The organism is Ruegeria sp. D3, from assembly GCF_056534465.1.
Window position 1 is genome coordinate 56,644 of the sequence record NZ_JBQFPK010000016.1, and the last position, 44,464, is coordinate 101,107.

At 57.1% G+C, this 44,464-nt stretch carries 51 protein-coding genes; 21 read left to right on the forward strand and 30 right to left on the reverse strand.

The annotated features are described in order from the left end of the window. Window positions 1-84: 84 nt before the first annotated feature. The 9 genes from ACR0DX_RS19440 to ACR0DX_RS19480 all read left to right on the forward strand — a co-directional run bounded on the left by ACR0DX_RS19440 (window position 85) and on the right by ACR0DX_RS19480 (window position 8,576). The gene (locus ACR0DX_RS19440; protein WP_152460664.1) at window positions 85-489 is read left to right on the forward strand and encodes a DUF3768 domain-containing protein; all 405 of its coding nucleotides are present in this window, start codon (window positions 85-87) and stop codon (window positions 487-489) included. Window positions 490-707: 218 nt separating this feature from the next. Beyond that, window positions 708-2,573: a ParB/RepB/Spo0J family partition protein gene (locus ACR0DX_RS19445; RefSeq protein ID WP_170417794.1), complete on the forward strand. Its 1,866-nt coding sequence runs from the start codon at window positions 708-710 to the stop codon at window positions 2,571-2,573. 115 nt (window positions 2,574-2,688) lie between these two features. Then, the gene (locus ACR0DX_RS19450) at window positions 2,689-2,982 is read left to right on the forward strand and encodes a type II toxin-antitoxin system RelE/ParE family toxin (RefSeq protein ID WP_170417791.1); all 294 of its coding nucleotides are present in this window, start codon (window positions 2,689-2,691) and stop codon (window positions 2,980-2,982) included. A 5-nt stretch (window positions 2,983-2,987) separates the two neighbouring features. After that, complete coding sequence (locus ACR0DX_RS19455) at window positions 2,988-3,278, forward strand: addiction module antidote protein (RefSeq protein WP_152460667.1); 291 nt, start codon at window positions 2,988-2,990, stop codon at window positions 3,276-3,278. 22 nt (window positions 3,279-3,300) lie between these two features. Continuing rightward, complete coding sequence (locus tag ACR0DX_RS19460; protein ID WP_170417788.1) at window positions 3,301-3,843, forward strand: hypothetical protein; 543 nt, start codon at window positions 3,301-3,303, stop codon at window positions 3,841-3,843. Between the two features lie 683 nt (window positions 3,844-4,526). Beyond that, window positions 4,527-4,727 carry a hypothetical protein gene (locus ACR0DX_RS19465; RefSeq protein WP_170417785.1) on the forward strand — a complete coding sequence of 67 codons (201 nt, stop codon included), beginning with the start codon at window positions 4,527-4,529 and terminating at the stop codon, window positions 4,725-4,727. 472 nt (window positions 4,728-5,199) lie between these two features. Further along, entirely contained in the window at window positions 5,200-5,619 is a 420-nt protein-coding gene (locus tag ACR0DX_RS19470; RefSeq protein WP_170417782.1) for a hypothetical protein, read from the forward strand. Further along, entirely contained in the window at window positions 5,616-7,451 is a 1,836-nt protein-coding gene (locus tag ACR0DX_RS19475) for a relaxase/mobilization nuclease domain-containing protein (RefSeq protein WP_170417779.1), read from the forward strand. The genes ACR0DX_RS19470 and ACR0DX_RS19475 overlap by 4 nt, the downstream gene beginning before the upstream one ends. Window positions 7,452-7,538: 87 nt before the next feature. Further along, window positions 7,539-8,576, forward strand: coding sequence for a hypothetical protein (locus ACR0DX_RS19480; RefSeq protein ID WP_170417776.1), 1,038 nt, complete (start codon window positions 7,539-7,541; stop codon window positions 8,574-8,576). Between the two features lie 209 nt (window positions 8,577-8,785). Here the strand turns inward: ACR0DX_RS19480 and ACR0DX_RS19485 are convergent, their stop codons facing one another. Next, on the reverse strand, window positions 8,786-9,202 hold the full coding sequence (locus ACR0DX_RS19485) for a MerR family transcriptional regulator (protein WP_170417773.1): 417 nt from the start codon (window positions 9,200-9,202) through the stop codon (window positions 8,786-8,788). A 74-nt stretch (window positions 9,203-9,276) separates the two neighbouring features. Here ACR0DX_RS19485 and ACR0DX_RS19490 point away from each other — a divergent pair, with 74 nt between their 5' ends. From ACR0DX_RS19490 to ACR0DX_RS19500, 3 genes are all read left to right on the forward strand, one after another. Then, complete coding sequence (locus tag ACR0DX_RS19490) at window positions 9,277-9,906, forward strand: cation efflux transmembrane domain-containing protein (protein ID WP_170417770.1); 630 nt, start codon at window positions 9,277-9,279, stop codon at window positions 9,904-9,906. Window positions 9,907-9,980: 74 nt separating this feature from the next. Beyond that, window positions 9,981-10,448 (forward strand): DUF411 domain-containing protein, encoded by a 468-nt coding sequence (locus tag ACR0DX_RS19495; RefSeq protein WP_170417767.1) that lies wholly within the window; start codon window positions 9,981-9,983, stop codon window positions 10,446-10,448. 161 nt (window positions 10,449-10,609) lie between these two features. Continuing rightward, on the forward strand, window positions 10,610-11,032 hold the full coding sequence (locus tag ACR0DX_RS19500) for a c-type cytochrome (protein ID WP_170474328.1): 423 nt from the start codon (window positions 10,610-10,612) through the stop codon (window positions 11,030-11,032). 214 nt (window positions 11,033-11,246) lie between these two features. On the opposite strand, the gene ACR0DX_RS19505 is transcribed toward ACR0DX_RS19500, so the two are convergent. The 17 genes from ACR0DX_RS19505 to ACR0DX_RS19585 form a co-directional block, all read right to left on the reverse strand. Beyond that, entirely contained in the window at window positions 11,247-13,139 is a 1,893-nt protein-coding gene (locus ACR0DX_RS19505; RefSeq protein ID WP_170418000.1) for a type IV secretory system conjugative DNA transfer family protein, read from the reverse strand. Next, a complete protein-coding gene (locus ACR0DX_RS19510; RefSeq protein WP_170417997.1) occupies window positions 13,132-13,290 on the reverse strand; it encodes a hypothetical protein in 159 nt (52 codons plus the stop codon). The genes ACR0DX_RS19505 and ACR0DX_RS19510 overlap by 8 nt, the downstream gene beginning before the upstream one ends. A gap of 12 nt (window positions 13,291-13,302) precedes the next feature. After that, on the reverse strand, window positions 13,303-14,316 hold the full coding sequence (locus ACR0DX_RS19515) for an ATPase, T2SS/T4P/T4SS family (RefSeq protein WP_170417994.1): 1,014 nt from the start codon (window positions 14,314-14,316) through the stop codon (window positions 13,303-13,305). Window positions 14,317-14,521: 205 nt separating this feature from the next. Continuing rightward, the gene (locus tag ACR0DX_RS19520) at window positions 14,522-15,355 is read right to left on the reverse strand and encodes a TraB/TrbI/VirB10 family type IV secretion system protein (RefSeq protein WP_170417992.1); all 834 of its coding nucleotides are present in this window, start codon (window positions 15,353-15,355) and stop codon (window positions 14,522-14,524) included. 11 nt (window positions 15,356-15,366) lie between these two features. Next, on the reverse strand, window positions 15,367-16,047 hold the full coding sequence (locus ACR0DX_RS19525; protein ID WP_170417989.1) for a hypothetical protein: 681 nt from the start codon (window positions 16,045-16,047) through the stop codon (window positions 15,367-15,369). After that, a complete protein-coding gene (locus ACR0DX_RS19530) occupies window positions 16,047-16,862 on the reverse strand; it encodes a TrbG/VirB9 family P-type conjugative transfer protein (protein ID WP_170417985.1) in 816 nt (271 codons plus the stop codon). Before ACR0DX_RS19530 ends, ACR0DX_RS19525 begins: the two co-directional genes overlap by 1 nt. After that, window positions 16,862-17,506 carry a VirB8 family type IV secretion system protein gene (locus ACR0DX_RS19535; protein WP_170417982.1) on the reverse strand — a complete coding sequence of 215 codons (645 nt, stop codon included), beginning with the start codon at window positions 17,504-17,506 and terminating at the stop codon, window positions 16,862-16,864. The genes ACR0DX_RS19530 and ACR0DX_RS19535 overlap by 1 nt, the downstream gene beginning before the upstream one ends. A 17-nt stretch (window positions 17,507-17,523) precedes the next feature. Beyond that, window positions 17,524-18,579 (reverse strand): TrbL/VirB6 family protein, encoded by a 1,056-nt coding sequence (locus tag ACR0DX_RS19540; protein ID WP_170417979.1) that lies wholly within the window; start codon window positions 18,577-18,579, stop codon window positions 17,524-17,526. Further along, a complete protein-coding gene (locus tag ACR0DX_RS19545) occupies window positions 18,576-19,076 on the reverse strand; it encodes a hypothetical protein (protein WP_170417977.1) in 501 nt (166 codons plus the stop codon). The genes ACR0DX_RS19540 and ACR0DX_RS19545 overlap by 4 nt, the downstream gene beginning before the upstream one ends. Further along, the gene (locus ACR0DX_RS19550) at window positions 19,073-19,819 is read right to left on the reverse strand and encodes a type IV secretion system protein (protein WP_170417973.1); all 747 of its coding nucleotides are present in this window, start codon (window positions 19,817-19,819) and stop codon (window positions 19,073-19,075) included. The genes ACR0DX_RS19545 and ACR0DX_RS19550 overlap by 4 nt, the downstream gene beginning before the upstream one ends. After that, entirely contained in the window at window positions 19,819-19,956 is a 138-nt protein-coding gene (locus tag ACR0DX_RS19555) for a hypothetical protein (RefSeq protein ID WP_170417970.1), read from the reverse strand. The genes ACR0DX_RS19550 and ACR0DX_RS19555 overlap by 1 nt, the downstream gene beginning before the upstream one ends. Then, entirely contained in the window at window positions 19,953-22,319 is a 2,367-nt protein-coding gene (locus tag ACR0DX_RS19560; protein ID WP_170740592.1) for a VirB4 family type IV secretion/conjugal transfer ATPase, read from the reverse strand. Before ACR0DX_RS19560 ends, ACR0DX_RS19555 begins: the two co-directional genes overlap by 4 nt. After that, complete coding sequence (locus ACR0DX_RS19565; RefSeq protein WP_152460684.1) at window positions 22,312-22,590, reverse strand: VirB3 family type IV secretion system protein; 279 nt, start codon at window positions 22,588-22,590, stop codon at window positions 22,312-22,314. Before ACR0DX_RS19565 ends, ACR0DX_RS19560 begins: the two co-directional genes overlap by 8 nt. 3 nt (window positions 22,591-22,593) lie before the next feature. Next, a complete protein-coding gene (locus tag ACR0DX_RS19570) occupies window positions 22,594-22,875 on the reverse strand; it encodes an HAD family hydrolase (protein ID WP_170574749.1) in 282 nt (93 codons plus the stop codon). Continuing rightward, complete coding sequence (locus ACR0DX_RS19575; RefSeq protein ID WP_331252138.1) at window positions 22,872-23,555, reverse strand: lytic transglycosylase domain-containing protein; 684 nt, start codon at window positions 23,553-23,555, stop codon at window positions 22,872-22,874. The genes ACR0DX_RS19570 and ACR0DX_RS19575 overlap by 4 nt, the downstream gene beginning before the upstream one ends. Window positions 23,556-24,017: 462 nt before the next feature. Continuing rightward, window positions 24,018-24,431 (reverse strand): thermonuclease family protein, encoded by a 414-nt coding sequence (locus ACR0DX_RS19580; protein ID WP_170417964.1) that lies wholly within the window; start codon window positions 24,429-24,431, stop codon window positions 24,018-24,020. Window positions 24,432-24,479: 48 nt separating this feature from the next. After that, window positions 24,480-24,836 (reverse strand): hypothetical protein, encoded by a 357-nt coding sequence (locus ACR0DX_RS19585; protein ID WP_142638830.1) that lies wholly within the window; start codon window positions 24,834-24,836, stop codon window positions 24,480-24,482. Between the two features lie 383 nt (window positions 24,837-25,219). Between ACR0DX_RS19585 and ACR0DX_RS19590 the strand changes: the two genes are divergently transcribed. From ACR0DX_RS19590 to ACR0DX_RS19600, 3 genes are all read left to right on the forward strand, one after another. Continuing rightward, the gene (locus tag ACR0DX_RS19590) at window positions 25,220-25,714 is read left to right on the forward strand and encodes a hypothetical protein (protein WP_170417962.1); all 495 of its coding nucleotides are present in this window, start codon (window positions 25,220-25,222) and stop codon (window positions 25,712-25,714) included. Window positions 25,715-26,081: 367 nt separating this feature from the next. Further along, window positions 26,082-27,371: a helix-turn-helix domain-containing protein gene (locus ACR0DX_RS19595; protein ID WP_170417959.1), complete on the forward strand. Its 1,290-nt coding sequence runs from the start codon at window positions 26,082-26,084 to the stop codon at window positions 27,369-27,371. Between the two features lie 187 nt (window positions 27,372-27,558). Beyond that, a complete protein-coding gene (locus tag ACR0DX_RS19600; protein ID WP_170417956.1) occupies window positions 27,559-28,512 on the forward strand; it encodes a LuxR family transcriptional regulator in 954 nt (317 codons plus the stop codon). Between the two features lie 263 nt (window positions 28,513-28,775). On the opposite strand, the gene ACR0DX_RS19605 is transcribed toward ACR0DX_RS19600, so the two are convergent. After that, window positions 28,776-29,195 (reverse strand): MerR family transcriptional regulator, encoded by a 420-nt coding sequence (locus tag ACR0DX_RS19605; RefSeq protein WP_170417953.1) that lies wholly within the window; start codon window positions 29,193-29,195, stop codon window positions 28,776-28,778. 145 nt (window positions 29,196-29,340) lie between these two features. On the opposite strand from ACR0DX_RS19605, the gene ACR0DX_RS19610 reads away from it, so the two are divergent. Together ACR0DX_RS19610 and ACR0DX_RS19615 are read left to right on the forward strand one after the other, a co-directional pair. Next, window positions 29,341-29,664: a hypothetical protein gene (locus tag ACR0DX_RS19610; RefSeq protein WP_170418031.1), complete on the forward strand. Its 324-nt coding sequence runs from the start codon at window positions 29,341-29,343 to the stop codon at window positions 29,662-29,664. A 4-nt stretch (window positions 29,665-29,668) separates the two neighbouring features. After that, a complete protein-coding gene (locus tag ACR0DX_RS19615) occupies window positions 29,669-29,887 on the forward strand; it encodes a GDCCVxC domain-containing (seleno)protein (RefSeq protein ID WP_237215937.1) in 219 nt (72 codons plus the stop codon). A 211-nt stretch (window positions 29,888-30,098) separates the two neighbouring features. Here ACR0DX_RS19615 and ACR0DX_RS19620 read toward each other — a convergent pair whose 3' ends face one another. Next, window positions 30,099-30,575, reverse strand: a complete 477-nt coding sequence (locus ACR0DX_RS19620) for a DUF411 domain-containing protein (RefSeq protein WP_170417950.1) — start codon at window positions 30,573-30,575, stop codon at window positions 30,099-30,101. A gap of 284 nt (window positions 30,576-30,859) precedes the next feature. After that, window positions 30,860-31,273 carry a heavy metal-responsive transcriptional regulator gene (locus ACR0DX_RS19625; protein WP_170417943.1) on the reverse strand — a complete coding sequence of 138 codons (414 nt, stop codon included), beginning with the start codon at window positions 31,271-31,273 and terminating at the stop codon, window positions 30,860-30,862. Window positions 31,274-31,362: 89 nt separating this feature from the next. Here ACR0DX_RS19625 and ACR0DX_RS19630 point away from each other — a divergent pair, with 89 nt between their 5' ends. Together ACR0DX_RS19630 and ACR0DX_RS19635 are read left to right on the forward strand one after the other, a co-directional pair. Further along, complete coding sequence (locus tag ACR0DX_RS19630) at window positions 31,363-32,391, forward strand: lysylphosphatidylglycerol synthase domain-containing protein (protein WP_170417940.1); 1,029 nt, start codon at window positions 31,363-31,365, stop codon at window positions 32,389-32,391. Continuing rightward, a complete protein-coding gene (locus tag ACR0DX_RS19635; RefSeq protein ID WP_170417937.1) occupies window positions 32,378-33,628 on the forward strand; it encodes an MFS transporter in 1,251 nt (416 codons plus the stop codon). The genes ACR0DX_RS19630 and ACR0DX_RS19635 overlap by 14 nt, the downstream gene beginning before the upstream one ends. Window positions 33,629-33,920: 292 nt before the next feature. Here ACR0DX_RS19635 and petA read toward each other — a convergent pair whose 3' ends face one another. From petA to ACR0DX_RS19680, 9 genes are all read right to left on the reverse strand, one after another. Continuing rightward, window positions 33,921-34,469: a ubiquinol-cytochrome c reductase iron-sulfur subunit gene (gene petA, locus ACR0DX_RS19640; RefSeq protein WP_050605700.1), complete on the reverse strand. Its 549-nt coding sequence runs from the start codon at window positions 34,467-34,469 to the stop codon at window positions 33,921-33,923. 325 nt (window positions 34,470-34,794) lie between these two features. Beyond that, the gene (locus ACR0DX_RS19645; protein ID WP_170417934.1) at window positions 34,795-35,073 is read right to left on the reverse strand and encodes a DUF2933 domain-containing protein; all 279 of its coding nucleotides are present in this window, start codon (window positions 35,071-35,073) and stop codon (window positions 34,795-34,797) included. Then, a complete protein-coding gene (locus ACR0DX_RS19650; protein ID WP_255612171.1) occupies window positions 35,070-36,404 on the reverse strand; it encodes an APC family permease in 1,335 nt (444 codons plus the stop codon). The genes ACR0DX_RS19645 and ACR0DX_RS19650 overlap by 4 nt, the downstream gene beginning before the upstream one ends. After that, window positions 36,401-38,686, reverse strand: coding sequence for a copper-transporting P-type ATPase (locus ACR0DX_RS19655; RefSeq protein WP_170418025.1), 2,286 nt, complete (start codon window positions 38,684-38,686; stop codon window positions 36,401-36,403). Before ACR0DX_RS19655 ends, ACR0DX_RS19650 begins: the two co-directional genes overlap by 4 nt. Window positions 38,687-38,818: 132 nt before the next feature. After that, window positions 38,819-39,868, reverse strand: coding sequence for a YncE family protein (locus ACR0DX_RS19660; protein ID WP_170417931.1), 1,050 nt, complete (start codon window positions 39,866-39,868; stop codon window positions 38,819-38,821). A 132-nt stretch (window positions 39,869-40,000) separates the two neighbouring features. Then, window positions 40,001-40,360 carry a hypothetical protein gene (locus ACR0DX_RS19665; protein WP_152460765.1) on the reverse strand — a complete coding sequence of 120 codons (360 nt, stop codon included), beginning with the start codon at window positions 40,358-40,360 and terminating at the stop codon, window positions 40,001-40,003. 84 nt (window positions 40,361-40,444) lie between these two features. Then, window positions 40,445-40,813 carry a hypothetical protein gene (locus ACR0DX_RS19670; RefSeq protein WP_157054266.1) on the reverse strand — a complete coding sequence of 123 codons (369 nt, stop codon included), beginning with the start codon at window positions 40,811-40,813 and terminating at the stop codon, window positions 40,445-40,447. Then, the gene (locus tag ACR0DX_RS19675; protein ID WP_331252139.1) at window positions 40,810-41,532 is read right to left on the reverse strand and encodes a TVP38/TMEM64 family protein; all 723 of its coding nucleotides are present in this window, start codon (window positions 41,530-41,532) and stop codon (window positions 40,810-40,812) included. The genes ACR0DX_RS19670 and ACR0DX_RS19675 overlap by 4 nt, the downstream gene beginning before the upstream one ends. Window positions 41,533-41,783: 251 nt before the next feature. After that, window positions 41,784-42,299, reverse strand: a complete 516-nt coding sequence (locus ACR0DX_RS19680) for an EF-hand domain-containing protein (protein WP_170417928.1) — start codon at window positions 42,297-42,299, stop codon at window positions 41,784-41,786. A gap of 172 nt (window positions 42,300-42,471) precedes the next feature. On the opposite strand from ACR0DX_RS19680, the gene ACR0DX_RS19685 reads away from it, so the two are divergent. Further along, the gene (locus tag ACR0DX_RS19685) at window positions 42,472-43,197 is read left to right on the forward strand and encodes a response regulator (protein WP_170417925.1); all 726 of its coding nucleotides are present in this window, start codon (window positions 42,472-42,474) and stop codon (window positions 43,195-43,197) included. Next, on the forward strand, window positions 43,194-44,464 hold a 1,271-nt coding region (locus tag ACR0DX_RS19690), incomplete at its 3' end, for a HAMP domain-containing protein (RefSeq protein ID WP_480847114.1). The genes ACR0DX_RS19685 and ACR0DX_RS19690, both read left to right, overlap by 4 nt.

The following is a 44,464-nucleotide window of genomic DNA, read 5'->3' on the forward strand; positions in this document are numbered from 1 at the left end:
GACGACGCCCTTTCAGGGCTCGGCTCAAAACCAGCACCAAAGGGGATCAACCCCAGAGGTCGCACCACAAAAGGAGAGACGGTTTTGGACATTGAAAAGACAAAAGACATCGACACTGACACCAGCCTGCAGGCGGCAGAGATTGCGACCCAGAATGACCTATTTCGGAAAGCGCTGATCGATCCGACTGCGGCAATCGAGATGCATTCTAAGGGAATTCAGGGTCAGGTATTTGTCACGCCCGGCGTGTCAGGTGAAGGGATGGAGTTCCAGACTGCAGCTTTGGCAGCGGTGGCGTCGGATGACCAGTTTGACGAGGGCAATGACCCCTATGGCGATCACACCTTTGGGGCGGTGACAGTCCGTGACCAGAAGCTGTTCTGGAAGATCGATCTTTACGACACGGACTACACGTATGGGTCCGACCGGCCGTTTGACACGTCAGTGACGCGCCGCGTTCTGACCATCATGTGCCCCAGCGAATACTGATCTCAATCCCAAACCGGAAAGGAGGTGAACACCATGAGCAATGAAATCTTGCAGCAACGTATCGCAGAAGCGTGGGCGCTAATCAGGAAGGGCGACAATTTCCACATCGCGCGCCGCTTCCTGATCCAACACGCAGCCATCTAAACGGCTCCGCTCTACCCCGGAAGGGGTAGGGCACCCTTAACACGATCTCAAACACTCAAACAAGGATTTGCCCCATGAGCAAAGTCGAAACATTCACCGCACCGGAAACCATCGAAACCGTATCCCTGTCCGATCTCTACCTGTCTGACATCAACCCACGACAGGAGGTTGGTGAGGAAGGTATTGCACTTCTGGCCGACAGTTTGGTTATGTGTGGCTTGATCCAGAACCTCAGCGGGTTGCGCGATACCGATGGCAAAGTCGCAATCGTTGCCGGTGGTCGCCGCCTACGGGCTCTGAACATCGCCGTGACTGAGCGCGCTGATCTGGCACAGGTTCCCGTTAAGGTCACGGACAATCCCTTCGTGGCTGAGCAATGGGCCAATGCGGAGAACACCGCCCGTGAAGAACTGGACCCTGTGGACGAGGTCCGTGCTTATGGCAAAATGGCCGAGAAATCTCTGTCTATTGCCAAGATCAGCAATGCGTTTGGCGTGACCGAATCCCATGTGCGCCGCCGCCTCGCGCTTGCCAGTCTGCCCGCCGCCGTTCTGGATGCGCTCAAAGCCGGTGAGATCAGCATGGGGCTGGCCAAGGCCATGACCGTCAGCACCGAAGAAGAGAAAATTCTGGAGGTTCTGGAACGGGCCAAAGAATGTCGGTGGTTCAGTGAGCATGATGTCAAACAGGCACTGACGTCGGAGGCTGTTAGCAGCACTAGCCGCAAGGCCGTATTTGTCGGGCAGAAGGCTTATGTTGAGGCGGGCGGCACCGTCACCGCTGATCTGTTTGCCGATGAAACCCTATTCAATGAAGGCGCGTTACTGGATCGTCTGTTTGCCGAGAAACTGGCGGTAGAAGCGGAAAAACTGCGCGACGCGGAAGGCTGGGACTGGGTGGACACCCATGAGGAAAGCTACATTCCCTATGGGTTCTCGGGTACGAAAGACATGCACCGTTTGGACATGGTGAGCCGGGACTTCACCGAAGGACAGGCCGAACGGTATGACGAACTTGCCGAACTCTATGAGGGTGAGGCTCTGGACGCGGATGGTGAAAAGGAGCTGGCCGCGCTTGAGGACTATACGGCGCCGTTCTATTCTGACGCGCAGCGCAAGCTGTCCGGCGTGTTTGTCTATGTCACCAACAATGGCGAGATCAAAACATCCCCGGCCTATGTCGCGGCGGAACATGTTCAGGCTGCCATTGAGGCTGGTGTTCTGGCCCCGGTCAAAGAACCGGAGATCAAGGAAGAACCAAAACCAGTTTATTCGCAGAAGTTCATCGACGACATGGTGGCGATCCGGCTGGCAGCGGTTCAAACGGCCCTGCTGGACAAGCCTGATTATGTGTTGAGCCTGTTTGCTTTCTTTGCCACCCCGGCCTCCGGTCTGAGCAGCAATCTGTTTGGGTTTGGCTATGGTGGTGCCGAGCGGAACACACCCGAGATCGATGACCAGTTCATCCTCGACCCGCGTCTTGGCGGAGAACGGGATGAAGCGGCACAGGCAGCCTATGACCAGTTCCACGAGATTGCCGCACAAGGCAGCGTGGAAGCGTTCAAAGCGTTTCGCGATCTGGGCAAGAAGACCCGCAATGGTGAGATCACGGGTTTTCTGGCCCGGCGGTTTCTGACCCAACGCCCGGAGTTCATGGCGGAGATCGAGGCTGAGATCGAGGCTGACATGCGCGCGATCTGGACCCCTTCGGCTGAAAACTGCTTCAAGCGTCTGAAAGGCTGGCAGCTGGATGATCTCTACAAAGACCTGCTGGACCTGCACATCGACGCCGACATGTTCAAAGCCTTCGCGAAATCCAAAAAGGGTGCCAAGAACGAGGCGCTGCACAAGCTCTTCAATGATCCAGAGCATCAAAAGGCACTGGGCGTGACCGAGGCACAGAAAGCCCGGATCGATGCATGGGTGCCGGATTGCTTCTGAAACTGGCAGGGCAGGGCGCAACGCGCCCTGCTTTTCAGCAATGATTTTTGATTTTAGTTCAATGGTATAGGTTGTTTTGACTTGAAAGGTTGTAGCCTGTAGGCTACATATAGGTATGATAGAAATTCGTAAGACGGACCTGTTCGACAAGTGGCTCAAGGGCCTGAAGGACCAAAGGGCGAGAGCCAGGATCTTGGTTCGCATCACGCGGTTGAGCCTGGGCAATCCCGGTGATGTGAAACCGGTTGGTGAAGGTGTGAGTGAACTGCGTATCTCCGAAGGGAAGGGGTATCGCGTTTACTATGTGTCGCGCGGTGACGTTTTGATCGTTTTGCTGTGCGGGGGAGACAAGTCATCCCAGCAAGCCGACATCAAAACCGCCAAGGCGATGGCAAGAGAGTTGGAGTGAAAAACATGGGTGTCAAAACAACGAAGTTTGAAGCGGCTGACTATCTGGACAGCCCGGAAGCCATTCAAGCCTATCTTGAAGCGGCTTTTGAAACCAGCGACACGGCGCTGATCGCGTCGGCACTTGGCGATGTTGCCAAGGCCAAAGGTATGTCGAGTGTGGCCGACAAATCTGGTCTGTCTCGGGAAAGCCTCTACCGCGCACTTAGCGAAAATGGCAATCCCGAGTTTGGCACGGTGCTGAAAGTGCTGAGCGCTGTGGGTGTGACGCTCACCCCGAAAATGCACGTGAATTAACCCACTTTAAAGGCTATCCACCATGTCCACCGATGCAGCTCCGTCTACGGTTGAAAAAGCCGCCCGCCGCGTCTGGAAATCCGCGCAGATGTTCGTCGGGTTTCATACAGACCAGAAGGGCAAGCCGCGCACACAGCCGAAGCTCTGGCCGCCAAAAAACGGGAGCGCGTCGATCCATGGTGATCCCAGCGCGCAGGAGGCCATCGTGGTCGTCAAAGCCGCTGATCCGGACGAGGTACAGGACGTGCAGATCAAGCTGCACCCAAACCGCATTGTTGTGCGCCGCGATGCAGATGCCTGGTGGCAGGGTGTCGCTGTAGATGAGCATACCGTGACGGTCCGAATGGCCGACAACACGATCATCGAAATCCGCCATGACGGATCGGTGAAGCGGCGCTCGGCAGAGGACGAAACCCATGTTGAAGCAGATGGCAGCATCTTCAAGTTCACGGAATTTGCCGAGGCGCATATGACGGGTGACGGGGTGGAAATGACCCGCCGCACAGAGGATCGCATTGCCACGATCACAGCTGACGGTGTTGTCGATCGCGCGCGCAAGCGTTAGCCTGTAAAGAATACCTCCAGATTTTCCTTTGGTTAAACTCGTGGCCCGCTTCGGTGGGCCTTTTTCTTGGCGTACTCATCACTGTATCTGCCCGTGCGCCGGTCTCGCCCCGCGACAGCGCTTGAGAGAGTTCTTGCGGATTACCGGGGCGTCCTACCGAACCCGCCAATCCAAATTGAGTCCGGCTGTTTACCTGATCCGCACAAGCACGGACCAGGGCCGGACCGTCCGGTCTTTGGCCTCCGCCAGTTGGATAGGGCGGTTTGCACCGTCCGTCATTCTTCATCCTTTGCGACGACGGTCATACCGACCCAGAAGGGCAACCCCCAACTTAGAACTGAGCGCCGCGCCTGTGTCGGATCGAGGTGATGTTGCCGCCATCAAAGACATCGTTTTGTTCAGATGTTCCGCGCGCAGCGATCCCAGAAAGCCTTGCCTTTCACCAGGTCTGACAGTTTCAAGTACGTTGCCGGAGAAGATCCTCGGCTGCGGTGTTTCTGAAGGGATGAACATAAGCGGGCAGTCGGGGAAGACGCGCGGCGCCCGGGCCGGGCGCCGCGCTTCAACAAGGAATGTCCCCTGCGCCTGCGGCGCATTCCGCGCGGATCAAATTCCCTGCTGACATCCCCTTGATGCCCGCTTTTCCCTTGTTCATCGAAACACGCCATAGCGAGGATCAAACAATGGCAACTCAAACTCTGAAACTGAGCGTCAAGACCGGTGAAAAAGAAGGCAAGACATTCTGGGATCGATGCGGGGTGCTCTTCGTCAATACCGATGAGACCGGCACCATCACCTCGATCCAGGTCAAGCACAGCATGTTCCCTGGCGTTGAGATGGTGGCCTTCCCGAAGCGCACCGATGACGATCCCGTCACCGAATGACGGGAGGGCAGGGCGGCGCAAGCCGCCCTTTCTTCTGCTCCGGCCGCAGGCCGGACCACATATGCGCCACAGGTGGCGCGCGGTCCTAAGACCGGGCAGGGGTGCCGACCTGCCCCAATGCGGCAGCAGACAACCCTGCCACACCCGCCGCGAAAGCGGCGGGACATTGAGCGCGCTGAGGCGCGCGGAAAATGCCATACTGACCTTGAACGTGCCGGTATGTGACGGGCGCTGTTCGGGCAGCTCCCGCTTTGCGTGATTGCCCTGCGCCGGTCCACCGGCACCCACGCCTGCTGGCTGGAAAAGGGGCAGGACCCTTTTCCCGGCGTGGAGATTGCCTCCAAGAGCAAAACTGTTCCGGGGGCAATTTGAGAAAATACGGATTTCTAAAATCACCCCCGGTTTCCTCTTGGAGAGTATGACAGGATAAGGTAGTTGTGTTACAAGTCATAAAAACAACCAGAGGTATACATTGAGCAAGCCCGGCGACACCACTGTCTTTTCCGTTCGATTGCCGTCAGATGCGTTGGTGCGTTTGGAGGAGGCCGTGCAGTCGCTTGGGGCCAAGAGCCGCAACCAGATCATCCAACGACTGATCTATCGTCTGATCGGGTATCTCGATCCTGACCCGGCCGTTGTCGATCTCTGGCAGACGCACTTGCGGCAGGTTCAGGGTGGATACACCAACCTCAATCAGCTCGCAAAATCGGCCAAACGCGGTTCGGTGATCTGGACCGATGACGACCGGCGCGATGTCGAAAACCTCCATCGTGCGATCATCCAGCACCGGCAAGACCTGAAGGCGCTGATCACCGCGGCCCGCCGAAACCGAGAGCCAGACTCCGCCATTCGCCGAATCTTGCGCGACGATGAGAGGACATCTGAAGCATGAACGTCGCGGCTCACAATTTGACGGCAGGGGACTTTCTGGAGCTAGCCTTCCGGGAAGCGCAGAAGGGTATCGATCGGTCCAAGCAGATCAGCCAGCAGCTGCAAACCGCCAAGCGCATGAAGTTCATGATCTCGCGGGCCTCATCCATCAAGGCGCGGCTTGGTGCTGTGGTTGGAAAGCCCGAGGCGGTTGTGAAACACGTCCGCAAAGGTGGGGTGAAAAAAGCGCATGAGCTGCGCCGCCAGATCAATTACCTGACCGTCAGGGCAGAGGGCGTGTTGGACATCCGCGACAATGGTGTGACCCCGCTCGATGCCGATCAGGTGAGTGATCTGATCGAGACCTGGGCCGAGGATTTCAACGGGAAAACCAACTATGGTTATACCCGTCACATGATCGTTTCTTTTCCCGAAGGCACCTATCCGGATGCCGCGCATGAGGCCGGTTTGGACTTCGCGGATCGCCTGTTTGGGAGCGGTGATTTTGGCGATACCTGGGACTATCTGACCGTGTTCCACAACGACACTGACAACCCCCATGTCCACATCGTTGTGAATAACCGAGGCGTGGAACATGGGCAGTGGTTGGCTATGGGTATGAGCAGCGACATGAACATCGACGTTCAGCGCTCTATCCAGGTTGAGGTTGCCGAAGGATACGGAATTGAGCTGACCGCAACGACCCGCCTTGAGCGCGGTTTGCGGCAGGAAGTTGAGACCGACACGTGGAAGGTTCAGGCCGGACTGTCTGTTGTTGAAAGCACTCCGGAGGTTGAAGTTACGGCCCGCGACATGGCCGGTGATGTGATGACACTCTCCATCGCAAGAATGTCGGATCTGTTTGATGAGCGCGCCAACGCTGTCAAAGACCGGATCGAAGAGTTTGCCATCCAACTCGTTGAAAGTGAGGAACCTATGGTATCGAGAATGGAACATCTGCTGGATCAAGCCCATCATTTTGATGATTACGGCGAGCCAGGAGACCCGTCTTATGTGTCGCCCGAAGTCATGAGCAACTTGCGGCGACACATCGAATTAGGCGGTTCTGAGGAAACAATCGCACCCGAGCTGAAGGCTCAGGTTGTTGCCCATATCAGCGACGTTCGGGACAACGAACAGAGCCATCCGTATCTGTCTGCCCTTGCTGATATTGTCGATGACAAGGCGTTCCAGTCGTCCGCTGATTATGCCCCGGCAGCACGCCGGTACGAGGTCTATATACAGGACACCTTGGGCAAGGGGGCCTATGAGGACTTCCAGACTCAGACCAAAGAATTGCTGCAATCCATCGACAAGATGGAAGGGCTGGCCCGTGAGGTTGACGACCCTCATCTGCGTGTCGCTATGGATATTCAAATTGGCGAGTTGAAGGGCGACGTTGCGGACCTGCGCACCAACGATCCGGACCTTCAAGCCTTCATCATCGAGGACCGCCGCTATTCAACGATGATGGGAATGGGCACTGCCGAAATGGATGTCTTGGATTATTCAGAGGCCGGCAAGTGGGCAGCGATCCGCAAAGAAGTCACCGACACGGCCAGCAGCTACGGCCTCGATGGCGAGGCGTTCGTTGCCCGCTTTGGCGATCATCAGAACGTCACCCTGGGTACAACAATGGGATGGCGCAGCGACGACATTTCGACCGCCGCGGCCCACTTCCAGGCGCAAGGATTACCCGACAGCCACGACCGCGCTGAGGCCGTTGTTGACGAGCTGCACCAGCTTGCGTCTTCCAGGATCATCGCAATCTCAGAAGAACTTTCAGACGTTCACGCCCACGCAACGCACCCGCTCTTGCAGGGGCGCGGTGACGATGACGGGCACAGCTTGTAAGGACTTTAACCGGTCTGCCTGATGCGCGCGCCAACGCCCCAGGCAGACCCATCACAGAGTTTTCCATCAACTCGCAAAGGAAAAACTATGGTTTCGCGTACAGACTATCTTTTGAACGAAGTCGAACACTTCGCACCCTATTCCAGATTTGATCAATCCGCCCCGCGTGAAGATCGCGTTTCAGAGCAGATCGACATCATCAGGAAAGAACAGCAGGCGATGGGCTTTGATCGTGCAGCCATCGCCTCAAACAGCTTCGACATCGAGGACCAGGCCAACCGCCGTGTTGACGAACATACTGCGCAACAAGATCTGGTCGAAGAATTCAAAATCGAATTTGAAGCTGCGGAGCGGTCAGGGGAGCCGGTTGATCTGAACGATATGCAGGCTTTGGTTTCTCAGCACATGAGTGATGCTCAGGAATACGATCTGTATCACCCTTACTATTCGTCCCTTGCGGATCTGAGTGGTGACAAGGATTTTCAGGAGTCCGACGACTACCAGTCGCCCGGTGATCGCTATGTTCAGTATATGCAATCCGCTTTGGGGGAGGCCATCTTTGAGAACTACGAGCAGCAGACCAAGGACATCGTGAACTCCATCGAGAACATGGAGGCTCTTGCACGAGAGGTCGAAGATCCACACTTGCGTGCCGCAATGGACGTTCAGATCGGGGAGTTGAAAGGCGATGTTGCCGAACTGCGCCCATATGACACCGACCTGCAGGCATACACTTTGGCTGATGACAGCTACACCACATCCATGAATGCGGCCGAGTTGGACAACCTGGACCCCACGGAAGCCGAAAAATGGCTGGCTGTGCGTGATGACATTGTGGCGACCGCGCACAGCTTCGGTCTCGACGGAAGCAAGTTCCTGGCCCGCTACAACGATCATGACAGCGTTTCAATCGGCACAACGGCGACTTGGAAAGACGCGGACATTTCCACCGCTGCCGCCCATTTCAACAGCCAAGGCGTTCCGGACAGCTACGAGCGCGCGGAGGCCGTTGTTGGTGAGCTGCACCAAGTTTCATCCAGCAAGATTGCCGCCGTGGTGCAAGAGATTGCCCATACCCGCGAACAGGCTACCCACGTCCATGAGTATGATGGACACAGTCTTTAACCACGGAGGACATGATAGATGATTGTTCGCGCCGGTGAATGTGTTGCCGGGAACAGCGAGACCACCGGGTTGGAGTAATGTGGGGTCTGTTCCGATTGGGACGGACTCTTGTCCTTGGACATTCCGGGCATTCGCTGCACCACGTTTGAATAGGCAAGAAGCGGACAAAACAGTCTTTCGCTGGGACTAAAGCAATGTCCGCTCATAGTTTAGTGATCGTGGTGACAGAGTTTATGATCGGCAAGAGACGCGAGCACATAGCAGTTCTCTGACACTCCTTCGTCATCACAGCCCTTCGAAATCCGAACCAGCTCTTTTTCAAGAGCCCGTAGTCGTTTGATCTTTGCTCTTACTTCGGAAAGTTGTGAGACGGCGATGTCCGTTGCGGCTTGGCATGAACGATCCGGGTGGCCTTGAAGCACAATCAATTCGGAGATCGCTTCAATTGAGAAACCAAGATCGCGTGCATGCTTGATGAAACTGAGACGCTCTAGCCCTGCCACATCGTAGCGCCGTTGGTTGCCTTCGGTGCGTTCTGGTGCGGCAAGCAGGCCCATTTCCTCATAGTAGCGGATAGTCGGAACTTTGACCTTCGTGCGCTTGGAAAGCTCCCCGATAGAAAACATGAAAATACCTCTTGAACCTCTAGTAACTAGAGACACTACACTATGGTCACGACAGATACAAAAAGGGCTTCCCAATGTCAGCATGTTGCGGACACAACGCCAAATTCGACGGCGTATCAGACGACTACAAAAGGAGGCTGTGGATTGTCATTGCTCTGAACGCGGTGATGTTCGTCGTCGAGATGACTGCCGGTCACTATGCAAAGTCTCAGGCACTTCAGGCCGACGCTCTAGACTTCCTTGGGGATGCTTTGACCTACGGTATCTCGCTGGCAGTGATCGGGGCTTCAATCCGTGCACGCACCAATGCCGCTCTGGCGAAAGGGGTGAGCTTGCTGCTGATGGGTCTTTGGGTGTTTGGATCGACCGTGTACCGGGTGTTCTATGTCGGAGTGCCGGAGGCCGAGATCATGGGCATCGTTGGCTTTTTCGCTCTTATGACCAATCTCGCAAGTGTTCTCTTGCTCGTCCGTTACAAGGACGGCGATGCAAATGTGCGCTCTGTCTGGCTATGTTCGCGTAATGACGCCATTGGCAATGTGGCCGTTATGTTTGCAGCTTTAGGCGTCTGGGGCACAGCTAGCGGTTGGCCTGACCTGATTGTTGCGGCGGTCATGGCAACGTTGTTTCTTTCCTCTGCTTTCCAGATCGTGCGCCAAGCGCTCGCCGAGCGTCGGGAAGTTGGCGAACATGAGCATGTTTGACGTGGATTATGACCTTTGATCTCGAATGATACGAAATCGGCTCAATTTAGTTGGAAATACCAAGGACTCTCGCCATGAACCTGAAACGCCGCCAAGTACTGACTTACGCCGCTGGCTTTGCCAGCACAGTACCATTTGCCGCGTTTGCGCAAGACACGCCTTCCGTCCGTGTTCTCAAGGATCCGAACTGCGGCTGTTGCCAGGTTTGGATCGACATCCTGCGGCAGGAAGGCTTTCGCATTACCGAGGAGCGCAGCTTTGGAACACAGCTTGTCCGCCACAAATTGGACAACGGCATTCCCGAAGAAATGATGTCCTGCCACACAGGCGAGATCGATGGCTATATGATCGAGGGGCATGTGCCGGTTGCAGACATTCGTCGTCTGCTGGAGGAGCAACCCAGTGCTGTTGGACTTGCTGTTCCTGGCATGCCCTACGGTTCCCCTGGGATGGGGCCGGAAGATCGTCGTGAGGCCTACGACGTGTTTTTGATCCTCAAGGACGGTAGCACCGAGGTGTTCAAGAGTTACGAAGCGGCCTGAGGCGACGTTCATCGAGCGGAAACAGTAAGGAGGAGAAGATGACGAAGCTTGGATTACGCACTCTTACCTTAAGCGTTCTGTCTATCACCATTGCTACAGTGGGTTGCGCACAACAACAACGAGGAGATTGGTGGGGTCACGGGCCAATGGGATCTAACCACATGAGGTCTGAGCACATGCGTGGTTGGGGGCACGGCAATATGGGGCCTGGCCAGCAGCAGCGCATGCAACGACATTGGACGTATATGAACGAGGACGTGCCCGCAGCCTACCGCGGGGCTCGGAGCACCATTCGTGCAACGCCCGAGAATGTTTCGGAGGGCAAGACGCTATATACGGAAAACTGCGCAAGCTGTCATGGAGCTGAGGGTTTGGGCGATGGTGAAGCCGGACGTTCGCTCGCGCCCTCTCCCGCTCTCCTACGATGGTTCGTTCAGATGCCGATGTCGGGGGACGAGTACCTTCTTTGGGCAATTTCCGAGGGCGGCGAACGCTTCGGAACAGACATGCCAGCCTTCAAGGAAGCGCTGAGCGAAGAAGACCTTTGGAAGATCATCGTTTATATGCGTGCGGGGTTCCCTTGATCTGTCGTCAATCTGTTGGTTTTTGATGAGTGTTTTTGCTGTCGATACTATGACGACAATTCTCAGCAGGCATAAAGCTGACAATGCGCCATTCTAGTAAGCTTCACGGAAGCGGACATATATGTAAGTCGCAGCACGAGCAGGTTAGGGCTCTCTCCTGCCGTTCTCTGCATATTGAAGTAAGGTCCGGTTCGGCCGCGTCCTGTTACCCCCGTCAAGTGAAGGCGCTACTTTCAGCCCGTTTGGCTTTCATTTTCTCCATCGCCATATCTTTCGCTGACCGACTTTTCCGCTTTGCGACCGTGCGCTGCGCATCAAATGCCGCCTGAAGTTCCTGGTCTTTTTCAGAAACCTCTTTCACCGGGGCAGGGGCCGGATTCGCATCCGCCAGAGCCTTTGCCGTGTCCCTGGCCTGTTCTTCAGCAAGATCCAGATGTGTACCTTTGATCTTTGGAGCATCACCCCCAAGGAACTGCATGAAATAGGGATCTTCGAAGTATCGGATCTTGTTTGCAATCACCGGCATCTTGCCTTCGCGGATCAGCACAACTTCATTTTCAGGCAATCGGCCAACGTGTTCGGGCCGGAGCAGGCGAATGCCTTCTTCACGCTCTGATATGCTGCCCATTTCCATCTTGCCGAGTGCTCGAGACTTCGACTTGCTTATGACCGTTTTGTCCCCGATGGACCTGGACACATGTTCGCGTACTTCGGAATCCTCTGAGGCGGCAAACATCTGGGTTCCAGCGTTTGCCAGCATCGCCCGCACACCCTCGTGCCCATAAATGTCCTGTAGGCGCGACAGTGTTTGCGAAATCACCACGAGCCTGCCCCCGAACGATCGCATGGTGTCATAGGCTTCAACAACGCGCTCAAGATGGCCGAGGCGTTGGAACTCATCGAGCAGCATCAAAACCTTGAACGGCTCATCTTCGCCCGGCTCAACAGTTTCGATGGTGTTCACCAGATCGAGGAAGAACAGGCGAATGAGCGTCCGGAACTCTTTGACCTTTTTCCCTGGCACGGAAAAGTAGATCGAGCTGGGGCGCCGACGCAGATCTTCAAAGTTGATGTCATTGCCCTGCGTGGCTCTTGCTACCGACGGGTTGCGCCAGAGCTGCAGGCCGGAGTTCAACATAACCGAAATCGTTGACCGCAGGATTTTGGATTCTTCGGCTGCAAGATTCAGAAACTCATCTGCAGCTCGCGCATATCCAACTTCTTCAGCCATTTTCTCATAGTCCTTTTGCTTGGTCGTTTTGACCAGGCGCAGGACTTCGGAAATGTATGGCCGCTTTCTTTTGATCGCCAGCATCGCCATTGCGCAGAACATGCCTTCAACACCACCCATAAAGCCCTGCGCGGACGAGCTGGGCGTGTCGAACATCTGAGTTGCAACCTGAATCACTTCTTCCCATCGCCGGTCCAGATTGTCGGCACGTGCTGCGCGGCGCAGAGGGTTGTAGCTGTGGCTTTTGTCGGGGTTCTCGGGGTCGAACACAAAAACCTCATCGCCCATTGCTGCCCGACGCGCGCCGGTTGTCTGGAAAATCTCGCCCTTGATGTCCAGGACGACGCAAGACCCATTGAAACGCAGGACATTCGGGATCACAAAGCCGCTGGTTTTGCCCGAACCAGACGGGGCAATGAACATCGCGTGCGGCTTTTGGACACCGGGGCCGGGCTTATAGTAGATCGCGTTTTTGTCCTTTGGCTCACCAAATTTGGCAAACACGATTTCACTATCCAATTTGTCTTTGAGCTTCAGAACCGACGCATAGCCTTCCTGGACGAGCTGAGGGGCCTTTGCAAAGGTCGCATCACCGTATTTCGTTGAGGGACCACGCAGCGCAGCCGCCACAAATGCAAAGGTCAAAACACCCACTGCGACCACCGCCACCAGACCCATGATCTGCTGCGTCTCTGCAGGCTGTGCCATGAACTTCTCTGGGATCGCCCAGATGTCCAGCCCGCGAAAGCCTCTGGTGTTGATGTATTCGAGCGCCAGCCCGACCACCAACACCGCGCAAGCCGAGGTAGCGATAAAGCCCATAGTACCGGCTATCGCGACCTTCTTGCCTTTGGGTAGATCCTGAAACTCAGCCATCGGTCAGCTCGCGTTTGAAGAAGCACACGATGCCAAATTCTGCACGTGCGACACCAACCATTTCCCAACCTTCTTTGCCCAGCTTTGCGAATTTCTCGCTGGCGTCGTCGCATTCCGAAAAAGGCACGTCTCGGTACTCGAATTTCTTCATCTTTGTACTCCTTCAATTCAGTTGTTCAGCAGTCATCAGAGGCGGGAAGATCACGCCGTTGACCTTCCGTTCGTCCCCGATTTTCTTCATGTGAACGATCATGTGAATGGTGGCCCGGATGTCATCGACCACTTCTGACTTTTGAACGGTCGGAGATCCGCGACGCACCATTTTGCTCATCCGTCCAATGGCATCTACGGGCGAGTTCGCGTGCATGGTGCAGACAGATCCATCGTGGCCGGTGTTCACCAGTTCCAAGAACATATTCGCGTCGTCGCCTCGGATTTCACCGCAGACGAGGCGGTCAGGCCGGAGGCGAAGCGCCGATTCCAGCAGCTTTGTTGGTGATCGAGGGCCATCTTCTTCGGAACGGTCGGCAAGCAGATCGACAGAATTGGGTTGCTCGATGTCCAACTCGGCCACTTCTTGAATCGTCACGATCCGTTCGCCCGGATCGACGCGCTTCAGCATTGCATTGAGGACAGTGGTTTTGCCGGACGAGGTGCCCCCGGCAATGATCACGTTCCATTTGCTAAGCATTGCAAGGTCGGCCAGCTCGTCAAAGTTCATTGTTCCGTCAGCGAGAACAGCCCGAGCATTTTCAAGCGCGCTATGATCGTTGTTTTCTGCCAACGCCGCCTCTTTGCTGGCGAAGCTGAACGCGCCCAGATCGACGTTTTTCACGCGCAGGAGACGGATCGCAACGGACCCCACGCCGGTTGTTGCTGGCGGAATCACGACCTGAACCCGCGCTTTACCCTGCTGTGTCGGCACGTTGGCCGTCGCAATCGGCTTCTTTTCTCCGAATGTTACATCGCTGAAACCGGCCACGCAGCGCCCGATGTTTTCTACATCGTCTCTGTTCAGAGTGATGTCTGTCCTGGTCATGTGCGTTGTGCCCATTTCTTCGACCCAGACCGATCCGTCAGGGTTCACAGAAATTTCGCTCAGGCTTTCATCGTGTAACAGATGCTCGATCTTGCCTGTATAGTATTCCAGAAGGCTATTCCCGTTCCGCCCGCTCATGTTCTTGTCCTTGGTAGAGCACTTTTTGGAACACTGGAGGTTGCCTTCGCTGCATCTCGGCTTTGCCTCGAACACGAAGGCATCCACATAAGATTCATTGCTTCCAAAAAGTGCTGAATTTGCTTCAAAAAAGGCCGCTACCGCACTCGATCATGCTGGCAGCGGCCGGAAAGACCGCTGAGGCGGTCGGCTCATTGGCTCGCTCTCAGAAGCTATCGAACACAACGTCGCGCTGCAGGATCGCGTTGATACGACTGCCCTGATCGACAAAGATTGTCGGAGTGATGCGCAGGTATTCATCAAGCGCCGCTGCCGTGGCGTTCTGCAGGTTAGACCCCACTTGGGTTGCCAGATCCGTTCTGACCGAGTTGTTGCTGTCGCTGTCAGACACCAGCGCCACAGGGGCAATACCGATGATGGACAACAACGCAGCCGTGCCGAACCGCTTCCCAAAGTGTGTGTTCACCCTGCCGGTCGCGCCGGTGCGGCCCTGTCCGTCCGTGCCAACTGAGCCGATCTGAGCGGAAAGGCCATCCGGTGTAATGACACGGCTCCAAACAATCATGATGCGCGTTTGCGCCAATGTCGTATCCGCTCGATACTCGCCATAGAGCTTCGATCCACGAGGCAGAAGCAAACGTGTGCCGTCCATCGAGTAGACGCCGCGTGTGATCGTTGCCACGACACTACCGGGCAGTTCCGAGCTGACCGCCCCACCGAATAGCGCCGACAAGACCGTGCCTTGCGTTAAGGTGCGCGACGGATCGTCAATGATCGAGGCCCCGACGATGGGTGGATATTCTTCGACCAGATTGTTTTGCCATGTCGTATTCGGGTTTTCCTGATAGCCGCGCTGTTCTTCAGGTAAGCGGGTGTCGTCTGGCTGGACTTGAACCGGCTGCGGCGCAGCAGGGAAGGGTTGGAAAATGACCGGCTGCGATCCACCATTGATCGGCTGGTAGTTTTGACCGGGTGCTTCCTGTGCCATCGCGCTTGACGCCAAAGCAACCAGGGCGAGGGTGAGTGCTGTTCTGTTCATCGTCAGCTCCATTAGTTTCTGCCGTATGGGTTTTCATCGAACACGATGCCGTCTGACTGGTTCTGGCGCTCGCGCATCCGCTTGAGTTCTTCAAGCCTGCGCCGCTCATCATCAGTCAGACCCGTAGTCTGCAAGTGGCTCATACTGGCGAGCGCCCGGGCCTCTGCATCAGCAACCGCCTGGGCAAGCTCAGTCTGAAACTTTTTCTCGCGCTCATCATATCTGACCTGAAGGCGTTCATTGGTCAGGTTCAGCGTTGCGATTTCACCGTCTTTTTCTGACAGCGAAACTTTGGCGTCCGTCAGCTCGTCTTGCAGATCGGAAATCCGGCCATTCTGTTGCTCGATTGTTTTCAGGGCTTGTTTCAGCCCTTCGGAATCGACCTGCGGCACTGCTACCGGTGTTGCCACCGCAATTTCCTCGGGCAAAGCCTCTTGTTCCGGCTCATCGACCTCTGGTCCCCGTGCGGTCAAAAGCCCGTATCGCTCGCCACCGCCTTGTTGCAAAGCGTCAACGCGGACACCCGTGTTGGTGCTTTTGTTTTCGTCGCCCATGACAAACCATACAAAGCCCAGGAACACCGCCCCTGCGATTGCAACAGTTATCAGCTTCTTTGGGTCGAACTTCTTCCGGACACGTTGCGACGGCTGTTCAGCCGCCGCCCGTGCCGCAATTGTCTGATCGCGGTTCATTACTTGCTGCCCCCCGGTTTAACTGTCTGTGAAGTGACGGGCCGACCGCTCACACTTGCCTGCTGAAACGCGTCGCCATCGTTTCGTACACAGATCGAAGTGTCCTCGATGCGCAGTGTCCAAAGATCTGAAAGGCCTTGCACCTGGATAATGCCGCGCTCTTTGACTGTGGTGTTCACCATCAGCTCGCGGCCATCAGGCAGGACACGGAAGATCCCCGGCAACTCCGCATCCTGCGGGATCTGCATATAGGTGTGAACGCCATCGTCCCACACGGCAGTAGGCGCGAAGTCAGCTTTGCCCGAGCGCGAGTAGTTTTGGTTGACGAAGCGGCCTGTTGGTTTCGGTTCGCTGCGCGCTACCGTGCCACGGCGCGTTGTAGTCCCGCCGCTGTTGTTTTTGTTGTAGAACGTGACCCGGAACGGAACACGTTTGCGTTCGGCGGCGCTCTCGGCCGGAACCAGATAGAAGTTGTATGTGCCGCGATTGGTCAGGACAGTCAGGTTTGAATCCGAGTTCAGGATTTCCGGCTTGAACGCAATAACGCGACCTTCCTGAAGGCGAGTGATCTGAAAACTTTCAGTGTCGCCCGCACCAATGCTGCGGACGGTTTCGCCCTGCGGAAAGTGAACATAGGTAATCAGGCGTTCACCCACAGGGATGCGGTACACCTGGTTCTCGACGTAATGGAAATGCGTGATGCGGTGATCCGCGTTCTTTCCGTCCGGTGTCGGTGTGATTTCAGCGAGCAGAGGCGTAGAGAATGCCAAAACTGCTGCGGCGGTGGCGGTGAGTGTTTTGAAAGAACGCTGCATCAGATGTCTCCCATTGCGTCTACGCGATAGTTGGTGACGACGAAGCCGAATGGATTTTCCAAAAGTTCGTCCATCGACGTCACGATTTTTTCCTCAAACCCATAGGTCACTGTGACCACGTAGCGGGCTGAGGCCGTTGCTTGGTTTGGAACGATCAGGGACTTGCGGATCTCGACCTGCACCGTCGCATCGTTGACCGGCGACACGCCCAGAATTTCGGTCTGCACCTTTGTCTTGGGCGTATAGATTTCGTCCGGATGGTTGTCGTTCGACCCGTCCCACAGTTCGCGGTAGGACGTTTCGGCCAGCTCATCAGAACGACGCAGCACCGATTTCAGGCGCTCGTTGTTGTCCTGGACATCATAGGTTTCCCGGTCGCGCACATAATTTGCGACTTCACGGAAGGCCATCGCCTCAGAAGGTTCCAGTTCTTCGACTTTTTCAGTCAGCAGGACCGGCAGTTTCGTGTCCGGATCAATGGAGAATGGCACCGCGCGGATTTCCTTCAAGGGAAGGAGCATCGCCCAACCAATCATAGAGGCCACGCCCATTGCCATGCCGACCATGCCGAATACCTGCCATTTGAAGGCATCGCGGCGTGCACCCAGAAAGAGTTCTTTTTCGTGATCTGTCACGTGTGACATCAGCTCAATACCTCGATTTAGGAAGATTTATTGACGCGAGCTTGTCGAATGCTCTGCCGGTAACGGTCAGCGGCGTAGCTCTGTCGAGCCGCCCCATCCTGATTGCGGGCTCTGTGTGCAATGTCCCGACGCGCTTGCATCGCGCGCGAGGCGCTGTCACGAACACCTGTCCCATCGCGGGCTGCGGAGGCCATCGCGGCGGCGGTTTTCCCACCGGCTACTGCACCCCTTGCGCCGTCGCTTGCAGTGCCCAATGCACTTCTTGCGGCAGCGACGGCACCAGTTGCCACGGCAAGACCCGAGGATGCCGAAACGATTGCACCCGACATTCCGCCCGCGAGCGATGGGATCTGCGTGAGCATCACGATTGACACAATGCAGATCGCCAAAAACCGGCCACTGGCCTCCATATTGTTCACATCCTCAACAGCGGTCAGTTCTGAGCTGAAAAGGGCCTGAATAAGAGAAACAATACCTGTCAGAACGACGATGACCATGATCAGGCCAACAGTCGTTTTCGCCCAGGCTGCGAAGATATTGGCTGTTGCTGAGCTGAGCAGCGTTGCGATGAAAACAGGCGCTAGTCCCAGCAGGACCGCCAGACCGCCTTTTGCGATCAGCGCCATGCCGGTGCCAAAAGCTACGATGACAGCCCCAACAACCCAGAGAATAGCCCCGGTGATGCTCAGGCCCCAGGTCGCGTTTTCAATGGCCTGCTGGCCCATCAAGAAACACTGAAGCGCAATGTCATCGAGTGCTTCCCAGACATTTGTTGTGCCGGTCAATTCTCCGGCAATCGTGTCTGGGAGGCTCGAAATGCCCTGATAAATGGGCTGAAAGAAGCTCCAGCTGGAAGCCATACCAATGATGATCGTCGCCCGAATGATCCAGCCGACATAGCCACCAAACCCGATTTCCCGGATTTGAAGCACACCGTTGATCAGCATTGCCACGAAGATCAGCGCGGCTATTGCCCAGAGGGCGGATGCAAGATCCGCCGCCAGGCTGTTGTATGCTTGCTGCGAGAAGTTATTAAGCGCAGCCTCAATCGAGCTGACGAAATCTTGGATCACGGCCCACAAGCCTCCTCAATTGCAGGGCGCAGAGCTTCCAGACGGGTCCGTTGCTCTTTTTTAAGCGCGGCAAGATTGTCGGACGGTTGGGTCCAAAACTCGTCTTGGTCAGCTCCGACCTTTTGGGCCGCGTCCTCACGGCTCAAACCACCCAGCGGACATTCGGTGCTGTAGGTCTCGCCAGACTTGCGCAGATTACATTGCTCGATGGTGGCCTCGTGCGCTGCTATGACCTGTTCATTCAGGATCACCACCGACCAGTTGGTCACAAGAGGCTGCTTGTCTGCGGATTGGCCCGCTTCGGCCATGCGCGCTTGATCGTCTTTGACGAATTGACGACCGTACTCACTCGCGCCCGAGTACCCAAGGCACTTACGATATTCATCGAACGGCATATCGACCTTGGGTGACGGGCGCAGCTTCACCTGTGCCGATGCAGCACCCGACATAACGACGGCGGCTGCAATGGTCAGGATGAGAGTTGAGCGGAGTTTCATTGTGAGGTTCCTCGTACATAGTTGCTGAGTGTCGAAAGATCAGCAGCGGTTGCAGCCAGATCCGTGCCCGACGCCAGAGCATTAGCCGAGGTTGCGCGCAAGATTTCAATTTCAACTTGCAGGAGTTTCAGGAGAACCGCCGTGTTATAGTCGATTGCATCCTTCAGATCTTCTTGCTGACCGATTTCACCGCGCAGTTTTTCAGCATCTTCGGAGAGCTGACCGGCCATGTCATAGCCATTCTCACCCAACGCCGACGCCATCAGGCCCGCACCACCACGCTCAGACAGGATGCGGCGAGCCTGCACATCCGATCCGCTGAAGTCGGACAAGATGCCATCGTTCAGGCCGAGGTTGATTGATCGACGTTCCATTGCCTGCGCAGCGACATCGGGCAGGCCGGAGATACCGCCCTCCGCTGCATCCAGTGCGTAGCCGAGCGTGTCAGCAGCAGTCGCCAGTTTCAAAAAGCTGCGGCTGTTGAACTCATCCAGATCTGTCAAACCGCTGATGGTTTTGAAGGAGTTTTCGAGCAATGCCCGCTGTTGTTCCAGTTTCTCGTACTGTTCCAGCAATTGCTCGTACTGGCGGACCATTTCAGCGATTTCTTTGGCCGAATTGGCGGCGTCCTGCGTGATGGATGCAGAGTCCACCACCGGAACACCCTGGGCCGATGCCATGACGGGCAGGGCGGCCAGAACTGAAACAGCAATGGTTGTGCGGAATTTCTTTGAAATATTCATCAGACAAGCTCCAAGTTTTCAGGGGGGGTCATGCGCTCAAAGTCGCAGGCGCATTTGCTGCGATAGCCCGAATAGGTGCTGGTGCAGGCTGAGACAGCGGCCAGAACTACAAGGGCGATTACAAGGCGGGTTTTCATGTGATTTCCTTCCAGAAGTTGGGGTTTTTTCGCCAGTCAGGATCAGGGAACGATTTTCCGTCTGATCCGCTCAGAACACGGAGAAGCGGGCCGAGAGCGCCGACATCGACATCGAGCCAAACACTCTCATCACCCTTTTTCATGAGCATTACGCGGTCGCCAAAATGCGCCCTCAGCGCGGCCAGCTCTGAATCGTTCAAGCCGATTGCCCGGTAGTCTGCTTCATTGCCGGATCGAGAGGGGAACAAGAGCTGCGTGCTGGTGTTTTCCAGGATCGACTTACTTGCCGCCGACGACAGGAGGTGATCGGGGATCTGCGTCATCATCATCATCATGACGTTCAGCTTCCGATACGTGGTGTAGGCATTTATGAGAATGCCAGCGCCATAAGGGTTGCCAGCAATTACCCATGCTTCATCAATCACAAAGACAGTGGGTATCTTGGTGGCGCAGCGGCGTTCGATCTGGCGCATGACGTAGCTGATCCATGCCAGCCGCACCAACTCGTCATCCAGAACCTCGGAAATGTCGAAAACAAGATGACGGGCGCCAGCAGCAAACGGATCTGAGCCACCCTCGCCAAACATCCAGGACAAGCGGCCTTCGCCAGCCCATTCACTTGCACGCTTGTACAGGTTCTTGTCATCGTCAAAGGCTCTGAACCGTTCCACCAATGAATCGAAGTTCTGAAGCGCAGGCGGCAAAGTGGCATTCGCTTGGCAAGCCCGCGTGATTTCATCCTTTTGATCGGTGGTCAGTGGTTCGTCATAGCTCAACAGGGCAATGACCCAATTGGCGAGCCAGCTTTGCCCAGCCTCATCCGTCTCGGTCTGAAACGGGTTCATGCCGGTTGGTTCACCAACTCGGACGCGGGTGTACTGTGCGCCGAGCGCACGCATGGGGGCCTCCATCGCCCGGTCTTTGTCAAAAGCGATGATCCGCGCGCCCTGTGCAACCGCCGTTGTCGCCAGCAGCATCGCGGTCACAGTTTTACCCGATCCGTTCGGCCCCAGAACGATTGTGTGGCCGGAGGGCAGGTTTTCAGCGTCTTTGCTGGTCTTGGGAAGGTGCAGCGAAACATCGTAGCTGTCCCCGTGCGTTGTCGGCAAAGTCGCCAATGGCCCCGGCCAGGGCAGCTTTTCCGCATCCAACCCTTTAGGGCGCATGTGGAACGCAACCATGTCCGCAAAGTTCTGGTCCGTGATCAGTTCTTCACGAGGACGGAATGCGAAGTTGCCGGGGTGCTGCGCGAAGTACACCGACCGCGCCGACATCGCTTCGCGTTTGACCGTGCCGCCCGAAATCTGGATTTCACCGATGATGTGTTTTTCGGCGGTTTTCAGATCTTCCTCGTTCCCAAACACACAGATCGACAGGTGGTGCTTGCCGAGTGACATGGTGCCGGAGGCAATGCCGTCCGCCAGAATGGACAAATCTTCTTCAAGCGACTTCGCTTTGTCGCCTGCCGAGCGCATTTGTCCCGACTTGCGGCGTTCCATTTCCTGCGCCTGGGCGCGGCTGATCGGCAGGAAGGATTGCGAAATCACAACATCAACCGGCAGGTCCAGCCCGTCGAAAATGCCGGGGAACGAAGCCATCGGGTAATTCTTCAGGGAATAGACACGGATGGAGCGTTCCTGATCGTCGCCCGTGACCAGTTTGCCGGTCTTGCCCTGAAACAGCACATCCTCTTGCGGCATGTTGAAGGCGATGGGTTCTGCAATGTTCGTGTGAATGATCGGCTGATACCGACCGTTCAACAGCATTCCATAATAGCCGAGCCAACGCCCCTCGCTGAGCTTCAGCCGGCGCACCCGGCTTTCGCCCAGCGTGCCCGCCAGTGTTGTGAAAACACCGTCGAGCTGTTCGATCATTTCGCGGCGTTCCTCGTCTATCGTTCCAGACGACATGCCGAACATCTGTTTTGCCCGCTCATCCTGCCGCTTTTGGAGAATGGCGCTGATGATGATCTTGCGTTCTTTCAGCTCTGCATCGACGGAAGCTGAGCGCATGGCCTGCGCCACTGCACCGGCAAAGCCGGTTGGATCTGTGATGACATGACCAGTCTCAGTCGGGACGGTCAGTCGATGAACATAAAATGCCACTTCATTGGGTGTTGTGCGCAACACACGCTCAAACCGTTCGGCCAGGAACTCAAACTCGTTTTCGTCCAGCGTGTTTGCGTTAATCCCGGTGATTTCTACAGCGGCGATAAGGCCACCGTTGCGTGTGGAAATGACCTCATCGTCCACGACATAGCCATAAGGCAACATCTGAAAGAGGCTCATTTCATCCTTGCGCCAGCTCGGCTCGATCAACGAGCGGGCAAGGGTCCACAAATCCTGTGCAGCAGGCTTAGGCACTATAGTAATCTCCCCCATGATGCTGGCGGTTTTTGGTGCGCGGAGTTTTGGAAAGGGTTACGGACAGGACGCGGAAGAAAGCCGGTTCCCATTCGTAAAAGAGGCGAAGCCCGGTGTAGAAAACAAAACCCGCAATGATTGCTGGCGCTATCCCGAACATGAAGAACGAAAGCATGGTCATCCCGAGGATCACCAGCAGATAGATCACGGGTAGGCCGCCCCATTCTGCGGGGCGGCTCAGGCCGCGAAAGACCGTATTGCGGCGCGGCATCAATCAGGCTCCGATGAATGTATCAGCGAGGCCGATAACAGCGCCGACGACGATAGCGATTACCGGGCCTTTCAGCGAACCCCAGCCGAACACGTAGGCCAGACAGCCCCAGATGAAGCCGACAGCGGCAAGGCTGACGCCAACGACCTTCGAGTCAGCCAGCGTTTCGTTGATGAAATCGCCAATGGCATCTTGCAGCCAGCCAGCAGAGGCGGGCGCTGCTGTGATGATGAACGCTGTGATCGCGAAAAACGCCATCTGCTGGTAGAAGTGGGTTCTTTTCATGAGGAAGTGCTCACTTTGCTGAGGATGGTCCGCACGTAGTTGCGGGTTTCGGTGAAGGGGGGGACGCCACCATATTCGACGACGCGGTGAGGCCCGGCGTTGTAGGCGGCAAGCGCCAGCTTCCAGGTTCCGAACGCGCGGTACTGCGCCGCCAAATAGCGGGCACCACCGTCGAGATTTTCTGCAGGGTTCTTTGGGTTCACGCTCAGGTCTTTCGCCGTTCCCGGCATGAGCTGTGCAAAGCCATAGGCACCCTTGGGTGACAGAGCGTCAGCCCGATACCGGCTTTCCTGCCAGACCAGCGCCATGAACAACTCGGCCGGAATGTCATGGCGTTCCGCCGCTGCGTGGATTTCTTTGACGATCCGCTCCTGCGACCAGCCGCCCGAGGATCTGCGAGGCCGCGGCGCCTTGCCCGCAATCTCGATCTTTGCCTGCGGTTTGGGGGTTGGTGCTTCCGGCTTTTCATTAAGCGTGTATTCACGCATCCGGATTGGACGAACGACGCCATCAACGATTTCTGCGCGAATGCCGTTTAGATACACGCTTCCATCAGGTTCGTATTCAATGACCTGGGCACAGACATCCGTTCCGAAAGTCGCCGTCAAGAACGCCAACAACGGCCAAACGGCGTTGATCCGACATCTGTTATCGGTGAAGCTTTTGATGGAGCTGGTCACTAATTTGTCCTCCAAATTAGGTCAGTAGTTTTTACATAATTACTATTATGGGGTCGACTTCAGGTCATCTGAGCGGTGGGGAATCGGGTGCTGGGACACAGCACTGAACCTTCAGTGGCGCCGCAAAAGACCAATGTCTGGTTCGGATCTCTTAGTCAGATGTTTTGGCTGGAACGTTCGGATGTCCCGCGCGCCTCAATCGTCAGACAGCGCTAAGGGATCGGAGGTGCAGACGCGTTGTCTAGGTTTGCACCCATTGACTCTGTCGCGGTGCTGCCCAATCTAGGACCGGCATCTCGGACTACTGTTTTTACCATAGTACAGTTCTCTCTTGATGTTGGAGGAATGCCCGGATGGATTAAGGGCGTTTCTTGTCCTGTCGATTGTTGGCGCAATCGGCAGGACTGCTTATTGCTTAGTCGTTTCTCTCTGCTGTCATAAATCGTTGTTTTATCCTTTCTTTCAGCCGCACCAGGACTGGCGCTTGCCACCCGAGTACGGGCGCGCCAGACCTTCAGAAATCAGGATGGCCCCGACGTTCTGTCCAGACACGCGCCCAAGCGCCAAGAAGCGATCGTGGACGTCAAAGTGCAGCTCAATCTCAAGTTCAATTACGCCCGCGAAGTTGATGAGCTCCGTCAGCCGGTCCTTGGCTCGTAGACCCAAAGCTCTCTCAGCATCGCACTGAGCCCGGAATGTCTCAGGCGTATCAAACCCAATAAGCCGGTATCGGTCGTCACCATGGTCGATCGTGTCACCGTCAACGGCAATCACCTCGGATGCGCCGAGAGTCTTTGTTTTCCTAGCTGGTTCAATCCAAACTGCAGCAATGAACAAGGACGCGAGTGCAGCGCTGAGAAACAAGAGCCGTTTCATGCGCCCTGCCCCAGCATTTTGATGAGCCGGGTTCTCGAACGTGACCGATCAGGTTTTGGATTTCGCGTCCAGGGCCTGAGCTGCTTCGAGACCCTCTGGGGTAATCGACTCGATCGTATAGTCTGATTTGACGCAGAGAATGCGCCCATCACCAAATTCCTGATGATGCTTGAAGAGGCCCGGCCAAAGATCGAACTCTCTGGGCTCAGCGCCCGCTCGAGAGATCTTCGACTTGCACAAGGCCCCGACATAGTTCGGCGAGCTGTAAATGCAGTGGTACTTAGGTCGTCCAAGGGAAGCGAGTCCGATAAATTCGTAGCGGCATGTAAAGGGAACCTGATCCTCTTTCAGGCCCCGGACCATCTCGATGGTTACCACAGTGTATTGTCTCTTGTTGTCCGCCATGACGACCCCCTATGGGCCGTCTTCTACATCCAAAAGTTGTGGACTAAAACACAATCTACGTCAATATAAGAAAACCCGCCAATATACGATATTGGATTGTCAGAAATATATTGGCCGGATATTGCTTAGGCGATTCGCAAGCAGGAGAGACCATCTTGAAACACTCAAAATCCGGAAATCGAACTCGCGCGAAGGCCCTTGCAGTTGCACTCGCTGCACTGCCAGCCACGCAGGCTCGTGCCTATCCAATTGACTGTGCCATATTCCTTTGCCTCGCCGGGGGTTGGCCAAGTTCGGCTGATTGCGTCGCAGCCAAGGCGGAGTTCATTCGGCGCATCACACCCTACCCGGTCGAACCGCCGCTTCAACTCTGGCGCTGTCCGATGAATACGTCACACAGCCCCTCGGACTTGGGTCCTATGGAACGGTTGGAAGCCATCAAGCGCACCAGTGCTAGCCCAGTTCCAGAGCTTCCATCGGATGACACCGCTAAGCCAATACTGGTAGACGCAGCGATCTCGATAGGAAGGATCGATGCACATCACGGCCAATACGGTGACGGTTTCCAAGCCACCCCGATCAGCGTCGATCTTTCTTCTTCCGATTTCGACGTTGTGAGATCCATCAGGGTTTGGGATGTGCGCCACTACAGCTATCGCCGTCGTTCAAGGGAGGGAGATTGCGAGCGTTCGCTTGATCTTGTGGTTGGCACCTACGACGATAATACGAATTTTCGCTGGTCCGAGCGCGCTCCTGCCCCAATCCCTTACTGGCTGCCACTGGGCAATCGCTGTGAACCTCCCAGCTACTTCCGCGGCGTTGGCGTCGAGTGGACCGACACATTCGGGTTCAGCGACTACGAACTCATCCGATATTGAGGTGCTGACCTGCGGTACAACGCGTTGCTCCTGGCTATGCCACCAAAAATCGCCAGCTGCATTTTTAAACCAGGCCGATTGGCCCGGAGGAAAAACTTAATCCCAGAAACAAAAACCCCCGCAAGGCGGGGCCTCAGCGGGGATCTTCTTAAGTCACGTTTGATCACCTGATTTATAGGAAACTCCAAAATTACTGACAAGGACAAACGCATCTGTGCGAACGGTTTTTCTGTGTCTTTTTGCTGAGGTTCGAGCCGCCTTGCTTCCCCAATGAGAAGCAGACCATGAGACCGTTGAACCATTCCGAACACCCTGCCCCGCGAAGCCGCGATATCAACACTGACCTTTGCCAAATGAGGCCAAATCCATGAGCTTTCGGCAGATCGCATCCGCCCATCACCACGATAATATTCGCTTTCACAACGGCCTTCCTGAGGGCTGGAACCGTGACAGGTTACGTCAGCTCTGCGTGGGATATGCGCAGATCAGAGGCGCATCAGCCCAGTGTATTCGCACCTTAGAGATCATCATCGATATGATTACGCCATGTGCTTTTCGAGACCCGTCTCAGGAACCCTTTTGCTACGCGCGCCAGGAAACCCTCATTGCCGGGCGAGGCGTGACAGATCGGACAATCCACAATCACGAACGTGAGCTGGAAAGGATTGGTCTGATCGAACGCAGGCTTGGCGCAAATGGCGCGCGCTGTAAGCGCAAGAAGCTTGGACTCTTCCTGACCCCTGCCCTGAACCTCATTCCCGAGATGCGCGACGCGGACGTGCGCAGCAAGGCCGAGAAGAAAGAACAGGACGAGCTGCGCGGGGATCGATCACGGCTTTACCGATATGTGAAACATAGTCTGGCCGTGCTTCTCTTACTCCCCTGCCCTCCTGAAAGTCTGGAAGGCATGAAGGAGGAACTTCGATCCTGGCCGCGCGCCGACAAGTTGAAATACATGACGCTGGAGGCGCTCAAGCTACATGTTCAGGCGGCTTACGACCTTTGGAGCCGGATCGAAGAGCATGTCGCAAAACCCGGTGAAATTTCGGGTGAACCCGAAGCTTGTTTCGGGTGCCATATACAAGACCAAATTGAAGAAACAATTCTGTCCTGTAACGCCGATGGCGAGAGTTCAATGTCCTCGGCAAAAGCCTCGGAACCAGATTGTTCCGGCTCCGGGCCTGACGGCCCTCCGCATTGCTTAGAAAGCAATCATCCGACAGATACGGCATCGCGCAAGGCCCAAAAACTACCGCGGGTGAATAACCGCATCCTATATGAACTGGCCTCACCCGAGCTGCGCATGCATATCGATATCGCGGGTGGCGGAGATCAGAATTCCAGCCCGTCGCTCTACGCGATTGAGACCGGCGTTTGGTCGCGATTGTCGGAGATCGGCGCCAATGCCTCGGCTTGGCGTACGGCGATTGACCGATTGACCGTGATGGGTGCAATCCTGGCCGGGTTGATCACAGACGCGAGGCTGAGCGATCCACGGTTGCCGCCAGTGGTTAATCCGGGCGGATATCTGCGCGGTATGGTGCACGCAGATGAGCGCGGTGAACTGAACCTGATTTCCAGTTTCATGGGGCTTTTGGCGCGTAGAGCCCGAGAGGAGGAAGACGGGCTTCCGCAAGATCACTGCAGCGGGTTTTAGCCGTGCCGGGTTATGAGCCGCCAGCTTCTCCAATTCATGTGTCTCATCGGCAGGTTTTCGCTCCGTTTCCGCCTCCAGAACAGAACTGTATTCAAATGCATGATTGGCTACGGGAATTCCCGAGTGGTTTGTTCAGCTTTAGGTTGCTAAGCGGCCTCGACGGCAACGCGGAACAGAAAGACGATCTATGAAAATCGCGGACATTGGCAATTCTGAACTGGATTTCAGGCAGACCGGGGAGGCGCGCCTTCAGGAAATTTGTTCGAGGTTCGGACTGGAGAATGCGTCCTACGCCCATATCGACAAGCATCACAACGTTGTCCACGGCTGCACCACGTTCCCGGCCGAATGGGTCAGGCACTACGTCGACAACGACATGGTCCTGGTCGATCCCCTCATCCGGTTTGGCGCCGCAATGATCGCACCAATTGATTGGGCTGTGTTTGATGATCAGCGTGAACACGCACCGCTATTCGATGCAGCGAGAAAATTTGGTGTGGGTCAGCACGGACTATCCATTCCGGTTATCAATCCGTTTGGGGAGCGTGGTGTCTTTACGGTTACCTCCAACCTGCGCCGATCCGACTGGGACGCCTTGGTCGGGAGTATGCTCCCTGCCCTTCGCCACGAAGCGCAGGTCCTGCATCTACTCGCGCTCGATGTGATTGATACAGTTTTCAACTTTCCTACGGATGCGTTGTCCGATCAGGAGATGGATGTTCTGAAGATGCTCGCATCAGGATTGATCCCATCCGTAGTTGCTGGCCAGACGGGGCTCTCCTCCAGGATGGTGCATGCTTTGACGTCTTCGATCGTCACAAAACTCAAGTGCCGGACAACGGAACAAGCAGTGGCGAGAGCTGTCAGCACAGGTATTCTTAAATGGACCGATTTCTTTGCCGACCCGGTCGCCGAACTTGCGGATGTTGAAGGACAGACCCTTTGCGGCGGGATCGTGCGTTGGTCTGGAAGATCACACGAGTTGATCACCTTTGAAGATGGTCGAACGGTGCGGAACTTGGATAGCTTTCAGGCGGTTCAGGTCCAGGAAATTGCCAAAGACTTCAATCTGGATGCTGAAAGGATCCTCGAAGAACTTGGACCCAACCGGGATCAATGCGTGTGGATCAGGCATCTCTGAGTTCGGCCCACGTGCACCGCTTGATTTGCAAAATTGTGAGCAGGGGCAAGTTTCACATAATTTCACTTATGCTTCCGCAATCTGTAGCCGCAAAGCTCAAATGTCACCCATGAGCAATTCAGGAATGTCACTCTCGCCTGCGATGAGGACAGGCAGAGAGTTCGGGCATGGGGTGGGTAATGATGAGCGAGCCGGATTTGAGCCGCATTGTAGTCTTTCCGCAAACTGAGTTGGCCAGATTCGATCCTTTCCGGGCGTTGCAATTAGGTGTCGTTTATTTTTTCTTTGGCGATAGGCTCGTTGAGCAACGCCGTTAGCAGGGGGCATGAGGCCGTACCCTCGGTGCAGGTCTGCACAAGTTCTGCCAGTGCTTGCTCCAACCGTTGGAGGGCGGCGATTTTTGACCTGACGTTGTCGAGATGTCTTGTTGCGACGTCTTCGACGTCACGACAAGCTTGCTCGGGCGCTTTGGACAATTCGCGAAGTGCGCATGCACCCTGAATGGTAAAGCCAAGATCGCGGCAGCGTTTGATGAATCTGAGCTCGGAGATTTCCCGTTCCGTGTATGCGCGGCGTCCCGAGGCGGTTCGACCGGCTTTCTCGACTATGCCTTCCCGTTCGTAGTAGCGGATCGTCTCGACCGACAGACCGGTCAATCTCGCCGCTTCGCCAATCGCAATCATGTGATGACCTTTCCCTTGAACCTGTAGCTACTACAGGGTGCATGTTGTCGGTCATGATGTCGAATTTCACATACCGCGCGAAGCAAAAATCGAGGAAGTCGAACCGGCTTCCGCTCGAGTTCGTCAAAGCCGGAGAAAGCTGACCATGAGCAAGTTTGTTGGCGCAAGCTTTCTTGGATCGTTTACCGCACTTGGCGTTGCGACCTGCTGCATCTTGCCGATGGCCTTGATTTTGCTTGGCTTGGGAGGGAGCTGGCTGGCCGTATTCGGCAAGATCGCCGCCGCGAGTTATTACGTGCTCGGCGGTTCGACGGCCCTGCTGTTTCTCTCTGGCATCGTCGCGTATCGCCGTGGTTCGCTCGACCGCTTCAAATGGTGGCTGACAGGCAGTTTTGCGTTGACGGCCATCGCTTGGGTTATCGTGCTCAACGAAATCCGAATAAATGATTTCCTGATAACCTTGATGTGACGCCATGAGTGAAAAGCACCCGAACCTTGTCAGCACGATCATCTGCCCGGAATGTGGACATTCAAGGCCTGAAACGATGCCAACAGACGCGTGCCAGTGGTTCTACGAATGCACATCTTGCGGAAAAGTCCTGAAGCCACTTCCCGGCGATTGCTGCGTCTACTGTTCCTACGGATCGGCCCCATGCCCGCCAATTCAGGCGGGCGACAAATGCTGCGGTTGATACGGCGACCGGGATGTCGGTTTTGTCCGCAAAGCCGGTCATCAGGCTTTGCGGACGCAGGTATTTTTTCACCGTAGGCTGGAACTTGCCCGGTAGGACAAGGCAGGCGTGAAGTCACGGATCAACTGGTTTGCCGTGAAGAATGTCACGTAAACCAGGCAGCAGAAGCGAGCGCCGTGTTTGTCAGGATCTTGCCAGCGCCATCGGGAAATTATGCGGCCGGGTAGCTGGCGAACACCTCTGTGGTTCCATCCTTGCGGATCAGAAAGACGTCGAAGGCTTCGCGTTCACTTTCCGGCCCCATGCCCGGTGAGCCGAAAGGCATTCCCGGAACCGACAGTCCGACAGCATTCGGGCGTTCGCCCAGCAGGCGCCGAATGTCAGCGGATGGGACGTGTCCTTCGATCATGTAGCCCTCCACGCGACCCGTGTGGCATGACATCATGCCCTCCGGAATCCCATTGGCGGTTTTGTAAGCGTTCAAGGCCTCCCAAGCACTGTTTTCCACGCCTACTTCAAAACCTTCCGCCCGCATGATTTTGATCCACGATCCGCAGCACCCACAATTCGGATCCTTCAGGACATGGATTGAGGGACCGGTTTTCGCGAAGGCGGGAAGCGCCGCGCTGCACGCAATTGCCGCGGCTCCTTGCATCAAGCGGCGGCGGCTCAGGTTATTCATTGTCATGTTCCCTCTTGGGTAAACTTGTCTTAAACCGATATAAAATCGCACCGGTAGGATAAAAGCTGGACCGCATTTACAGGGCCGACTTGTCCGTCACCCTCCGACACTCATCAGATATGGCTTTCTGGGCGACGCAGGGATTTCTCACAATGATCTGGCGCAAACTCTGCTCGGAAGCGGAACCCTCGCTCTCCTTTTTTCGCTGCACCTGCCGTTCTGGGTCCTGCTTGGCAATAACCCGGTTCGCAAGCAACGCCGCTACCCTCCGTTCAAGGCCGGAATTGCGCCTATTTCTCACTGCTGCGTTCTATGGCGCCCACGATCGAACAGTTCTGAATTCCACCACGCCCCGGACACGCCGCGATCAGCTCGTCCAGATTGTTCCTCAACCGTGCAAGCCCTTCGATCCGTTCCTGAATTTCGTCCCGCTTTTTGCGCGCTCTGGCCTGCATCGCGACGCACTCGGTATTTGGTGCCGTGCGCAACTCCAAAATTTCCGCGATTTCTGCCAGCGAAAATCCGAGCTTCTTAGCGCCGGATATGAATTTTAGCCGCCAAAGCGTGTCACCACCATAGTCCCGCGCGCCGCCGTCAATTGGGCGCGGCGGCTGAGTGACAAGGCCCTTCTTTTCATAAAATCTGATCGTCTCGACGCCTATCCCGGTCTCGCGCGCGGCCTGGCCGATCTTGAGTGGTTGCATCGCAGTCTCCCTCCGTCACCGTCATCTTGACACCGTATCATGATACGGAGGTTAAAACATTGAGGTCTTGGTAGTTGCGAGGATGTCAAATGCGGACCTTCCTGAAACGGTGGCTGCTGCCGATATTCGGCTCCGCCCTGGCGCTCTATCTGGTGTTTGCGCTCTACGGCAGCCTCGATTTTGCGCTGTTTCTGCAGGGCCTGCGCGGAGCCAACATGTTCTGGATCGCGATTCTTGCCGCCACCATCCTGCTGGAGCAGCTGATGAGCGGCTGGAAGTGGCGGCAGATCCTGTTCGACGTGAAACCCGTCGGCACCCTGCGGCTGACGGGGGCGCTACTGGCAGGTTATGGCGCAAATGTCCTTGTCCCGCTCGGCATCAGCCCGCTGGTCCGGGCCTGGCTGGTTGCCCGGCTCGACCGCTTGAAGATGGCGACCGTGCTTGCAACCGCGATCATCGCCCGGTTCCTCGACGGCGTCGTTTTCGCCCTTTTTGCCGGAGCGGTGGCCGCCGCCGGCCAGATTCCACAGATCGAGGGTGACCTGCGGCTGGGATTGAGCGTTGCGGGCCTGTTGAACCTGATGCTTTTCGGCAGCCTGCTTTGGGTTCTGTTCCGGTTCCGCGCGTCACTTCTGAGCGAGGACCCTCTGGTCTGCCGACTCTTCGACTGGGCTGCCGCCCGCATCGGGGCCGATGGCGCGTATCTGCGCACCGCGCTCGGTGAAGGGATCGTCTGGCCACAGGCACGGGCCCGCCGCGTCGCCGCCATTGCCGCAGCCATTGCGGGTAAGCTGGTGGCGACAACCCATTTCCTGTGGGCCGGGCTGGCGGTTGGCGTGGTGCTGAGCGCGTGGGATTACCTGTTCCTGATGGTGTTTGCCGGGTTCGCCATGGTTCTGGGTCGTTTCGTGCGCATCCCGGCGAGCTTTGTCTTTGGAGCGGGGTTCGCGCTCAAGGTGCTTGGCGTTCCGGACGAAACCGCCCTTCTGATGATCCTGTTCAACTATGTGCTGACGATCCTTCTGGTGGTCGGGATCGGCCTGACGGTGTTGTGGCAGAGCGGCATCGACATCCGCCGCGCCCGGGCGGAGGCAGAGGCGGCGAATGGCAAGGCGTAATCCCGAAGACACGAGATTTTGGCGCATCGCCGGTGCTGGTGCGGTGTTTCAGGGCGGGTCGGCGGCGGTGGACAGCGCGACGGTGGTGGCCAGTCTGGTGCATATGCTGACCGGTAGCGCGCTGGCCGTGGGCTATGCCAGCACGGTCCTGCGTCTTGGCTGGCTGCTGCCCCAGTTCGCGGTGGGCTACCTCGCCGAGCGCACCGATCGGCGGATGCCGTTCTACGCCCTTGGTGCCTATGGGCGGGCGATCACGGTCGCGATGATCGGTATTCTTCTGTGGTGGGGGGCCGACTGGCCTCAGGTCGATTGGCCTCCGGTTCCGCTGGCGCTCGGGATGCTGGGATTGTGGACGGTCTATGCCTTTGTCAGCGGCGTGGTCGCGGTGCCCTACAACGACATCGTCGGCCGGGCGATCCCGTCCGAGCGCCGCAGCCGGATGTTGGCCTGGCGCTTTTTCGGCGGCGGTGTTCTGGCGGTTCTGGTGGCGGGCTTTCTGCGACACGCGCTCGACGTGATGCCGCCGCTCAGGGCCTATGCGCTGATCTTCTGGCTCGGCGCGGTGCTGATGATCGTCTCTGCGACGCTTTTTGTCTCCGCGGGTGAGCCCGCTACCGCTGCAAGGGCGCCACGGGACCGTCCTGCCAATCTGTCTGGATTTCTGCGCGAAGGTTTCTCGACGCTGCGGCAGGACCACCGGTTCCGGCTGTTCCTGATCTTCCAATGGCTTGGTGCAGCGACGCTGATGGCGTTGCCGTTCTATGTCGTTGCCGCCAGCCGCAGCGGCCTCGGGGCGGCGGATGTCGGAACGCTGTTGGCGGCGCAGACTGTCGGCGCGCTGGCCTCGAATCCGCTCTGGGGCCACATCGGAGACCAGGCGGGCAAATTGCGCCTGCTGGGGATAGTGGCACTGGTGCGTCTCGGACCTCCGGTGCTGGTTTTGCTGCTTGTGGTCACGGGTTCGGGGCTGACCGGTTTCGCGGTGCTGTTCTTCCTGATCGGCGCGATGATGAACGGGGTGACCATCGGCTATCTCGGCTATTTGCTGGAGATCTCGCCCGACGACCGCCGCCCGGCCTATTCCGCGTGGTTCAACAGCTTTGCGGCCCCGGCGGCGCTGGCGCCGCTTGTGGGCGGTGTGGTGGTCAGCATGATCGCCATCGAAGCCGTGTTCATCGCTGCGATCCTGGCCGCGCTGGGACAGGTCGCGATCGCCGCGCGGCTGACACGGGGTTGAAATAGCACCTTGTTCAGGACCAAAGCGTTTCCTCTCAACCCGCAATTCAGATGCGATCCTGTCAAAAGGCAAGATGGCATGTCTAAACATGGGCGAAGCAGAAAACGTTGAGCGCAGCGATTAGAATTGTTCCGTTCAGAACATGACGGCGAGGTCTCTTCTCGAAAACTCCAGAAAGCGGGGTACATGTCGAATTCCGCCACATAGCATCGCGGCGCTGATCGAGGGATATTCGAGGACTGACAAACGAACTTGGTGAGGCACGCGCCTCTGAACAAAGTTCACCGCGCCGTCACCCAATTTTGACCCGTGTGTCGGTGACGAACTCGTAAGGGGGCAGATCGAGGTTGCGGGGCGCGGGGCCTTTCCGAATTCTGCCAGACGTGTCGTAATGTGAACCGTGACACGGACAGAACCAACCGTCCCAGTCTCCGGTGGGTTCGCTGCCGCCCTGCCCGAGTGGTATGCATCCCAGATGGGTGCAAACGCCAATAACTACCAGCCATTCCGGTCGCTGTACGCGCTCGGCGTCAGGTTGCGGGTCGATCATTGGTGCATCGTCTTCTGCTATCGCCAGCGCGATCCGCTCTTTAGTCCGGTGGTCGATAAAGATCGGCTTGCCTTTCCATTTAACAGTGATCCTCGTTCCTGGTCCGACACCTTCAAGATCTATGTCGACAACGGCTTGGGCGGAGATGTCTGCACTGGGGTTCATGCTGTTAACAAGTGGCCAGACCGCCGCGCCCGTGGCCACGATGGCGGCACCGCCGGTGACGAAGTATAAGAAATCGCGCCGAGTTTCAGGCTCTGAAGGTGCCTGTCTTTCAGAAAATTCAGACATATTGTTCCTCCTGTGCGTCAGGACGGGTTCATCGAATTATAGGACTCGGACGAGGTGGATCAGTCGCCTTGGTCCTCTTCTTCACCGCGATGCCCCATTCCCTATTCATCAGAGTGATCTTCGTCGGTGTCACCGTGCAATGCCTTTACAGTTAGTGCACCGGCCGTCAGGTGCAGTTCAGTTGCTGCTCTCCGAATTGGATTTGCTAACATGGCAATTTCCCTTCCTTATTGGGTTACAAATTTGTTCTGATCAGTTGGCCGTTGCTGCTCCTTGTTGCGCAGTGTTCTTGCCGCAAAGCCGCCAGCCATACAGGGCGCCGTTCTCAGTGTTTGCCGTGGCCGCGATGCATTAAGAAATGCATGCCCACGCAGACCAGCAAGAACAGCAACGGAGAACTGAGCAAAGGATAGAGTGTCTCGCGGTATTCCCAGCCCAGAACAGCGGCGCCCAACGCGATCGCAATGACAACCGGGAGCCAATTACGCTTGGCACCGTTGGCCGTCTGATCTTCGGTTTTGGGCGCTTCGGCCGTTACGTCAGAGCTGACCCTTTCGGTCGTCTCCTGTGTGGCGCGGGTTTCGTCGAAATTTGATTGGGTCATAGCTGATTTGTCTCCTTTTCGATGATCCATTGTTTGAGAAAGATGCGCTCATAGACGAAGACCAAGCCGATGCCAGCAACGGCATATACTACGATCATCGGGTCGGAGCGCAGCTTGAGTATTGTGAACGCGGTCAGGACTACGCAGTCCAGCGCCAGGGCGGTCAGCAAGACCCATCCACGGGCTTTGATCTGACCGCGCAAGCGTCGCCAGACACCCCAATGCACCGCCATGTCCATCACCAGGTAAAAGAACGCCCCCAACGAGGCGATGCGAGACAGGTCGAACAACACCGCAAGCAGGCCCGCAATCACGACCGTGTAGATCAGCGTGTGAGACTGGATGCTGCCCGTCATGCCGAAATGGCTGTGCGGGATCATCTTCATGTCGGTCAGCATCGCCAGCATCCGGGACACAGCGAAAACGCTGGCGATCAGCCCCGAGGCCGTCGCCACCATCGCCAGCGCCACGGTCAGGTAGAACCCGCCCTGCCCCAGCACCGGCCTGGCAGCCTCGGCCAGGGCATAGTCCTGCGCCGCGCGGATTTGCTCGGGCGGCAGGCTGACACCGACGGCAAGGGCGACCAGCAGGTAGACCACCGCGCAGATCGCGATCGAGATCATGATGGTGCGCCCGACATTGCGGTGCGGGTCGACGATCTCGGCCCCGCTGTTGGTGATGGTGGTAAAGCCCTTGAAGGCGAGGATCGACAGGGCTACCGAGGCGACGAACCCCAGCGGCGCGGCCGGTTCCGAGCCCTGAACCTGCCAGGTTCCGCCCGCAGCCCAAAGTGCGGCGATGCCGAATATTGCGATCCCGCCTATCTTGAGCGCCGACATGATGATCGACCACAACCCCACCGACCGGTTGCCCGACCGGTTCACCGCATAGGCAAAGACGATCAGCGCAACAGCGACCAAAGACACCAGCGGTCCGCTCTCGATGTTGAACGGGCGGAGCGCATAGGTCGCGAAAGTACGCGCGACGAGGCTTTCGTTGATCACCATCGACAGTGCCATCAGCAGCGAGGCCGCCGCCGCAACCGCCCCGGGCCCATATGCCTTGGTCAGGATCATGGCGATGCCGCCTGATGAGGGCCAGGCGTTGGACATGGCGATATAGGTATAGGCGCTGAAAACCGTCACCACGGCCCCGACCACGAAGGACAGCGGAAACCATGGCCCCGCCAGCCCGGCGATCTGTCCGGTAAGTGCAAAGATCCCAGCGCCAATCATCACGCCGGTCCCCATGGCGACGGCTCCGGTCAGCGAGATTGATCCGGGCTTCAGCGCGCCACTGGCGCCGTGGGTACTATGCTCGTGCGTGCTCAAATCTTCGCCCCCCGCAATCGCAGCGCATTCAACACCACTGAAATCGATGAAGCACTCATAGCGAAGGCCGCAAACATCGGGCTGATCAGGATGCCGAAAAGCGGGAACAGAAGACCCGCCGCCACCGGAACGCCCGAGGCGTTGTAGATCAGGGCAAAGAATAGGTTTTGCCGGATATTGCGCATGGTAGCGCGGGCCAGCCTACGGGCGCGCACGATGCCATCAAGGCTTCCGTTGACCAGCGTGAAGCCTGCACTTTCGATCGCCACGTCGGCACCGGTCCCCATGGCGATGCCCACATCGGACTGCGCTAACGCGGGTGCGTCGTTCACTCCGTCACCCGCCATGGCGACCTTTGCGCCTTTCTCCTGCAGTTCGCGAATTATGCGGGCCTTGTCCTCGGGCAGTACGTCGGCTCGAATCTCATCGATACCCAGACGTTCGGCCACCGCCTTTGCAGTGCGTTCGTTGTCGCCAGTCGCCATGATGATCCGGAAACCCAGTTCGTGCAGCGCCTTGAGTGCGGCTGGTGTTGTTTCCTTGACCGGGTCGGCGACGCAGACCAACCCCGCCACTGAACCATCAAGCATCACGAACATCACCGTTTCGCCGTCATCCCGACGCGCATTGGCCTTGGCCGTCAGTTCGGCCGCCTCGAGTCCGAGATCGGTGACCAGTTTCAGATTGCCGAGCGCGACGGGGCGGCCATCCACCGTGCCTTTCACGCCTTTACCAGTCACCGCCTCGAAGTCACTGGCGTCGGACAGGGCTACGCCACGTTCCTCGGCTCCTGTGACGATTGCCTCAGCTAACGGGTGCTCCGAGCCCTTCTCCAGCGTTGCGGCCAGCCGCAGCACCTCGACCTCGTCATGGCCAGGTTCGGGTAATACAGCCACAAGCTTTGGCTTGCCCATGGTCAGCGTGCCAGTTTTGTCGACGATCAAAGTATCGATCTTCTCGAACCGCTCCAGCGCTTCGGCATTTTTGATCAGCACTCCGGCCTGCGCCCCGCGCCCCGTGGCCGTCATGATCGACATCGGAGTGGCCAGGCCAAGCGCGCACGGGCAAGCTATGATCAGTACCGACACCGCTGCGATCAAGGCGTAGGAGAGCGCCGGAGCCGGTCCCCAAATTGCCCATGCAATAAAGGCCAGCGCAGCTATACTTATGACCGCCGGTACAAACCAGCCCGCCACTTTGTCAGCGTATTTCTGAATTGGTGCGCGCGAGCGTTGCGCGTTGGCCACCATTTCGACAATCTGGGACAGCATTGTGTCAGAGCCCACTCGGGTTGCTTCGATCACAAGGCTACCGGTGCCGTTGATTGTGGCCCCTGTGACCGGCTCGCCTTGTACCTTTTCGACCGGAACCGGTTCGCCAGAGATCATGCTTTCGTCAACAGATGAGCGCCCTTCGAGTACAATGCCGTCTACTGGCACCTTGTCGCCGGGGCGTACGCGAAGGCGGTCACCTACCTGTACTTCTTCAAGCGGAATTTCCTCTTCACTGCTGTCAGGGCGGATAATGCGGGCGGTCTTTGCGGCCATGTCCAGCAAAGCGCGGATTGCCTTTCCTGTGCCTTCGCGTGCCCGCAGTTCCATCACCTGCCCGAGCAGAACAAGTGTAACGATAACTGCGGCCGCTTCGAAATAGACCCCAACATGGCCTTCTGAATCTCGAAAACCGTCCGGAAATATGTGGGGCATCAATACGGCGACAACGCTGAACAGCCACGCGGCCGAAACCCCCATGGCAATCAACGAGAACATGTTCAGGTTCATGGTGCGAAACGAATTCCACCCTCGTTCCAGAAATGGCCAACCGCACCAAAGAACAACCGGAGTGCCAAGTATCAGTTCAATCCATAGGGTTGTTCGCTCACCAAAAATCTCTCGCACACCAGACAGCCCAACGTAGGGGCCCATCGTGAAAACCAAAAGTGGAAGCGTCAGAATCGCACCTACCCATAGGCGCCGGGTGAAATCCACCAGTTCCGGGTTCGGCCCCTCGTCCACCATCGCCGCGCTTTCCAGCTCCAACCCCATGCCGCAGAGTGGACAGGACCCGGGATGGGTTTGCCGCACCTGCGGATGCATCGGGCAGGTATATACGGGTCCGTCATAGCCTGTCGGAACGATGTCATATTCACCGTTCTCGTCCGTCGCGCCATGATGCGCGGAATGGTGGTGATGCGCATGCGCATCCACCTCGCCCTCGGGCACAAGGTGCATCCCGCATTTGGGACAGTCGCCGGGCCCAGATTGACGCACGTCAGAATGCATGGGGCAGACGTAAGCGACCTCGGTCGGGCCGTTCGCGTGGATTCTGATGTCGTGGTCTTCTGTCATGTTCTGCTCCCTGGTTTAAGCTTTGGTCGTAGAGCCGTTTAATTACGCAATGCCGGGCACAGTCCTTCAGGGCAGAACAACCATCTGGTGGCCCTCACCCAGTATCGGCATTTCGGTAATAGCCGTCAGGCTGACTTGATCGACGATCCAGACCTTCGGTTCGGTTCGGCTTGATACCATCACTTTGCCTGAGTTCGGTATGGTCGTCAGGTGATAAGGTGCCGGTGACAGGTTGGTCGAGCGCTGTTTGCCCGTAGCAAGATCAATCGACAACAACCGGTCGGTGCCTTTGGCGGCCACGAACAGTACGCCCTCGCGGTCGGACAGGCCGATCCCGTGCAACTCGCCTCCAATGTCATAGGTTTCGGTGACAGAACCGCTGGCAAGATCTACGCGGAAGGCCTTGCCACCATCACTGTCGGCTACGAAGGCGGCGCTGCCGGTGGCGTTAAGTACAAGATGCTCAGGGCCTTCGCCGACGGGCATGTTGCGTACGACGAAGCCTTTGACGACATCCACTTCGCTAAGTGTACCATTGCCGGTATTGGTGACATAGACCCTGTCGCCGTCAGGCGCGAATACCGCATAGTTGGGCATTGGCCCGGTTGCTACGAAACCAAGGAAGCTGAGCTTATCGAGATCGACGATCGAAATACCGTCACCGCCCGGATGGGTCGCCACCGCGAACCGCCCGTCGGGCGACACCGCAGTGTGATGCACCGCACCTGGAACCTCGATCTGGCGGACGACCTCGCGTGTTTCCGCATCAAGGATCGTCAGCAGGCTCCGCCCCTTGTCTTTGGGCAACGCAGTGACATCGCGCTTGGCGTGGTGCGCAGCGTGTTCATCCTTGGACATACCTTCGGGTTTTGGTGGCGTTGTGGCCTCGGTTTCTGCGTAGCTGCCCGCGACCAGGTACTTAAAGCCGGGCGCGCCGGCCAGCCCATGGACCGCCACGAGCCTCGGCAGCCGCTCGACGGTCTTGCCGGTTTCGGAGTCGATCACCAGAACCGAGTCCGCGCTGCCTTCGGGAATGAACACGGTTGCCGCCAGCGTGAGCGAAGGCGCAGTCAAAGCTGCGACGGACAGGCCTGCGGCCAGATTGAACAGGGTCATTTAGGTTTCCTTTCGTCAACTGAAACGCGCGCATTGGCGGGCACGTGCAGAAAAATCCGGTAGATGACGGCCATCAGGAAGGGCGTCAAAAGCAGGGTCAGAGCGATGGCCTTCATGGCTTTGTCCTTTCAATCAGTTGAGTTTTGTGCGAGCCGCAAAGACATTGAACAGTCCGCCGAACAGCAACGCGGCGTACCAGCCGTAGAGAAACGCCCATAACAGTCCCAACAGGAATGAGGGCAGGCTGAGCCAAGTCATTCCGGGCATCAGGCCGATCCAAGCCCGGTACATGGCAAAACTTGGAAAGATCAGGTCAAAGGCCACGCACAGCAGGTAGGTTGCGGCCAGAAACAGGCTGAGCGCCCAGCCAAGGGTTGTCACCGGAACACCGGGATGATGTTCTTGTGTCCCCATCACACAGGGGCCACAGGTCAGGCGCAACAGTGCGAATAGCACCACGCCCGTGACGAAAAAGTACAGAATGGTAAGCATGGTAAGTGTCCTGAACTGAGTTGGGCCGCAATCAACGGCTTGGGCAAGACCCCGGAGCGATTCCGGAGCCATTGCCGGTCACGTTCAGGACAGGTTTGGCGGATGTGGTAGTGGTGCGACCGGCAGGCTTGCGCGTGGCCGGAACCGTTCTGGCGCCACGGGCGTAGCAATACGCATCGAGAGCAATTCAGGTGCCGCCATAACTGCCATCGCATAGCAGCCCGGGTGCACTGAGCAGTCTAATTCTTCTGATGGATGAGACGCGGGATACCCACCGCTGTCATCGATCACAAGCTCGGCCTGGGTGGCGGCCTTCGCGATGTCATGCCCGGCATGGGACGGCACAACAGAGATCAGCATCGAAACCACCAACGCACAGATCAACAGGACCTGCAGCCGGCCCATGGCTCGGGCCGTCCGTGTCGCAGTTGATATCCATTGTGCGCGGATCACTTAGGGTTTCCTCCATTCTCCAACAGTTTAGGGCCGCTTGGACCGGTCGCATTGATCTGGCTCAATTCGTGGTCTGAAGAGCCAACAGGCATCTTGCGTTTCCAAGCCAACCAGATAAGTGGCGCCCCCGTCAACAGCCCAAGCCCGATAACCGCAAGGCTGGTGCCGCCTGTCGCGGTTTCGGTAATCTGGCTGCCCAGATGGGCCAGAACGAAACTGGCCGGCAGGAGTCCAGCCAAGGTGGCCAGTGCGAACCGCCAAAATTGAAGTCGGGTCAGACCGGCGGCATAGCTGACCATGTCGAAAGAAACGAAAGGCATCAGGCGGCTGGTGAACACGGTCAACATCAGGGCATTCTGCGATCCAAGCAACCCCAAGTCCAGCTTGTCGCCGAACCACTGGCGCAGCGCGTCGCGCCCCAACCAACGGGCTATCAGGAACGCCAGCAGCGCCCCCAACTCCGCTCCGATAGCAACCAATGCGGTTCCCAGCCCATGCCCATATGCCACCCCGGCAGCGACAGCGATCGGAGCGCTGGGGATTGGGCTGGCAACCACTGCGGCTGTCATGAAGCCGATGATGACAACGGGTCCGAACGGGCCGGCCCAATCCACCCACGCAGTAATGACTTCGCGCGATAGTCCTGCGTCCAACGCGCCAGACAGCCACAACCAGATGGTGGCGATCAGCAACGCGATCAAAACCGCGATGAAAACCAAACGGCTATTGCTGTGCAGGCCCTCCAGCTTTCGTTCCTCCTATGACATAGCCCTCCACCCCTAAACGGGAGTGACGGATTCCGAGGTCACTTAGCGATGTATTTGATCAGCGCTACGATCGCCAGAACGATCAACACTGCGATCAGCAACATCCAGATCATTCCAAACCCCATTCCAGCGCCATAGCCCATCATCGCTTTGTTCCTCAGTGGTTTGTGCCGAGTGCGATGACCCGGCTACACGGTTGCGTTTCAGTTGTTGGTTTCAGAAGCCTTTGTCACAGGTTTCGAGGCCTTCATGCCGTGTTTCGGCGACATCGTCTTTGCGCCTTTCTCGATTTCCCCTGTGGTCACAACGCCATCGCCATTGGCATCAAGATGCTGAAATCGGTCCACCATGGTTTCGCGGATCATCCCGGAATGCAGCGCTTCGAACTCATCAATCGACAGGTTGCCATCTCCATTGACGTCATGCGCCTGCATCCGGGCCTTCAGACCTTCGGCGATCTCAGATTCGCTCGGGCGACCGTCCTCGTCCATGTCCAGAACCGCCAGCCAGTTGCCGCCCATCATCTGGCCATGCATTTTCACCATCATTTGCATCATGCCTGCGTGATCGCCCATCATGCCGCCGGGCGCACCCTGCATCATGCCGCCCTCATGGCCCTGCATCTGCGCGCTGCTGCCATGCTGACCGGCGGCAAGCGCGGGCAGCGCCATCAAAGTCGCGGCAATGGCTCCAGCGGCCAGCGTGAAGGTACGTTTCATGACTTTCACCTCTCGGGTTTTTGTTTCTACACAAAGCATATGGCCGCCCTCGGTCGCGCCACCACCCCCCTGCTCAACCCGGTTTGTATCGTTGTGTCGCAGCCCGCCCAACTGATACAAAGGGATACAAAAAAGCCGGGATTTGTACCGCGCCGGGGCTTATGATTGCGCCATGACTGAAGCACCACATATCTTGATTGTCGACGACCACCGCGAAATCCGTGATGCTGTCAGCCGCTATCTGGAAAAGAATGGGTTGCGCGCCAGTACCGCGCGCGACGCAACCGAGATGGACGCACGACTGGCGGCCGGTCGGATTGATCTTATCGTACTCGACATCATGATGCCGGGCGAAAACGGATTGTCGGTCTGTCGCCGCCTGTCCGCGGCCGGTGGCCCGCCGATCCTGATGCTGACAGCCCTCAGCGATGACACCGACCGTATCGTGGGTTTAGAGATCGGCGCCGATGACTACCTGCCCAAACCATTCAACCCACGTGAATTGCTGGCCCGGATCAAGGCGATCCTGCGGCGTTCCGAAACCACCGTCCCCCCGGCTGGCGATCTGAGCGGCAAACGGATCGCCTTTGGAAGCTGGGTTCTGGATGCCGACAGTCGCACCTTGATATCCGCCGAAGGGGCCGAAGAAAGTCTGACCACCGCCGATGTCCGGCTGCTGGCCGTATTCCTGCAGCGGCCCCGCAAACTCCTGTCGCGAGACGAACTGCTGGATTTGACCGCCGGCCGCAGCCCGCACTTGTTCGACCGTACGATCGACAACCAGGTCAGCCGCTTGCGTCGCAAGATCGAAGCTGACCCAACGCGGCCGAAGCTCATCACCACGATAAGAGGTGGCGGTTATTGCCTGTCGACCGACGTGAGCGAGCTTACGGGATGAAAGCCTTTGCCCAAAGTCTGCGCGGTCAGCTTATCCTTTTGATCATCGCCGCGCTGGCTGCCGCGCAACTGGTCAGCCTGTGGCTGTTCGTCGACGAACGCTCAATGGCAGTGCACATGGCCCTTGGCCTGGAAACCGCCGGACGCGCCGCAAACATCGCGCGGCTGATTGAAGAAGCTCCACCCGAGATGCACGACGCGATCCTGCGGGCGGCAAGTTCTCCACTGGTGCGTTTCAGCCTTACAGATACGCCCGCAGTCGATCACACCGGACATAGCGCTGGTGGGACGGTCGAAAACACAATCCGCAGAATTCTGCCAGGCTATGAAAACCGTCCCATCCGGGTAGAGTTGCATGAGTTCTCTCCCGATATGCTGCCGGTTGAAGGTGTTCCGTCTACAATGGCTGAAATGCACATGGCAATGATGCGTGATCACGTTTCCGCAATTGAAATGCAGCTGTCGATCGCTCTGACGACCGATCAATGGCTCAACGTGGATACCCGGTTCCATAACCCTCCTCTGCAATGGCCTTTGCAGTCCTTCGTCAGCTTCGGTTTCACTGCAACTTTAATTCTTGGAGCAGCCATTTGGTTTCTACTGACACGGCTGACCGGCCCGTTGCGCCGCCTGTCACTGGCTGCAGACCAGTTTGGTCGCGGTGAAGACGTCCAGGAACTGACGGTTTCTGGTCCGACCGAGGTGCGAGATTTGACGCAGGCGTTCAACCATATGCGTGATAGGCTGACTCGCTATGTTGCCGATCGGACCAGACTATTGGGGGCGCTGGGTCACGATTTGCGGTCGCCACTGACGGGATTGCGGGTTCGCGCCGAACTGGTGGAGGAAGAGGAGACCCGTGACCATCTGATCGAGACCATCGAGGAAATGCAGGAGATGGTGGACTCCACCCTGTCATTTGCCAAGGGCGTGGCCACGCGCGAACCTTCCAGTACCGTCCCAATTGGTGAATTCGTAACCAAAACGACCGAAGACATTGTGCAAGCCGGTGACACGGTTGAAGTATCGGTCGCAGACAATCCGGCCGTCACGCTTCGGCCGATGCTGATGAAGCGAGCTCTGCGCAATATCATTGAAAACGCCTGCCGGTATGGTGCCCGGGCCAACGTCTCAGTCATGCAAGAGGGGAATGAGGCAAAAATATTGATCCAGGATCAGGGGCCCGGCATCCCCGAGCATATGCTCGATGCGGTATTCGACCCATTCGTGCGGCTTGAAACATCCCGCTCGCGAGAGACTGGCGGAAC

Bases quoted from the DNA above. Each gene is read 5' to 3' on its own strand.
- ACR0DX_RS19445 (WP_170417794.1), top strand. From the start codon at position 708: ATGAGCAAAGTCGAAACATTCACCGCACCGGAAACCATCGAAACCGTA.
- ACR0DX_RS19450 (WP_170417791.1), top strand. From the start codon at position 2,689: ATGATAGAAATTCGTAAGACGGACCTGTTCGACAAGTGGCTCAAGGGC.
- ACR0DX_RS19455 (WP_152460667.1), top strand. From the start codon at position 2,988: ATGGGTGTCAAAACAACGAAGTTTGAAGCGGCTGACTATCTGGACAGC.
- ACR0DX_RS19460 (WP_170417788.1), top strand. From the start codon at position 3,301: ATGTCCACCGATGCAGCTCCGTCTACGGTTGAAAAAGCCGCCCGCCGC.
- ACR0DX_RS19465 (WP_170417785.1), top strand. From the start codon at position 4,527: ATGGCAACTCAAACTCTGAAACTGAGCGTCAAGACCGGTGAAAAAGAA.
- ACR0DX_RS19475 (WP_170417779.1), top strand. From the start codon at position 5,616: ATGAACGTCGCGGCTCACAATTTGACGGCAGGGGACTTTCTGGAGCTA.
- ACR0DX_RS19480 (WP_170417776.1), top strand. From the start codon at position 7,539: ATGGTTTCGCGTACAGACTATCTTTTGAACGAAGTCGAACACTTCGCA.
- ACR0DX_RS19485 (WP_170417773.1), bottom strand. From the start codon at position 9,202: ATGTTTTCTATCGGGGAGCTTTCCAAGCGCACGAAGGTCAAAGTTCCG.
- ACR0DX_RS19490 (WP_170417770.1), top strand. From the start codon at position 9,277: ATGTCAGCATGTTGCGGACACAACGCCAAATTCGACGGCGTATCAGAC.
- ACR0DX_RS19495 (WP_170417767.1), top strand. From the start codon at position 9,981: ATGAACCTGAAACGCCGCCAAGTACTGACTTACGCCGCTGGCTTTGCC.
- ACR0DX_RS19500 (WP_170474328.1), top strand. From the start codon at position 10,610: ATGAGGTCTGAGCACATGCGTGGTTGGGGGCACGGCAATATGGGGCCT.
- ACR0DX_RS19505 (WP_170418000.1), bottom strand. From the start codon at position 13,139: ATGGCTGAGTTTCAGGATCTACCCAAAGGCAAGAAGGTCGCGATAGCC.
- ACR0DX_RS19510 (WP_170417997.1), bottom strand. From the start codon at position 13,290: ATGAAGAAATTCGAGTACCGAGACGTGCCTTTTTCGGAATGCGACGAC.
- ACR0DX_RS19515 (WP_170417994.1), bottom strand. From the start codon at position 14,316: ATGAGCGGGCGGAACGGGAATAGCCTTCTGGAATACTATACAGGCAAG.
- ACR0DX_RS19520 (WP_170417992.1), bottom strand. From the start codon at position 15,355: ATGAACAGAACAGCACTCACCCTCGCCCTGGTTGCTTTGGCGTCAAGC.
- ACR0DX_RS19525 (WP_170417989.1), bottom strand. From the start codon at position 16,047: ATGAACCGCGATCAGACAATTGCGGCACGGGCGGCGGCTGAACAGCCG.
- ACR0DX_RS19530 (WP_170417985.1), bottom strand. From the start codon at position 16,862: ATGCAGCGTTCTTTCAAAACACTCACCGCCACCGCCGCAGCAGTTTTG.
- ACR0DX_RS19535 (WP_170417982.1), bottom strand. From the start codon at position 17,506: ATGTCACACGTGACAGATCACGAAAAAGAACTCTTTCTGGGTGCACGC.
- ACR0DX_RS19545 (WP_170417977.1), bottom strand. From the start codon at position 19,076: ATGAAACTCCGCTCAACTCTCATCCTGACCATTGCAGCCGCCGTCGTT.
- ACR0DX_RS19550 (WP_170417973.1), bottom strand. From the start codon at position 19,819: ATGAATATTTCAAAGAAATTCCGCACAACCATTGCTGTTTCAGTTCTG.
- ACR0DX_RS19555 (WP_170417970.1), bottom strand. From the start codon at position 19,956: ATGAAAACCCGCCTTGTAATCGCCCTTGTAGTTCTGGCCGCTGTCTCA.
- ACR0DX_RS19565 (WP_152460684.1), bottom strand. From the start codon at position 22,590: ATGCCGCGCCGCAATACGGTCTTTCGCGGCCTGAGCCGCCCCGCAGAA.
- ACR0DX_RS19570 (WP_170574749.1), bottom strand. From the start codon at position 22,875: ATGAAAAGAACCCACTTCTACCAGCAGATGGCGTTTTTCGCGATCACA.
- ACR0DX_RS19580 (WP_170417964.1), bottom strand. From the start codon at position 24,431: ATGAAACGGCTCTTGTTTCTCAGCGCTGCACTCGCGTCCTTGTTCATT.
- ACR0DX_RS19585 (WP_142638830.1), bottom strand. From the start codon at position 24,836: ATGGCGGACAACAAGAGACAATACACTGTGGTAACCATCGAGATGGTC.
- ACR0DX_RS19590 (WP_170417962.1), top strand. From the start codon at position 25,220: ATGAATACGTCACACAGCCCCTCGGACTTGGGTCCTATGGAACGGTTG.
- ACR0DX_RS19595 (WP_170417959.1), top strand. From the start codon at position 26,082: ATGAGCTTTCGGCAGATCGCATCCGCCCATCACCACGATAATATTCGC.
- ACR0DX_RS19600 (WP_170417956.1), top strand. From the start codon at position 27,559: ATGAAAATCGCGGACATTGGCAATTCTGAACTGGATTTCAGGCAGACC.
- ACR0DX_RS19605 (WP_170417953.1), bottom strand. From the start codon at position 29,195: ATGATTGCGATTGGCGAAGCGGCGAGATTGACCGGTCTGTCGGTCGAG.
- ACR0DX_RS19610 (WP_170418031.1), top strand. From the start codon at position 29,341: ATGAGCAAGTTTGTTGGCGCAAGCTTTCTTGGATCGTTTACCGCACTT.
- ACR0DX_RS19615 (WP_237215937.1), top strand. From the start codon at position 29,669: ATGAGTGAAAAGCACCCGAACCTTGTCAGCACGATCATCTGCCCGGAA.
- ACR0DX_RS19620 (WP_170417950.1), bottom strand. From the start codon at position 30,575: ATGACAATGAATAACCTGAGCCGCCGCCGCTTGATGCAAGGAGCCGCG.
- ACR0DX_RS19625 (WP_170417943.1), bottom strand. From the start codon at position 31,273: ATGCAACCACTCAAGATCGGCCAGGCCGCGCGCGAGACCGGGATAGGC.
- ACR0DX_RS19630 (WP_170417940.1), top strand. From the start codon at position 31,363: ATGCGGACCTTCCTGAAACGGTGGCTGCTGCCGATATTCGGCTCCGCC.
- ACR0DX_RS19635 (WP_170417937.1), top strand. From the start codon at position 32,378: ATGGCAAGGCGTAATCCCGAAGACACGAGATTTTGGCGCATCGCCGGT.
- petA (WP_050605700.1), bottom strand. From the start codon at position 34,469: ATGTCTGAATTTTCTGAAAGACAGGCACCTTCAGAGCCTGAAACTCGG.
- ACR0DX_RS19645 (WP_170417934.1), bottom strand. From the start codon at position 35,073: ATGACCCAATCAAATTTCGACGAAACCCGCGCCACACAGGAGACGACC.
- ACR0DX_RS19655 (WP_170418025.1), bottom strand. From the start codon at position 38,686: ATGCATTCTGACGTGCGTCAATCTGGGCCCGGCGACTGTCCCAAATGC.
- ACR0DX_RS19660 (WP_170417931.1), bottom strand. From the start codon at position 39,868: ATGACCCTGTTCAATCTGGCCGCAGGCCTGTCCGTCGCAGCTTTGACT.
- ACR0DX_RS19665 (WP_152460765.1), bottom strand. From the start codon at position 40,360: ATGCTTACCATTCTGTACTTTTTCGTCACGGGCGTGGTGCTATTCGCA.
- ACR0DX_RS19680 (WP_170417928.1), bottom strand. From the start codon at position 42,299: ATGAAACGTACCTTCACGCTGGCCGCTGGAGCCATTGCCGCGACTTTG.
- ACR0DX_RS19685 (WP_170417925.1), top strand. From the start codon at position 42,472: ATGACTGAAGCACCACATATCTTGATTGTCGACGACCACCGCGAAATC.